This is a genomic window from Venatorbacter sp. C2-1, assembly GCF_022832715.1.
Taxonomy (GTDB): Bacteria; Pseudomonadota; Gammaproteobacteria; order Pseudomonadales; family Oceanobacteraceae; genus Venatoribacter; species Venatoribacter alkanivorans.
Window position 1 is genome coordinate 1,666,032 of the sequence record NZ_CP094879.1, and the last position, 57,671, is coordinate 1,723,702.

A 57,671-nucleotide genomic window follows, 5' to 3' on the forward strand; every position below is an offset into this window, starting at 1 on the left:
CTGCTCGGCCAGAATGCGTAATTGCTCCTGATCGGGGCCGGCAAAACGGGCTTCGATTTTAGCGGCACTGCCAGGGCCAATCTGCAGGCGTTTGAATTTTACAAAGGCATCCGGCATTTCTTTTTGTGTCCAGCGACGGGCATCGTCAATTAATGCCGGAATCTGTTCCCGCTCGGCAGTACGTACCATAACCTGAGCATAGGCACGGTACTGCCGCTCCGGTGCGTAGGTCAGCATAAAACGCAGTTCACCCTGACCGACCGTGGAGGAGGTGAATTCCACTTCTTCTTTTTGCTGAAAATAATTTTCCAGTGCCAGAGCCTGCTGTTGTGTTGCGCGGATATCGGAGCCTTCAGGCAGCCAGATATCAATCAGGAACATCGGTGTGTTGGATGGCGGAAAGAAGCTTTGTTTTACAAAACTGTAGCCGTAGATCGCAATAAACATGGCAGCCAGCATCACGCCCATCGTCGCTCCGCGGCGCGCTAACATCAGGCTCAGGGTTGTACGATAAATATCGTACAGAAAACCGTGGTAAGGATCGCTTTCCGCATCCGGATGCTCTTCTTTGTTAAACAGCAGATGACAGAGAAAAGGCGTCAGGGTAATGGCGGTAATCCAGCTGAACAGCAGGGAAATCAGCAGCACATAAAATAATGAACCGACAAACTCGCCGGTTGAATCCGGTGATAAACCGATAGGTGCAAAGGCGGTAACGGCAATTACAGTGGCACCTAATAGTGGCCACTGGGTTTGCTGCACAATGTCGTAAGCGGCGCGGGTTCGTGACAGGCCTTTTTTAATACCCACCATAATGCCTTCGGTTACGACCAGTGCATTATCGACCAGCATACCGAGAGCAATAATTAACGCCCCCAGCGAAATCCGGTGCAGCTGAATATCCATGACCTTCATGGCAATAAAGGTACCCAGAATGGTCAGCAACAGAATAATGCCGATGATAATACCGGCGCGCATGCCCATAAACAGCAGCAGTACAACAATCACAATCAGGATGGAGGCCAGCAGGTTAAGTACGAAGCCGGTGGAGGAAGCATCCACCTCGGCTGGCTGGTCGTACAGTGTGTGCAGCTCAATTCCTAATGGACGGTTAGCATCCAGTACTGCCATTTTCTGCCGTAATTGTTCTCCGACAGCAACAACGTTAACACCGCTGTTAAACGCGATACCAATACGCAGCGATGGCATACGGTTGTAATTTGTAAGGTGGTCAGGAACTTCGGCAATGCCTTCAGAAATATTGGCAATGTCGCGTAAATAAATCAGTTTATCGGAGCCTGCCTGGCTGACCAGTAAGTCGCCGAGTTCCTGAACGGAGCGGAATTCTCCGGTTGGATGAATGCGGATATATTCATCGCCGATACGGATATGGCCGGCATCCTGTACGGTATTCTGCGTCTGTAATAACTGATACAGACGCGATAGCGGAATGCCGAGGTTGGTCATGCGCTCACGGGAAATATCAATAAATACCTGTTCCTGCTGAGTGCCGGATATGGTGACCTTGGCGATGCCATTAAGCGTCGATAATTCGCGCTTGAGATAATCGGCATAATCATTCAGTTCTTCGTAGCTGTAATCGTTACCCGACAATGCCAGCAACACACCGTACACATCGCCAAAATCATCCATCACAATCGGAGCATTGGCACCGGGTGGCAGGGACGGGGTTTTATCATGCACTTTACGGCGCAATTCATCCCAGATCTGCGCCAGCTGATGGGATTTATAGGTGGGTTTAATCACCAGATGAACCTGGGAAAAGCCGGCTTTGGAAATGGAATCAACATGCTTGATATAGGGCAGTGCCTGAATGGCGCTTTCCAGTAGTGCGGTAACTTCTTCCTCCACCTGTAGCGCGCTGGCGCCGGGGTAGTAGGTAATCACCATGGCTTCTTTAATGGTGAACTGCGGATCTTCAAGACGGCCCAGCCCTAAATAGCTGATGGCTCCGCCGACGAGCAAAATGGCCAGCATCATCCAGCTGGTCGTGCTGTGCTTAATAAAGTAGGTGGCCGAGTTCTGTGGCTGACTCATGCTTAAAGACCCCGTTCCTGAATCCAGGGGCGGATACGCATCCCTTCATGGGCCTGATGAACACCAGCGGCGAGAATGGTATCGCCTGGCTGTAATCCCTGAGTGATTTCCAGCCCTGCGGTTGACAACTGGCCGATTTTTACAGCGCGTGTTTGCAGGGTCATATCAGCTGTTACTATCCACACCATCGCCTGCGAACTGCCATCGGCCTGCTGTTCGCCCTGAAAGACTGCCTGGGGTGGGACAATCAGGTTCTGGCTGCTCTGGCTCAGTACCTGACTCAGATCCACATGCACGCTGGCACTCATCCCTGGCAGTAAATTCAGCGAAGGCGGACGGGGCAGGGTCAGCGTGATGGTAAAACTGCCGGTCGCCGGATCGGCCTGAGCCGTATGCTCTTTATAGCTGGCGCGGAAACGCTTGCCTGGCAGGGCTTCAAACTCAACATCCGGCTGATAGTTAGTGTTTTCTTTTTTGGCGATATGCGCCATCAGGTTTTCCGGAATCTGTAAGCGAACTTCAAGCTGATCCTTGGCTTGCAGCATAACCAGGGTTTTACCGGCGGCCACCGGCTGATGATTATCGGCATAGACTTCAGCAATAACGCCGGAAAACGGTGCCTTTAAGGTGGTGTAAGACAGGTCTGTGCGGGCGCTGGCCAGCGCCGCTTTACTGATATCCAGTTCGGCTTTGGCCTGATCAAACTGTGACTGGGAAATCTGCCCCAGTTCAAACAGATCTTTCACCCGCTGAAACTGTGACTCCGCCAGTTCATAGCGGGCTTTACGGTCATCAACACGCAGCTGGTAATCGGCAGGGTCAAGGCGCGCTAATACGTCTCCCTGGCGCACTTCTTTACCGGCCTGAGCCGGCAGTGTCAGCAGTTCACCACTGACCCGGAATGCCAGTGCAGCACGTTCGGCGGCCTGTACCTGAGCGGGAAAGCGTCGCAGCATTGTCTGGCTGGCCGGGCTGATCTGGAAAACTTTAGCCGGATGAACCACGGTAGCGGTTGCACTGGCCTGTTGCTCAGAGCAGCCACTGGTAAGCAGTAGTGTTAATGCTGCAGCGGGCAGCAGCCACAAAGGGCGGGATACATAGATCATGCGCAATTCCTGTTAGCGGGCTGGCGGGAGCCGGGCGGAATGAATGCCGGGATTTCTTATTGATAAGCATGGCCTTTCATTACGGTTTGGCCAGTCTTGGGGAGGATTTTAGGCTAGTTTGTGTTTTGTCAGCAGATATGAAATCTGCAACCGATAATCCTGAATTCAGGACAATCTTCATTATTTACCAATAAATATAAGCGCCTTTAGGCCTCTTTGTTTTAAAAAGAGGATTAATTGCCGGCAGACACTACAGCAGCCGCTGCAGGAAGGAGGGGAGTGTCCGGCCGGCCTGGCCGTACAGGTGCTCGGCAAAGGCATCTTCGGTATTCGAAGGCTCCAGATTGATCTCTACGGTGTGGGCACCGGCCCGGCGGGCGATGTCGACAAATCCGGCAGCCGGATAAACATGGCCTGAGGTTCCGATACTCAGAAACAGGTCACACTGCTCCAGCGTGGCGCAGATCTCATCCATATACAGTGGCATTTCACCAAACCACACAATATGCGGTCGCAGAGTAGGCCGCTGGCAGCAGGGACAGAGAATATCGGCACTGATATCGCCTTTATGTTCGATGATCCTGCCGCTCAGCAGACAGCGGGCTTTGTTCAGTTCGCCGTGCATATGCCGCAGGTTACGGCTGCCGGCCCGCTCATGCAGATCGTCAACATTTTGAGTAACCAGCAAAAATTCGCCATTAAAGCGCTGTTCGAAGTCGGCCAGAGCCAGATGAGCAGGGTTTGGCTGAACCTCGCTCAGCTGACGCCGGCGGTCGTTATAAAAACGCTGCACCAGCTGTGGATTGCGGGCAAAGGCTTCGGGTGTAGCAACGTCCTCCAGACGGTGGTTTTCCCACAATCCGTCAGCATCACGGAAGGTGCGGATACCGGACTCGGCGGAGATGCCGGCACCGGTCAGAACAACGATGCGCTGGAATTCGGATGTCTTCATGGTCAGTCGTGGAAGTGGTCGGCAAAAAACGCACGGATTTCGTCTTCCCGTGCACAGGCATCCTGAAAGCCAAGGTCAATCAGGCTCTTACAGAAACCACGGGAAAACAGCAGATAACTGAGAATACCGGAGCCGTTCTGGCTGGCATTACCACTGCCGCCAAGGGCGAGTTTTAATGCGCGTGGTATTTCGTTTGCGTGCTGGCCGGCAATCTCATCAATCGATTGGCTGGGATTAATCTCCAGAAGCTCGATGGCCTTCAGCTCCATACCTTCTTTTTTCCGTACCGATTCCGGAATTTTTTCGACGGTACGGTTAATGCGGCGTAAGCGTTCAACATCGGTTTCCATGCTGTCGAGGAAGGCGGCATTGAGCATATGCCCCATAATTTTGGCCGGCGATGGATAAGAACTGCTTTGCGGGCGCTCTTTGCGTTTGTGAGCGATACCGCTGACACCGATCACCATGATTTTTTCTGCACCCAGATGCAGCGCCGGGCTGAGTGGCGCCAGCTGACGTACGGCGCCATCGGCAAAATATTCGCGGTGAATTTTGACCGACGGGAAAATCATCGGAATGGCCGAAGAGGCCATCAGGTGATCCAGGGTGATGCGGCTGCGGATGCCAACACGGCGCTGACGCTGCCAGTTATTGATGCTGTAGTGGCCCTGAAAAAAACTCACGGACTCGCCGCTTTCCAGGCCCGAGCAGTTGACGGCAATGGCGTGCAGTGCACCGCTGTCGATAGCCCCCTGAATATTGTCGAACTTCACGACTTCGGTCAGCAGTTCACGCAGAGGCTGGTTATTAAGCAGAGAGACGGTATCGTTTTTATAGCCCCGGCCAATCAGCAGGCTGCGGGTAAGGCGGGCAAGTGAGGCCGATACTCCCCAGAAGTCGGTGCGGTAGATCTGGTCGCAGCTGAAATGCATCCAGATACGCTCAAGGTGTTTGATTCCCATGCGGTAATTTTCGGCATAGCTTGCGAGGGCGACACCATTAATCGCACCGGCTGAAGTACCGGAAATAATATCAAAGGGATTGTAATGACCTTTAGGCAGAATTTTGTGAATCGCTTTTAACACGCCCACCTGATAAGCCGCCCGGGCGCCGCCGCCGGAGAGAATTAATCCTGTTTTTTTAACGTCCAAATCCGTGTCCTGCTGTCTCTGGGTGTCTCTGAATTATTTGTCTGCGCCGGGTTTTTCTGGTGCGTAGCTTTCGGAAAACGCTTTGCCGACGAGAGTCACCGGTAAACCGGCCTCTGACGTGCGACTTTCCGCCGTGCAGTGTTATCACCGGCTCTATCCGTGATTTCATGCCTTCTTCTGCAGCGAGTATAGTGCATAATGCGTTTTTCTGAGTTGGCTGGAGAGACTGATGTTCACCGGTATTGTGCAAACCAGATTGCCTGTGGCGGGACTGGAGCGCAAAGAAGATTTTGCCACATTCACTTTTGAATTCCCGGAAAAATTAAGTGCCGGACTGCAGATTGGCGCGTCTGTCGCTATTAACGGCACCTGCCTTACCGTACGCACTCTGGAGCAGGGGCGGGTCAGCTTTGATGCCATCGGGCAAACGCTTAAGGTCACCAACCTGGGGGATCTGCAGCCGGGCAGTATCGTGAATATTGAACGGGCAGCGCGCTTTGGTGACGAGATCGGTGGCCACGTGTTATCCGGCCATATCATGGATCAGGTAACCGTGCTGGCAGTCGATGATTCCGCCAATAACCGGGTGGTATGGATGGCGCGCCCGGCGCATCTTTCGCCTTTCCTGCTGGATAAAGGTTATGTCGCGCTGAATGGCTGCAGCCTGACCATTGCTGAAGTAACAGACGATCGTTTTTGTGTGCACCTGATTCCTGAAACCCGTGATGTAACAACCTTCGGCATGGTACAGGTGGGTGACCGGATTAATGTGGAGGTGGACGCCCAGACTCAGGCGGTGGTGGAAACCGTACGTCGCCTGTTGGCTGATCCGCAGATGAGTGCTCTGTTGTCCCGTTAAGGGGAGTGGTGCTGTGACAATAACCGGCCGCGTCGTTATCGTCAGCGGCCGGTTTGGCTGATCGCTGAGGTGGACTCAGCGGCTTTGTAAAAAGCGGATAATATCGGCCGATTCGAACATCCAGGTATCTTTGCCGTTATCAGAAATCAGCAGGCAGGGCACGGTGGTCCGGCCGGTTGCCGTATATTGTTGTTTACGGAATTCCTGATTGGTCAGCACATTGCGTTTTTCGACCTCGACCTTTACGCCGGGCAGTGCACGCAGCACACGTTGGCAGAATGGACAGGCGTCGTAGTAGTACAAAGCGTATTTCATAAGTTTCCCCAGATGAACTCTGCATGGATTATATCGAACAAACCGCACTTTTTCTGATCGCAATTGTAGCGAATTGGTTTTCCGCGCTGGCCGGTGGTGGTGCCGGACTGATTCAGCTGCCAATACTGATTTTTATGGGGCTGCCATTCCCGCTGGCGCTGGCAACGCACAAAGTGGCGACGGTTGCGCTGGGCGTTGGTGCGACCGCCCGCCATTTGCGTGAGCATCATCTCGATCGCCGGATTTTGTTGCTGATCGTCGTGGCTGGTGTGCCCGGCGTGATTGCTGGTGCCTTGTTTATTCTGGACGTGCCGGCACGTCAGGCGGAGATTGCCCTGGGCTTACTTACTCTGTCACTGGCGCTGTACTCCTGGTTTAAGCCGCAGCTGGGTTTGCATAAAGACGGGCGTAACCGCAGTAAGGCCGGTTTTGCGGTTGGTGCACTGGTGCTGTTACTGATCGGTTTTGCCAATGGGGCTTTGTCGGCCGGCAGTGGTTTGTTTGTCACCCTGTGGCTGGTGTACTGGTTTGGACTGGATTACAAAACCGCGGTGGCGCAGACACTGGTTGCGGTCGGGTTAGGCTGGAACGGCAGTGGGGCTCTGACCATGAGTGCCATGGCCGAGGTGCAGTGGAGCTGGATACCGGCACTGGTCGCCGGCTCACTGGTGGGTGGATATCTGGGTGCACACTCGTCGATTCAGGCGGGTAACCTGACCATTAAACGCCTTTATGAACTGGTCACCCTGATTGTAGGACTGAAGCTGTTGCTTGGCCCACTCTGATCATCAGCCGGGTTTCTGTGCTTTGGTTGTGGTGTTCAGCCCTGTTGTTTCATCCCGGCCAGCATCGGCGGGTAACCATTTCTGCACAACCAGACGGATCTGATCAAGACTGATGGGCTTACTCAGGTAATCGTTCATTCCGGCATCAAGGCAGCGTTGCTGATCGCCGGACATGGCATTGGCCGTGACCGCGATAACCGGAGAATGGCGCTCGCTGAGGTGGCTGGCGCGCAGAATCCGGGTTGCTTCAAAACCATCCATGACCGGCATCTGGCAATCCATAAAGATCAGATCGTAACGATAGGAACGCTCGGCTTTCAGCAGCTCCAGTGCCTTTTCACCGTTATCCGCAACATCCACTTTCAGTTGCAGACGGCTTAACATTGAATTCAGAACGCGCTGATTGATGGTGTTGTCTTCAACAACCAGAGCACGGCCGCGGATATTCTCGATAGGTGTTGTATCAACGGCTTCTACCCGGTTTTTAACCAGACGGACTTCACTGCTGCCCAGCGCCTGTACCGGCAGGTGCAGGTGAACCTGAGTGCCACGGTGTTTTGCACTGTTGATATTCAGACTGCCTTTCATGCAATGACAAACGGCTCGTACCAGTGACAGGCCAATGCCCAGTCCCTGAAAACGACGCTGATCGGAAGCATCTCCCTGACAGAAATAGTCCTGTACGCGGCTCAGCTCGGCTTCGGTCATACCGATACCGGTGTCACTGATATGGACATCGAGGCTGGTGTTTTGATCGTGTTGGCTGACGCCGACTTCAACACGGATCTGACCTTCCTGAGTAAATTTAACGGCATTTTCCAGCAGCGCCTTAAGTGCATGACGGATGCACTTAATATCGGCACGGATATGATTAGGCAGCCCCGGCTGCAGCACCAGCTCAAAGGTCAGATGCTTATCCTGACATTGCTGACGGACATAGTCGGCGGCGGTGCGGATCATCGGCGCCAGTTCAATGGTTTCCGGTGACAGAATACGGTTACCGGCCTGCAGCTCGGTATAGGTCAGAACGTTATCGACCAGATCCAGCATATCTCTGGCGCTGCTGCGTGCGTCCTGCAAAGAACTGAGCAGAGGCTTGCCATGTTCGTCGGCCGCAAGTTCCAGCGATCCCAGTATGCCGTTAAGTGGTGTACGGAACTCATGGCTGATTGTCGCAAGGAAATCATTTTTCAGGCGATTGGATTCAGCCAGCCGCACGGCCCGTTCTTCAAGTTCTTTTTTGACCACGGCCTCAGCATGATTTTTGGCCCGTTCCAGAATTTTGATACGGTCAGCAAGGGCAAAGGACAGTAAAACGATTTCCAGAGCACTGCCGATTTTACTGGCATGAGTGGTCCACAAATTATTGGGTAAATACCCCAGCATCATGGAAATGGTGATCATGCCGCCGACAATCAGCGATACCCAGGCAATCAGGAAATAACGGGCCTGATGCTGTCCTTTGAGTAGCGACATTACAGAAGAATAGAAAACGGTGACCAGAAAAATGACTACTACAAATTTGCCGCTGCTCATAACGGTCGCGATATCAAAGACCAGCGAACTCAGGCAGATAAGAGCTGACAAGATCAGGCAAATACGCAATGCAATATCGGCCACGCGATCGTGGATTCTGGTCTGCAGGAAAGCACGGGTGAAGGCACTGCCAAAAACACCGACAAGACCGATGGTTAAGGGAACGGCCATTTGCTCAAGCCATATCCACTGTGGCCAGATAAATTGATAACCGAGGCCACTGGTTGCCAGCTGCAAGGCAGAAAATGAGGCAATATAGCCAATATACAGCAGGTAATTACTGTCACGAATGCTCAGCCACAAAAAGAAATTGTAGAGGAACATCACCAGCATCATGCCGTAATAAAGTCCCAGCCCATATTGCTCGTTACTGCGCTTTTCAACAAAGTGGGTAATTTCCCAGAGGCTGATCGGTACCTGCATGGAGCTGGTGGTCTGCACGTTGAGATAAACCGTCTGTTGTTTATCCGTGCTGAAATCGAGGGGAATAACAAAATTGCGGTGTGATACCGGTCGCTGTGAAAAAATATTCAGGTCCCCCAGCTCGTAATGACTGAGCTGAGCGCCACCTGCACGATGGGTGACGGCATTAACCACATCCAGAAGAGGGTAATTAATTTCCAGCAACCAGCGTGTTTTTACACTCCGGCTGGCATCAATATTCAGCTTCAGCCAGTAAGCAGATTCCGTGAAGCCTTCATTAAAGGCGGCTTTGGGGTAAAGACGGAACGGGATGTTCTGCTCAAGAATATAGGGCAGGGATAACTGAGCCAGCGGATCTTCGAGATAATACAGAGCACCGGCGCTGTTTATCTGGCTGGTGTCATCGGTTAAATACAGTACCTCGGCAGGGGAATCTGCTGTGTTTTCGGCAGCAACCGGCAAAGCCACCGAGAACAGTGCCGAGAGACTTGCCAGTAATACAGTAAGAACAGCAGTACGCAGCATATGAGAATCTTTTTTATGCCGCTTCCCTGATTACAGACAGCCTGCGTAAGCATCCTTGCTATCTGCAACCGCTGTGCGGTCGATTATTTTTTCCGGGGGCAGGCTCAATCAGAGGGTACCTGCCCGTGTAAACCGGTTCCTGAACGTGGCAATTATTGGGTATAGCAATAATAAATACCAGAGCGCACCACCGCCCGATGGACCACCGGAACTGACAACAATCACTTCCGTTACAGGCTGTGGGGCACTGGCAACCAGTGTCACATTGATGGTCTGGCTGCTGAATGTTGTATTAATAGTAGTCGCTATCTGATCAATATTGCTATGCCGGATTTGTAATTGCAGCGGTGTTTTTATACTCAGGTCACCCAACCAGTTGTAGCTGACAGAGGTGCTGCTGATGCTGTTCAGTGAAAGTACTTCCTGACTGTCATCATCAAACAGCAGAGTCAGCTGCGGCAATTCAGTACTGAAATCGAAACCGCTGGCCTGAACAATGCCGTTAAGGCTGAAAGGCGACTGCAGTGCCGTCAGCGTCGCGGTTGCAGCGGTTTGTTCGCTGTCCAGATTCAGCCCGGCACTCAGATAACCATCTGCACTGATGTTCAGCTGCAGGCTCTCCTGAGGCAATTGCAGGCTGATGTTGCCATTGTTGTCTGCGCTGGCTGAAGACGGCAGCCCCCAAAGTTCAAAACGGCTGTCGGCAATAGCAGCAATCGCGGTACTGATGGCTTGCGTACTCTGATCGCTGACGCTGATCAGTACCGTTCTGCCGGGCTGCAGTGCCAGTTCCAGTTCGCCATCCGGCAGATTGCTGCCAGACGCGGTGATTACAGGCTGGCTGCTGCTACTGACCGCATTAAAGGTCAGTACCGCCGTGGCGGCATTGAAGTTTGCAGCATCATCGGCTGCGCTGATGGTGTTCAGGGCCGTGCCGTTGGCATCGCTGAAAGTAACTTCTGCTGAACTGCTGGACAGAGACAGCAGGGTAGCGGCAGGAGCACCTTCGACGGTAACTGTCTGGCTGGCCGACAGGGCCAGTGTCGGCGTTACATTGGTGATGACCCGCAGTGGACGTTCAATGTAATAGGTTGCGCTGAAGCCGTTGCCGTCGCTGACGGTCAGGGTATAGGTGCCAGCGAAGGCGCCACTGGTTGGCATGGCCAGAGAATAACGCTGAGTGCTGCTATCGTAGCTGAGCAGGTTGTCCTGCTGGCTGCCATTAAAGAACACAGAGGTTGTCAGCTGGCCGTCACCGCCACTGAGGGCAAGGCCGATTGAATTCAGCCCGGCGCTGAGAGTGTCACCATTACCCAGTATGGTTTCATTCTGCTGCAGTTCGAACTTCGGTAATACGGTAATCGCCAGGATTGCGCTGTCGGTCAGCAGGCCGTCGCTGACACTGAGACTGATACTGGCGGTACCGCTAAAGCCGCTATCGGCACTGATACTGAGCTGGTCAGCACTGATGCTGGCTGAGACGCCAGCGCTGCTGCTGAGGATGCTGTAAGTCAGACTGTTGTTATCGGCATCGGTAGCGCTGAGAGTGATATCGGCGCTGGTTTCCTGCAGCAGGGTCAGCGCCGCCGGAGGATTAAACACCGGCGCCTGATTGCTGGCTGACAGCACATTTACGCTGATGCTCTGCGATGTTGTGATATCACCATCACTGACAGCAACTTCAACCATGGTGACACCGCTGGTATCTGCAACCGGCGTCAGTGTCAGCGTGCTGCCGTTCAGGCTGCCGTCGATCTTGCTGCTGTCAAAATTCACCAGATTGAAAGTCAGAGAGCCCGCAGCGGTATCAATATCGGTGGCGGTCAGTGTGATGGTCAGAATGTCATCATTGGCGATATTAACGTTGTCCGTAGAGGTAAACACCGGGGCATCGTTAACCGGATCTACGGTGACGTTAACACTGGTGCTGTCAGTAAGCATGCCATCAGATACCTGTACCGTGATGCTGCCGGCACCGTTGTAGTCGGCTTGCGGAGCAATGGTTAAGGTGGCGCCACTGATGCTGGCGCCGAGCTCGGCCGTGGCTGAGGTAATACTGTAGGTCAGACTGTCACCATCGGCATCGGTCGCACTAACCGTCACATTCAGCGTGCTGTCTTCATTCAGTGTTTTCGCCGTAATGGCGCTGATAACCGGCGCATCATTAACCGGATCTACGGTGACATTAAAGCTGGTGCTGTCGCTCAGGGCGCCGTCGGAAACCTGTACGGTGATACTGCCGGCACCGCTGTAATTGGCTTGCGGAGCAATGGTTAAGGTGGTGCCGCTGATGCTGGCGCCGAGCTCGGCCGTGGCTGAGGTAATACTGTACGTCAGACTGTCACCATCAGCATCGGTCGCGCTAACCGTCACATTCAGCGTGCTGTCTTCATTCAGGGTTTTCGCGGTAATGGCAGTGAGCACCGGTGCATCGTTGATGACCCCGACGCTCACATTAAAGCTGGTGCTGTCCGTGAGAACGCCATCAGATACCTGTACCGTAATGCTGCCTGTACCGTTGTAATTGGCTTGCGGAGCAATGGTTAAGGTGGTGCCGCTGATGCTGGCGCCGAGCTCGGCCGTAGCTGAGGTAATACTGTACGTCAGACTGTCACCATCGGCATCGGTCGCGCTCAGCGTTACATTCAGCGTGGTATCTTCATTGAGCGTCTTGGCCGTAACAGTGCTGATCACGGGTGCATCGTTTACCGCATCAACGGTGACATTAAAGCTGGTGCTGTCGCTCAGGGCGCCGTCGGAAACCTGCACCGTAATGCTGCCTGTACCGTTGTAATTGGCTTGCGGAGCAATGGTTAAGGTGGTGCCGCTGATGCTGGCGCCGAGCTCGGCCGTAGCTGAGGTAATACTGTACGTCAGACTGTCACCATCGGCATCGGTCGCGCTCAGCGTTACATTTAGCGTGGTATCTTCATTGAGCGTCTTGGCCGTAACAGTGCTGATCACGGGTGCATCGTTTACCGCATCAACGGTGACATTAAAACTGGTGCTGTCCGTGAGAATGCCATCGGATACCTGTATGACGATACTGCCGGAGCCGTTGTAGTTAGTCTGCGGTGCAATGGTTAAAGTGGTGCCGCTGATGCTGGCGCCCAGTTCGGTTGTGGCGAAAGTAATGCTGTAGGTTAATGAGCTGCTGTCGATATCTGTGGCACTCAGGGCAACATCCAGCGTGGCATCTTCGTTCAGGGTTTTGGCTGTAATAGTGCCTATGACCGGTGCATCGTTTACCGCATCAACGGTGACATTAAAACTGGTGCTGTCGCTCAGGGTACCGTCGGATACCTGTACCGTAATGCTGCCGGCACCGTTGAAATTGGCTTGTGGCGCAATGGTTAAGGTGGTGCCGCTGATGCTGGCGCCGAGCTCGGTTGTGGCAGAAGTGATGCTGTAGGTTAATGAACCATTATCAATGTCGGTGGCGCTCAGTGTTACACCCAGCGTGGCATCTTCGTTCAGGGTTTTGGCTGTAATAGTGCCTATGACCGGTGCATCGTTTACCGCATCAACGGTGACATTAAAACTGGTGCTGTCGGTCAGGGCGCCATCGGATACCTGTACGGTGATACTGCCGGAGCCGTTGTAATTGGCTTGCGGTGTGATGGTTAAGGTGGTGCCGCTGATGCTGGCGCCCAGCTCTGTGGTTGCCGAGGTGATGCTGTACGTCAGGCTATCCCCATCAGCATCGGTCGCGCTCAGTGTTACATTCAGCGTGCCATCTTCATTCAGGGTTTTCGCGGTAATCGTTCCCATCTCCGGCGCGCTGTTGGCAGTTGCTGCCAGTGTCCAGCCGATGTCCGCCAGCAGATATTTGGCCAGGCCGGCGTCATCAAGAAACTCAGTGTACTGCGGTTCCATAATTTCATTGGGGGTGGCAGCAGTATCAAAATGGCTGACTGAGGACCCCGGGGTATAGCTTGTGGGGGCGTACATCTGCATGCGGCTATTGTTAACTCCAGCGCTGAAGCCGCCCAGCTGAGCATTGGTTTGGGCACCATCCCAGACCAGATTGCCATTATTAATGGTGGCAGCTGCCCGCTGTGATTGGTTCAGGGTTGTCACCCGGGCACTTTGCGTCGCATCGTAAAGCAGTTTGCTGTAAGGGTCATAAACGTAATTACCATTGACCGTCGCACCAGTGCTGCCGTCAGGGTTCAGTAACGACAGAAAGCCCATACCGTGCATGATTTCATGTAAAACGACCGACAGCAGTGAATTACCATTGCCGGCCGGATCATCAAATCCCAGATACCAGCCTGAGCTTTGTAAGCAGCCGGGATTACCAATGCCACTGTTGAACTGGGCGTTAATTTCGGTCGCTGCCGGGGTTACATCGCTGCCCTGCAGCTGGTTTGCCAGAGCATCGGCATACACCGTCCATTCACTGCCATCGTTAATAAACTCATAGTCGGCAGCACCGGCGCTGCCCAGTGTGGCGCTGTTGGTATCGCAGAAGAGTGGGTCAAAGGAGGAGTTGACGTTAACGGTGACGGCAATGTCGAAGGTTGCGTTAAGAATATCGGCAGCGCGGTTAAACACCGCCAGACGCTGCGCGCCTAAGGTAGTGGCTGTGTTACCGCCGATCGCGCTGACTGCAGTGGTATCGTTAAAGCCTTCGCCGGCACCATCGGCATTAACAATCTGAATGCCGGCAGCATAGGACTGAGCCGCACCGAACAGTGTCAAAGCAAAAAAAGAGACTTTCAGACAATGCATAACAGACCTCATGGCTTAGCGGGTTCAGTCGTGGCGGGAGCCATCTGGGGTTGCGGGGACGAAGCTGGCTGATCTGCGATGGGATAAACGATGCGCTCTTCGGTGCGCAGCTGACCGTTCTCATCGATAAAAGCCACAATAACCGTGTGATACTGGCCTTTGGCATCCATGGAGTAGCCGCCAGAGCGATTGGGTGTCAGCAGTAGCTGGCTTTGCGGAATCCGGCGCTGTTCGATATCGGCGGCTAACGCCGGTGGCAGGGAATACTGTCCCTCATCCTGAGGATGGGTATGCAATGGCCCTTTGGCTGTCAGAGTCAGATCTGGCTGGCGGATTGGCAGCGGCGAGGCCGGAGTCGTGTTGTCGGACTGGTTAACATCCGGTGTGGTAATAACGGGCGTCTGAGCAGCTGCTGATTGTTCAGGTTGCCCGGAATGACTACCGGCGACTTCTACCAGAGACTGCCGGCTTATCTGGCTGCCAATAATGACAGCCAGTGTCAGTGCAGAAAACCCCAGCAGTACAGCTACTTTCTTAGCGGATATCGTGTGTTTAACGGACATAACCCAGCCTGAACATCGGTGTGTTTAAAAGGCTAGTGGGTTATGCACAAATAACCACTGCACCGGGTAATGATTAGTTACGCCGTGTACTGTTGATTTTTATATTATTTCTCGTTTAAAGAGTCTTCAGGCGGTGCTTCCGTAACCCCTGTTATTGCCGCTTGCTCAGCGCGCGTTTGGTCAGGGCGGTGGCTTCGGCGCTGAGCGGGTCTTCCGGCCAGGGATGTTTCGGATAGCGGCCACGCATGTCTTTGCGCACCTCCGCATAGGTGTTACGCCAGAAGTGTGGCAGATCGCGGGTGACCTGCAGTGGCCGGCGCGCCGGTGACAGCAGGTGAATCAGTAAGGGCAGGCGGCCGTTAAGAACGGCGGGCTGGCCCTCGTAGCCAAACATTTCCTGCAGTTTTACGGCCAGTACCGGCGGTTGATTCTGGGTGTCCTGGCGGTTCGGATCGTTGCTGTACTGCAGTTCAATGCGCGAGCCACTGGCAACCTGCCAGTGCGTCGGCAAGAGCTGTGCGAGCTGTTGCTGCTGTTCCCAGCCGAGCAGACTGAGCAGGGCATCGGCCAGCGCGATTTTATTAAGGTCACGCAGATTACGGGCGTTGTCGCAAAACGGCAGCAACCAGTCATCCAGCCGTTGCAGCAGGCCCAGATCGCTGACATCCGGCCATTTCTCGGCTTCAGCGCTGTTGGGATTCAGATACTGAGCCGCCAGCGCTATGCGGCTGCGTACGGTGTTGGCGTCATCCTGCCAGGGCAGGTCGCTCAGGCCACGCTGCATAAAGTAATCACGCCAGGCCTGTTGCCAGTCGGCGGCAGACAGCGCCGGCAGCGGCTTGCTGTTCAGGATCAGCTGTCCCAGACACTGATGGCGCAGGGCTTTCAGCTGGCCGCTGTCGTTCCAGCCAATCTCGGTGCGCTCGCTGAACAGTTGTGGGGCGATTTCCTGTAAGGACGCCAGGCTGTTGCTGTGCAGCGTTGCCGCCAGACGGATACGGTCCGGCTGGCCGCCGCTGATATCGGCAATGGCCAGGTAATCGGCGTTGTGCAGATCGCTGTTATGTTGCAGTTCGGCGCCGCTGCCAGCGCTTAAACGAAACGTCTGGGCATTAGCGCTGCGTTTCTGTGCGATGCGATCGGGAAAGGCGAGGGCTATGATCAGGCTGCAATCCAGAGCGGGGCTGCTATCCGGAGCAGGGTTGTCATCGGGAGTATTGGGCGAAGAGGTTGCCTGCAGCTGCCGCTGCCAGCGCTGTGCCAGCGGGCGAACGCGGTTATTCCATAAGCCTTGCTGGCGGCGCGCCTGGCTCAGCAGACGTTCGGCATCATCGCTGTGACGCTGCTGGTGGGGCCATTCCTGCAGTACGGCAACCAGTTCACAGGCTTCTGCCGCCATACCCAGCTGTTGTGCGCAGAGCAGGGCATGGGCCCAGCGTGGCTCGAGGCCGAGGGCGGCGCAGCGCTGACCATGTTCGTTCAGGCGCAGCGGCGCATCCGGCTGCAGCATCCCCAGCTGAGTCAGCACCTGCCGGGCCTGATTGAGGCTGGCGGCAGGCGGAGGCGTAAGCCATAGCAGATCGTTAAGATCCGCGCCCCAGTGCAGTAATTCCAGCAGCAGCGGCGCCAGATCGGCATCCAGAATTTCGGCGCGGATATGGGGCTCGCGCCGGCTTTGTTCTTCTTCGCGCCATAAGCGGTAGCAGAAGCCTTCTGCCTGACGTCCGGCGCGGCCTGCACGCTGGACACTGGATGCCTGCGAAATAGTACGGGTCTGCAGTTGGCTGATGCCACTGGCCGGAGAGAAGCTCATCCTCCGCTCAAGACCGGAATCCACCACGATGCGCACGCCATCAATGGTCAGCGAGCTTTCGGCAATGTTGGTGGCCAGAATGACTTTGCGCATGCCCGCGGGCGCGGGGGTCAGTGCGGTTTTCTGTTCACTGTCGCTCAGCTGGCCATGAAGGGGGGCAAGCAGTACTCCGCTCAGCGTCTCCTGCAGCAGTGTCTGCACGCGGCTGATGTCGGCGACACCGGGTAAAAACGCCAGCACATCGCCATCGTTATGAGTATTGAGGGCTTCACGGATAACGCTGGCGCAGTGCTCGGCCAGGCGGACGTTACTGTTTGGCAGAGGCCGGTAAAAATGACTGACCGCAAAACCACGGCCGGGGCTGTGCAACAGCGGCGCCTGCAGTTTATCGCCGAGGCTGTCGGCATCAAGGGTGGCGGACATCACCAGAAGCCGCAGCTCCGGCCGCAATAGCTGCTGACACTGATGCGCCAGTGCCAGCGCCAGGTCGGAATGCAGGTTACGCTCGTGGAATTCATCGAAAATAATCAGGCCGACACCGTTAAGCTCAGGATCATCCTGCAACATGCGGGTGAGAATACCTTCGGTAACCACCTCGATCCGGGTAGCGGCTGATACCTTTTGCTCCAGCCGGATGCGGTAGCCGACGGTTTCACCAACCGCTTCATTCAGCTGCTGCGCCATAAAGCGGGCGGCGTTACGGGCGGCCAGGCGACGGGGTTCCAGCATGATAATCTTCTGTCCGCCGAGCCAGTTTTCCTGCAACAGAGCCAGTGGTACGCGGGTGGTTTTACCAGCGCCGGGTTCGGCACTCAGCAGCACATTCATATGCGTGCTCAGCTGTATGCTCAGGTCAGGCAGAAGCGGATCAATGGGCAGGGCAGAAGGCGATGATGGCGAGTCAGGCGATGTGGTCACAACAGCAGCTTTGTTCCGTCAGAAAAGACTTATGCTACCATGGCCTGACTATGGCGGCGTCCTGCTATCAGCGATAGGAGCAATAATGTCAGAGCCTAAAGAATCCGGAAGTACCGTGGTGGATTTTCGCCAGGCTGGTGAAAAGCACCGTCATGCGCGTATGCATGATGAAAAAGAAGCCAAAGTGGAAGCCATGCGTGAGCGCTTTGCGGCGGCATTGCCGGATAAAAAAACACCGGTTAAAGATTATCTGAAGAAAAAACGGGCAAAGAAAAAGCGCTGAGATCAGTCGCGCCCGGTACCGGCTTTATAGCCCTGCAGAAATTTCAGCAGATCAGGCTCTGGCAAAGGTTTTGCCAATAAGTAGCCCTGAATATTGTCACAATCTTTGCTGCGCAGCAGGGCCTCTTCTTCTTCTGTTTCTACCCCTTCAGCAATCACGCTCATATTCAGGCTGTGGCCGAGGGTAATAATGGTATCTACCAATGCCTGCTTACGGGGATTGGCAGTCATCTGATGAATAAAGCTGCGGTCGATTTTCAGTTTATCGGCGGGAAACGCGGCCAGATACGACAGCGATGAGAAACCGGTACCGAAGTCATCGAGTGCAACGCGTATTCCGGCCTGTTGCAGTTTTTGCAGAAAGGTGCGGGTTTCCTGTTGATTACGGATCAGCAGACTCTCGGTAATTTCAACCAGCAGACTACCGTGTGAAACTCCGGATTCTTCAACCTGAGCAATAATTTTATCGGCCAGGCTATGGTCATAAAATTCGGCGGTGGACACGTTAACAGCAATCGGAACATGAAGTCCCTGTTGCTGCAGGCGATTAATCATGGCCAGTGCTTCCTGTCTGACCCATTGGCCGATTTCACGGATCATGCCGGTTTTTTCCGCTAATGGAATAAACAGATCCGGGCGTACCAGTCCCCGTTCCGGATGATTCCAGCGAATCAGCGCTTCCAGCTGCACTATGCAATTGTCGCTGAGGCGTTTTATTGGCTGATAATGCAGCTCCAGCTGATTACGGCTGACGGCAAAATGCATTTCCTGATGCAGTAAAGCCTGGGTTTTTGCTGCTTCGAACATGGCCGGTGTAAAAAAAGCGTAGCCATTACGGCCGGCATTTTTCGCCGCATAAACCGCCTGTTCGGCAGCCTTGAGTAATTGTTCCAGTGTGCTGCCATCACCGGGGTAGCAACTGATGCCGATACTGGAAGAAATGCGGCAGTCGCGCATCTGGCGGATGGTCAGGCTGCGGCTGACATTTTTCAGTAATTTGTCGGCTAACTCCCGCAGCGCCTGCTGATCGTGTTCACCGGTAATAATAAAACCAAATTCGTCGCCACCGAGGCGGGCAATGGTGTCCTGTGGACGCATGCTCTGTTGCAGGCGGGTGCCGACCTTAACCAGTAATTCATCACCGGCATCGTGACCCAGGGTATCGTTGATTTCTTTAAAGTAATCGAGGTCCATCAGCAACACAGAAAACGCGCGTTGCTTACGTCGCCCCTGTTCCAGAGTCCAGTTCAGGCGTTCATAAAACAGATTGCGGTTGGGCAGGCTGGTGAGTAGATCGTAGCTGGCCTGATACTGAATGGTTTCTTCCGAGCGTTTACGTTCGCTGATGTCGCTGATCAGGGCAACGTAACGCTTGATTTCGTTTTGTTCATTACGGACGACGGAAAAGCACAGCTCGGCATTAAAGCGTTCACCATTACGGCGGCTGATCAGCAGTTCAGTTGTCCAGCTGCGCCAGGATGGCAATTTATCGAGGATGTCGCGGTACTGCTGCAGGGATTTACTGTCGGCGGAGAAGAAACCGGGTTTGCGGCTGAGCACTTCAGCGGCGGGGTAACCGGTTATCTGACTGAAAGCGGGATTAACTTCGACAATATTAAATTCGCTGTCGGTAATAATCAGCCCCAGCGGCAGATGCTGGGTAATGGTTTCGGTCAGCTGGCGGTGGTTCTGGGCGCGGCGGAATTCGATACTGGCCTGAGCCAGGCGGGCGGCTTCGTGAATCAGCAGCAGGTCGAGGCCGGTTGGATGGCGCACCTCACGATAGTAAAGGCCAAATACGCCGAGCACCGTACCTTTACTGCCCACAATCGGCTGCGACCAGCAGGCCCGCAGATTGGCCTGAGCAGCCAGCTCGCGGTAATCCTGCCAGTAAGGATGACGCTGAATATCCTCAACAATGACCAGGCGTGAGGTGGCTGCAGCGGTTCCACAGGAACCGACCCCCTCACCAATGCTGAGATCATTCATTGCTGCGACGTAAAAATCAGGAAGGTTAGGAGCTGCGCCGGGAAGCAGGCGTTTGCCGTCATCGCTGAGCAGCATGATGGAGGCAATACAGTCGGGTTGTTTTTCCTGAATCAGCAGTACCAGTTCATTCAGCAGCATTTCCAGCGGACGGCCACTGAGCAGCATTTCCAGAAAATGGTTATAGCGGCCAATACCGAGACGAGAAACGTCACTCAGACCATGCTGGATAGAATTTTGGGGCATACACTGCATTCAGATGAAGACTGAACCCAAGTGTAGCGGTATCTGCAGGATTTGAAACTGCTGTCGCAGGAATGGGGCCTGTGCAAAGCGGGAATGAGAGGGTATTTATTCTGTGGTTGCGCTGGATCAGGAAAAAGCACCACTTCCGGAAATCCGGAGGCGGTGCTTTTTATCAGCGTCAGATATTACGCACCGACCAGTGACTGGCCACAGACACGGACGATGTTACCGCTGACACCGGAAGCCGCCGGATTGGCAAAAAACGCGATGGTTTCCGCCACATCAACCGGCTTACCGCCCTGCGACAGAGAGTTCAGGCGACGGCCGATTTCACGGGTCATCAGCGGGATGGCATCGGTCATCGCGGTTTCGATAAAGCCCGGTGCCACGGCATTGATGGTGATGTCTTTGGCCATCAGTTCGTCGGCCATGTACTGCACATAACCGATCACACCGGCTTTGGAGGCCGCGTAGTTGGTCTGACCGGTCTGGCCGGCGATACCGTTCATCGACGATACGCAGATGATGCGGCCGCCGTTGTTCAGCGTACCCTGTTCAAACAGCACGTGATTGATGCGCTCTTCCGCCGACAGGTTGATGTCGATGGTCATGTTCCACCAGTGTTCCGGCATATTGGCCAGGGTCTTGTCGCGGGTGATACCGGCGTTATGCACGATGATGTCGCCACCGCCCATTTCTTTCAGTTTGTCGGAAATCTGTTGTGGTGCCTCGGCGGATGAGATATCACCGAGCAGGGTTTCACCACCGATTTCGGCCATCACGCGGCGCAGATCGCCTTCCGCTGGCGGAATATCCAGACCCAGAACGGTCGCGCCGTCGCGCGCCAGAGTACGGGCGATGGACTCACCGATACCACGGGAAGCACCGGTCACCAGCGCGACTTTACCGGTCAGCGGCTTGTGCCAGTCCGGGTAGGTAACGTCCTGCGCTTTACGCACGGTCAGAACCTGACCATCGACATAAGCGGACTTGGCGGAGATCACAAAACGGAACGCGGCATCGAGGTTTTTCTCGGCACCGGTTTCAACGTAGATTGCCTGAGCGGTGGCGCTTTTCTTGCCGATTTCCTTAGCCACAGAACGGGAGAAACCTTCCAGGGCGCGCATGGCGGCCGCCTGTTCGCCGGTGGTGGCTTTCATATGCGGACGACCCAGCACGATCACACGGCCGTTGCTGTTCAGCTTACGCATCACCGGGTTAAAGAAGTAATACAGCTGGTTCAGGTCAGCGGTGTCGGCAAAGCCGGAAGCGTCGAATACAAAAGCATCGAACTTGTCGGTCATATCGGCGCTGCATTCAATGCCAACGGCCTTAACACCGTGCTCGGCAGCAGCAGCCACGATGGCGGCAGCGGTTTTTGCTGCTGCCGGGAAGAATACGCTGGCCTTGGCATCTTTCAGGTTGCGCATGATGTCACTCAGCAGCGCGGCGTTTTCGCAGGCGCCGATCAGCACACGGCCTTCAAAGTAAGTCGCCTGATTCGGGTTGTAGCGTTTCAGTTCAATCGATTTGGGCAGAACTGATTTCATCAGACTGCGGCCCATACTGCTGTCGAGTACAGATTCAATAAAATTGCTCATGGTCGGGTCCTGATTAACACACAGATAACAAAGAAAATGGCACAGCGCCGGACGGTAGCAGATTACAGCAGCAATTATCAGGAGTGAAATTGACCAGATAAGAGGGGAAAACTGTCACTTCAGCCAATGCCAGCCCTTGTGCGGGCGCTAAACTGAGCAGCGTTTATGGCAGAGTACGCTGAGCCTGCCGTTGTGATATCTATGTTTACCCAATAATCAGACCCAATACAGGATTTCCGGCATGACCAAGAGCAGTGCTAAACAGACCATCCGCCGCGTAGCCATCATTGGCGGTAACCGTGTTCCTTTTGCGCGTTCCAACACCGCGTATTCCTATGCCTCTAACCAGGACATGCTGACCGCAGCGCTGAATGGTCTGGTTAACCGTTACAACCTGCAGGGCGAGCAGATTGGCGAATTCATTGCCGGTGCGGTAATCAAGCACAGCCGTGACTTTAACCTCGCGCGTGAAACCCTGCTCAGTACCGCCCTCGACCCACGTACTCCGGGTGTTGATATTCAGCAGGCCTGTGGTACCGGTCTGCAGGCCATCATTATGGCGGCGAATAAAATTGCCCTGGGCCAGATCGACAGCGCGATTGCCGGTGGTTCCGATACCACTTCCGATGCGCCGATCGGTGTGAACGAAGGCCTGCGTAAAATCCTGCTGGACGTAAACCGCGCCAAGACCACCGGTGAAAAGCTCAAGCTGCTGGCGAAAATCCGCCCTAAGCATCTGGCGCCGCTGGTTCCGCGCAACGGCGAGCCACGCACCAATCTGTCCATGGGCGAGCACACCGAGCTGACGGTAAAAGAGTGGGGCATCTCGCGCGAAGAGCAGGACGAAATCGCCTTCAACAGCCACACCAATCTGCTGGCCGCTTACGACCGTGGTTTCTTCGATGATCTGGTCAGCCCTTACCTGGGTCTGGAAAAAGATAACCTGGCGCGCACGCCGAATCTGGAAAAGCTGGCCAGCCTGAAACCAGCTTTCGATAAGAAATCCGGTAAAGGCACACTGACCGCCGGTAACTCCTCGGCGCTGACCGATGGTGCTTCTGTGGTTCTGCTGGCTTCTGAAGAGTGGGCGAAAGCACACAACCTGCCGGTTAAGGCTTACCTGAGCTTCCATGAAACCGCATCTGTCGATTTCTTCGGTAAAGACGGCAACAAAGATAAAGAAGGTCTGCTGCTGGCACCGGCTTATGCCGTACCACGTATGCTGGAGCGTGCTGGTCTGACCCTGCAGGACTTTGATTTCTACGAAATCCACGAAGCCTTTGCCGGTGTTGTCGCTTCCACCCTGAAGGCCTGGGAAGACGAGAAATTCTGCAAAGAAAAACTCGGTCTGGACAAGCCGCTGGGTAGCATCGACCGCAGCAAGCTGAACGTGAACGGTTCCTCCATTGCGACCGGCCATCCATTTGCCGCCACCGGCGGCCGTATTGTGGCCTCGCTGGCGAAAATGCTGGAAGAGAAAGGTTCAGGCCGTGGTCTGATCTCGATCTGTGCCGCTGGCGGTCAGGGCGTTGTGGCTATTCTGGAACGCTGAGCCGTTCCAGACCGAAACAACAACGCACCAACGAGACAATAACTACACTCTCACCTCATAATACTTATAAATTTAACCCCGCTTTGCGGGGTTTTTTTATGGGCCGATTTATCTCCGTTTTTGCGGTAATACTGTGCACTTAAGCAACCAGCCAGCGCTGACTGCATGTGAACAGCCTTTGCGGGGCAAGCCCCTGCGCCCCAATCCGGGGACCTTCTCCCCGGGCCCCTGCTTTGCGCTTTCTGGCCCGTGATCCTTATTCACTCGGTTTTTACTGACCACGCGTATATTGGCCATCCATGGCCGGATACGCTTGTCTGGCATCCATGCCAGACAGATCGTAAAAACTATCGCTCATGGCGGCGGGCCCAGAGGCGCGGTTTATCTCAGCCGCAACGCCGCTTTTATCGAACAATAATGTCCGTTCTGAAAAGCCGCTTGGCGGAATAATCAATGCGCCTGCAGGACGCCGGAATGAAGAGCACTGAGCCGGCGCGTCTCTGCATGGATGCAGAGCGAGCGGATAGGGCCATGGATGGCCCATTATCCGCGTTGCCGTGACCGAGGTGGTCTGAATGGAGGAAAAAGGCCTGCACAGCGCGAAGCTGGGGTCGGCCCGCCGGCAAGGGGATAAGTTCCCCTGGGAGGCATTGGGCGTTTCAATATGAGTTAAAACGTTAAGTGAACAACATTACGCTTTTGCGTTTTTTTATGCACTGAATAGCAGGTATGTGTAACTGGCACAGTCGCAGCGCAATGTGTAAAGTCAGCCGCGTCAGCTTTGTGAGCCGACTGCAGCAGATAAAAAGCAGAACAACAAAAGAAGAAACAGAATGAATAAATGGCTGGCCTTAAGCGGGCTTTATATTGTGCAGGGTTTGCCCCACGGCTTTTTCGGGCAGGCGATGCCGGCGCTGATGCGTAAGCAGGGCATGGATCTGACCATTATTGGTCTGTTGTCTTTGCTGGCGCTGCCCTGGGCGCTGAAATTTATCTGGGCGCCCTGGCTCGACCGTATTTCCCTGCGAAAACATGAATTCCGCCGCAGCTGGATTCTGACCATGAATTACAGTGCGGTGGCGGTATTGGTGGTGATTGCCAGTCAGCCACTGGATTTATGGACCGGGCAGGCGATGGCGGTGTTTGTCGGCTTGCTGTTAATGCTTAATACCCTGATGGCGACACAGGATATCGCCACCGATGCCATGGCCGTAGAAAACCTGCCGCCGGAGCAGCGCGGTATAGGTAATGGAATTCAGGTCGCCGGTTACCGGGTCGGGATGATTCTGGCCGGTGGCGCGCTGGTGTCGCTGTATCCGCTGCTGGGCTGGCAGAATTCATTGTTGCTGCTGGCGTTGCTGATGCTATTGGGATCGCTGCCGTTGTGGTGGTTTAAGCCGCAGCCGCATGTGGTTGACCGCCAGCCGTTGTGGCCTTTGTGGCTGGGCTTTTTCCGCCTGAAATACGCCGCGTTCTGGCTGCTGTTTCTGCTGGTGTATAAATTCGGTGATGCCTTTGGCACACCGATGATCCGACCGATGCTGAGCGATGCCGGAGTGACGCTGGAGCAGATGGGCCTGATTCTGGGAACCGTGGGTTTTCTGGCCGGTCTGCTTGGTGCGCTGGGTGGTGGTTGGCTGGTCGGTAAGCTCGGCCGGCAAAGCGCATTACTCGGATTTTTATTGCTCGAAGCGCTGGCGCTGCTGTCGTATCTCGGCCTGCAGCCGGCGGCAGGGCAGGCGCCGGACTGGCTGCATATTTATCTGGCGGTGATTGTTGAGCACATTGCCGGTGGTATGGCGACGGCAGCGTTATTTACCGTGATGATGGACCGCTGCCGCGAGCACTGTGCCGCCGCCGATTATGCCCTGCAAAGCTGTCTGGTGATTATTGCCGGTATGCTGGCCGGTGCACTTTCCGGTTTCAGCGCCAAAACTCTGGGGTATGATGGCCACTTTGTGCTGTCAGCCATTTTGTGTGTGGCGGCGATGAGTGCGGTCTGGGCGCTGGTACAGCGCGGTTTACTGCCGTCACGCAAGGCTCTGGTCTGAGTGAACACAGGCTCTGCAGACAAAACGAGCGGACAGTACGACCAGGCAAAACGAACAGGTAAGAAGAGAGTTATGAACGACACAGCCATTGATTTTCACCTCGACACCAAAGGGCTGTTCTGCCCGGAACCGGTGATGATGCTGCATAACCAGATCCGCGATATGAAGATTGGTCAGGTGGTGGAAATTCTCGCCACCGACCCTTCGACCCGGCGCGATTTTTTAAAATTCTGCAATTTTCTGGAGCATGAATTATTGCTGCAGGAAGAGGTTGATGGCGTGTTCCGTTTTCTGATTAAAAAGGCGAGTGACGATGAGTGAGTCTGATATCAGCGAGTCATTTGATATGAAAGGCACATCTGATGTGAGAGCGGAATCGCAGAGCGAACCTGAAGAAAACCCGCTGGAAGCAATCCGCCGTATGCGCCAGCAAAAACTTCATGCCTGTGCGTTAAAACAGAAGGCAGAAATGGAAGAGATGCTGGCTACCGCGGATGAAAAAGCCCGGAATCAGGATAGCGCGGACTGAATTGCTAAAAATACGAGAGGTGGTTGCGCTTAAGTCTGAGCTAAGGCTCAACGTCGTTGGCTTCGACAGATTGAGTTGGTTATGCATTCTTTACTTACTCAGCTCACGTAAATACTTATTAATACTTTTAAGAATCACCGGATCTGAATCCTCTTTTCCCTTATAGATCAACTGAGATTTTTCACAGTGTTTCCGTGCCTTGGCAGGGTTATATGTTGGTTCAGCTAAATCAGCGTACGCATGACATAGATGGTATTCAGCCTCGTAATGACCCAACGCTATCGCCTCGCGCCAGTATCGAACCGCTGTTTCTTTATCCACTTCTGTGCCATATCCGAAAAACTTCATATACCCTAGGTTATTCAAAACATTGATCTTAAGTTCTTCATCCTCCTCCGAACTGATATCGAGATTTGCTAATTTCTCCCAATTAGCTACCGATAACGAGTAATCCTCGTTGCGATAGTGGCATGTACCTGTATAGAAGTATTTTTCGATTTCACTCGATTTTTCGTTTAGGCCAATAGCTTCGTAACTGCAGTCTTCCTTTGCAAACGAAGATGCTGCTAACAGACATAACGAAAGCCCTAAAAATACTCTCATGCTCTTCTCTTTGTATAACGCCTAGGCTAAGGGACGGCGCTTTGCGCCGTCCAATGCCTTGAGCCTCTTGTTATGAGCCTTCTGGCTCACTTTTATATTTGAACTCATATGGAGTGCACCGACTATTGCCGTAACTAAAGGTCACTTCAAATTCATATTTACCGCTTCTAATGGCAGCGATAAACTCCGGCAACTCATTTTCTAATTTGTTGGCCTGAGCAGTCTTAGATATCAGGTTGCCATCTTCAAAAATTGAATACGTTCCAGAGTAGTAAGGTATACCCTCAAACTCATTCGGTGCGACAATTTGTACCTCTTTACAGTCTTCACAAAGCGTAGAATCTCTAATCAGAACTCTGAATCCTTGATTTTCTGAGACCTCTAGGTTTTTCGGGCCAATCACGCATGCAAATGAGACCTGCGAGATGAAAAGAGTTATAAAAATTAGAAGTTTCATTTACGGATCATAACGCTGCCAACACGGGCCGAGCGATAGCGAGATCCAGTCCGCGCTTTTTACGGGCGATGTGCTTGGCCTTGTATGGTTCAATTTTCATTGTTAACCGCGGCTATTCTGCCAACCATCCCAGCTCAGTCGCATAGTTTTTAAGTTTTGTTAGGATATATTGCGCAACACTTGATCGATTACTCGAGTTAAGAAATTCTCCTTTCCTCCAAGTGTACTCAACACACTGTACTCTATCGGGGAAGTAGACAGCATTGTCCGGTATTAGCGGGCAGAAAGGCAGCTTTTCTTCCGATGTGACTTTTCTGAACTCCACCCCCTCAGCATTTAGAAGTTGTTCTATTCCCGTCGCCAATATTTCATTCAGTCTTTTATCTTTTCCCAAATTAAATCCGTCTTCCGCTAAAAGCTGGAAAGCTGCCGAAGCTTCATCCCCTGGCGTTCCTCGCGTCTCAAAACGTGACATTGATGCACTCGTTAGGTACTTGCCAAGGTCGCTGCGCAAAAGGTCGCGGACTCCACGAGCTGGTCCGTAACGTCGATAACCAGCACTATCGAAAAGCGGCATTTCATCGGAGAAGTTTCTAATGCATGAAGCGGCAGACGTAGGAGGCAAACATAGAGCGCCGGCGCTCAGCTGAACTATGGTTCTGGTTAACAGACCTCGTCTTTGATCCCACCACTTGCCAATTGTGCTCTGTGGAGTGACAGAGATTAGAGCATGGCCATCTAGCAGACCGTACCTGTTCGCAGAGGTGACTTGAGTGAGCACGCCTGGATCAACGCTTTCGCTAGCAAAAACCACTACAACCCCTATCTGGGTCTCAAGCTCCCTACGCAAACTCATAATCTGCTTATTAAAATCTGACGATATTTTTCTAAGAAATGCGCCAATCGTATGAAATTCGCTTGGTACGTAATCCGCTGGATCAACGCCTAACTCTTCGAGGTGGGAAATACTATTGGAAAGCGACAGCGTATGCCGCGCTATCTCCTGCCATGTATCCTGAGCGGGGCCTTCACAAATTAACGGTAGGTCAACTGAGGCTTCTCCTGCAATGCCCACGTATCGTTCTGCTAAGCTCTCAGCGATTTTAATATCAGTTTCGGGCCAGAATAGAACAACCGGAACACCGGCAGCATTAGTACGTAAGAATCTCTTTATAGCTGCCAGCTCAGCATCACTGGGAGGGTTGTTCTCACGGTGATCAATATTAATTGGAATGATCTTGGAGTTATCTGCAGGAAATTTCTTAGCGAATTCCTTGGCTGCCTCACTCAGTTCATCGTGTGTGAGGTCTCCCTCATACTGCAGGGAAGATGTAAATGCACCCGGCACCCATTGGGCAGCGTTCATCGCAAATGTAGTCTTTCCAACACCAGTTTTACCACTGAGAGGCACAAGTATTCCCTCTCGACGTGTTCGAATTTCATCGGCCAGGCCCTGTAGAACCTCGATGTTCTTATCCGAGGGCTTCACCAGCAAATTTGCGACTTCATTGCCCAAGTGCTCACAAAGGCGTTCGTATCGATCCGGTAGAACAAGTTCGTTTAATACGTGCTGCATTCTTATGCCTATAAATATGGGAAATCTTAGATTCGGCGGCTAACGCCCGCGTAATAGGCGCGAGCTTGCGAGCGTCCTAATTGACGCGCTTGTTAACTTTTTATCCCGTATACCGCTCGTTGGTTTGCGGGTCATATAGTGGGCAACCAAACTCTTTGCCGATATCAATGAACACATTCATCCATTCTCCCGGCTCGCCACAGCAATCAATTCGTACATGCTGTGTACTCGAGGACACTTGAAAAGAGTTACTTTTACCTTCCCAATCAAGAAATCCATGATTTTGTTCAGTTCCAGGAAACTCTTGAATGATTCTTTTGTAAAAGCTCTCAACATCAATCTGGTTAAGGCCGTCAACAGGTAAACCATCTGACAAGCTACGGTATACATCCAGAGGCTTCCCTTTAAAGCCTGCTGGTTCATTCCAGAAATTTAAGTCGTAGCTCATAATCTACCCATAAAGTTAACAGTTTCTTAGTAGGCATGCTCATTAACACACCTAAACCCTTGTTCAGATTCCCAGCCTAAACCACTGTCCTGACTGTAAAAGTCATCGTTATTTTCTTTCTTGTCAGGATATCAACGCGCATGCGCACGTTTACCCTGAACCATTCTTTACACTTTGCGCGTTATCACTTTTCGCAGAATCTTAAGTGATTGATTTTCTTACATTCTTTCTGTTCCGAAGGTGTCAATCTGCGCATGCGCGTTTTGCTACCTGAGCGTAAACGTGCATCAGATTCAGCAATCAGCAAAATATACTGGTTGCTTGTACATTGTTTTTCTCTGGCAATTTTCAGTGCTTTTCCGGCGGTGAAAATCGTTCGGTGATGCTTGTATCCCAGACACGCTGCCGCTCGTCCTTGTATACGCAGGGCAGGAATCGCGTGGCTTTATCATTCGGGATTGTAAGCGAGGAGGGCATGTGTCCGGACGGTGTGTTCGTACGATATAGCGGCATCCCTGCTTTGGTTCGAGAGTACTGAAATTTGGGGTTGGGTTCAACAATTGATAAAACTGGTTACAAGTGGCAAGAGGCGACAATGGCTTTGGTGGGCAGTGCCCACCCTACCTATCAGCGTGAGGTAGGGCTGGCCTGTCGCGGATAAGATCCGCTCCTACAGTGCACAGTCTGCTTTGAAATATGGCTTCGCGTGATGGTTTGTGCGCTTGCAGGGCGCCGTTTTAAACAATCCGCCAGCCCTTGCAGTTACAGTTGCATTCCCACGCGGAGCGTGGGAACGAGAAAGCAGAGCGTGGGAACGAGAAGAAGCGTATGGCTGGTTTGTCGCGGATAAGATCCGCTCCCACAGTGCACAGCCTGCTTTGAAATATGGCTTCGCGTCATAGTTTGTGCGCCTGCAGGGCGCCGGGTTGAATGATACTGCGCCGGTACGTCCCGGCATGGATGCCGGGCGAGCGAATAGGCCCATGGACGGGCCATTATTCGTGTTACCGGGATGGCAGGATTATTCAACGCGGGTTAAGTCCTGCACAGCGCGAAGCGGGCCGATTGTGTGCTCCTGCACAATCTGCATTTCCGCCATCCATGGCGGTCAGGAGTAAGCGCCCGACCGGCGTGAGGGGTAAGACCCCTCAAAGAGGTCATAGGGCCTGGCTTCAGCCAGAAAAGCCAGCCCGCGCAGCGGCATCAAACCTTTAGACGAGATCAGAACCAACGAGGCGAACGGCCACAAAATAAACCAGATATCGCGGCTGAAAGCCGCTCCCACAATGCACAGCCTAGAGTGACACTATGCCACTCCAGGCTATAGGAAAGTAGTGGCCAACACTTGGGTTGGCCGTTTTTTATGCTCTGCTACCGCTTACTTCGCCAGCAAATAATTCACCAATAAAGGCACCGGACGTCCGGTCGCGCCTTTGGTTTTACCACCGGTATTCCATGCTGTACCGGCAATATCGAGGTGCGCCCATGGCGTGCCTTCGGTAAAGCGCGACAGGAAGCAGGCGGCGGTGGTGGCACCGGCCAGCGGGCCGCCGATATTGGCGATGTCGGCAAAGTTGGAATCCAGCAGTTCCTGATAATCGTCTTCCAGTGGCAGACGCCATACTTTGTCACCGCTGTGGCTGGCGGCATTCTGCAGTTCACCGGCCAGTGCTTCGTCGGTGGTGAATAAACCGGAATTAACGCGACCCAGAGCGGCCATACAGGCACCGGTCAGGGTAGCGATATCAACGATGGAGGCCGGTTTAAAGTTGTCGATGCCGTAGGTCAGGGCATCGCACAGCACTAAGCGGCCTTCGGCGTCGGTGTTGAGAATTTCGATGGTTTTGCCGGACAAACTGGCAACGACGTCACCGGGCTTGCTGGCATGACCGGCGGGCATATTCTCGGCGCTGGTGATCATGCCGATGACATTGATGGCGGGTTTTAATGTCAGCAAGGCCTGCATGGTGCCGAGCACGGAAGCGGCGCCACACATATCGTATTTCATTTCATCCATGCCCAGACCCGGCTTGAGGCTGATGCCGCCGGTATCAAAGGTGATGCCTTTACCCAGAATCATATGCGGTGCGGCGTTTTTATCGGCGGCACCGTTGTATTTCATGATGATCATTTTGCCCGGCTCAGACGAACCTTTGGCGACGGAAACAAAGGCACCGGCGCCCATTTCTTCCAGCTGGTCTTCATCCAGAATGGTAACGTCCAGCGCGCCACTGGCGGCCAGCGCCTGTGCCTGCTCGGCCAGATAACTAGGGGTACAGATATTCGGTGGCATATTGCCGAGGGTTTTGGCGTAAGCCACGCCCTGAGCCACGGCTTCGCCTTTGTTCAGCGCGGCGCTGACATCGCTGCCCAGCCAGATAATGCTGTCGGGCTGGCGAACGTCGTCATCCTGCTTGCTTTTGGTTTCGGTAAAACGGTACAGCGCGTTGCCGAAGGCCATGGCGCTTTGTTCTGCCAGCCATTCTTCGCTCAGGTTATCATTGGCCAGTTCATTCAGGGCCAGCGCGATGCTGCCGGAAAAACCGCTGCTGGCGCTGGCGATGGCGTTCAGCACTTTAACCGCGCTGCTGCGGGTCAGGGCGTCTTTACCGGTGCCAATCAGTAATACGCGGCTGGCCTTTACCCCGGCAACGGCCGGCAGTAACAGGGTCTGGGCCAGTTTACCGCTGATGTCTTTGTCATCGATGCGGGCCTGAATAAAACCGTTACTGGCATTATTGATGGCAGCGGCGGCGTCAGACAGCTTGCCTGACTGGTCGAGAGTGACCACAATACAGCTGGCTTGAACATCGGCGGCAGAATTCGTGGAAATCTGATATTGCATGATGGCTCCTGACGGGAAAAGAAAGGGCGGTGTTGCCTGCCCGTTTGACTCAAAGATGCGTTCAAGTGTACGAAAATCAAGGGCGGAACACAGCCGTTTGTTAGCAATAAGGTAAGTATTTTGATTCTTTTCCGTTATCTGGCCCGGGAACTGGCCGGCTCACTGGTGGCAGTGACCACTGTGCTGCTGATGATCCTGATGAGTGGTCGTCTGATTCAGCAGCTGGCGGCGGCGGCGGCCGGTGAGGTGTCGCTGGATATTGTGTTTTTTACCCTGCTTTTGCGTTTACCGTCTTTTCTGGAAATGATTCTGCCATTGGCGCTGTTTATTTCCATCCTGCTGACCTATGGCCGTCTGTACGCAGAAAGCGAGATGACGGTTCTCACCGCCACCGGTTTTTCGGATAAAAAATTACTCGCTTACACCATGATTCCGGCGCTGTTTCTGACCCTGCTGGTGGCCAGTTTTACCCTGGTGCTGAGCCCCTGGGGCGCGCAGAAAATGGAAAACCTGTATGAAAAACAATCGAAATTAACCGAGTTTGAATTACTGGCGCCGGGGCGTTTTCAGAGTACCGCTACAGGCTCTCGTGTGACTTATACCGAATCGCTGTCGGGCGACAAAACCCAGATGCACCAGGTGTTTATTGCCGATGGCAACACGCTGCTTCTGGCTGAACGCGGCACTCAGTATGTCAGTGATGAAACCGGCTCACGCTTTCTGGAATTGCATAAAGGCCGCCGTTACGACCTGACTCCGGGCAGTGCGCAGCTGCAGGTGCTGGATTTTGATTTATACGGCGTAAAAATCGCTGACGAGCCGGAAGAGCGGCGCAAGCTGCGCAAAGAAGCGGTGCCAACGCTGGAACTGATCGGCTCGGCTGAACCTAAGCATCAGGCGCAGCTGCAGTGGCGTATTTCATTAATTTTAATGGTGCCCATTGTCACCCTGATTGCTTTCCCGTTATCCAAAGTGAATCCGCGTCAGGGGCGTTTTGCCCGGCTGTTTCCCGCCATCGTGTTATTTATGGTGTATATCTCGCTGCTGATCGCCATGACCGGCATGATTGAAAAACGTACGCTCAATCCGGCCATCGGCCTGTGGAGTCTGCATATTGTTTATCTGCTGATTGCGGCGGGTTTGTTGTTACTGCCGGAGTGGATTCGCCGGCGCAAGATTAAGGGCCTGTAATGAATCAGCTGGATTCCTACGTCGCACGTAATGTGTTTATGGCCACGCTGGTGGTCATTATTGTGATTGTTGGCCTGGATGCGATTTTTACCTTAGTAGACGAGCTCGATCAGCTGAAAGGCGATTATCAGTTTGCTCAGGCGCTGGAATTTATGGGCCTGCGTCTGCCGCGCCGTGCTTATGAATATATGCCGATGGCCTGTCTGATCGGTTGTCTGGCTGGTCTTGGCAGTATGGCTGCCAACAGCGAATTAACGGTAATGCGTGCTGCCGGTATTTCCGTAGCGCGCATCAGCATCTCTGTGCTCAAGCCAATGGCGGTACTGATGGTTTTCAGCCTGCTGCTGGCTGAGTTTGCTATTCCGACGCTGGAGCGTATTGCCCAGTCACAAAAAGCCGTAGCCCAGGGCAAAGGCGATGTGCTGTCGAATAAGGGCAAGGGTTACTGGCACCGTGAAGGCTACGATTTTATGCGTTTTACCGCGGTTGAGCCCGGTGGCGTACTGCACGGTGTCACCCTGTATGAATTTGATGTCGACCGCGAGCTGCAGCGGGTACGCACAGCGCAGCGGGCGATTTATCAGCGCTCGCACTGGCAGATGGAAGACGTGCAGGATGTATTGTTGCTGGGGGATCGTACCGAAGTGCGGCGTTTTCCTACCGCTTCATGGGATACCGAGTTAACCCCGGAAAGCCTCAGTGTGGTGATGATACAGCCGCGTGATATGTCGATTTCCAACCTGTTCAGCTATACCCATTATCTGGCTAAGCAGGGGCTGAATGCCGACAACTATTTATTATCCTTCTGGCGTAAGGTCACGCAGCCTTTAGGTACCTTTGCGCTGGTGATTCTGGGTATTTCTTTTATTTTCGGGCCGTTGCGCGCAGTGACACCGGGTTACCGGATTTTCTCCGGTATTCTGGTCGGGCTGGTGTACAAATACGCGGAAGAACTATTGGCACCGGCCAGCATTGTGTTCGGTTTTGCGCCCATCTGGGCGAGCATTATTCCGATTGCCGGCTGCTTTTTGCTGGGTGTGCTGCTGATGCGTAAGGCGGGGTAAGCGCCCCGGCCAGTTTGGGATGGCGCGGGGCGTGGGCAGGGGTCGGAAGGGCGTTTATTTCATGTTTTTCGGGATATAAACCATACGCGTCAGAGAGGCGATGTCGTGCCAGCTGCGTTGTTGTTTATCAAACAGCATCCACCAGAAGCCGAGGCCCACAAACAACAGCGAGAAAAAACCAACCCCGGTGCGCAGCATACATTGGCTCAGCTGAATGCCAGTGCCGTTATTGTTTTTGTTGTTATCGCTGTTGTCGTTCAGCAGTTTCAGTCCCCAGGCTTTCATACCAATGGTCTGGCCGCCACGACGCCAGGAATGGCTGTAATAAAGAAAGCAGATAATAAACATGACGGACATCGACATCGCCGGGCTGAGACGCACAAACTCCGGACTGCCGATGATTTTGGATACAGCGGTGACCAGCAGGCCGCCGAGCATAATATAAAGAGCAATCAGAACCAGAGCATCGTAAGCCAGCGCCGCAAGACGGCGGGAAAGCGGAGCGGTCGGGTAATTCTGATCAGACATAACAACACCTGTAACGGTCGGCAAAGAACAGGCGCGCATCATAGCAAAAGAGCTGCGTCCTGACTGCCAAAGCAAGCCGCAGACGGGTAAGAAAGCGTCAGCTGTGCACTTTGCCCGCTGACAGCCCGATGTATAAGGGCAAGTGATAAGGACAATTTGTGAACAAACAACAGGCCTGGGTTCTGGCCGCACGACCCAAAACCTTACCGGCGGCACTGGCACCGGTATTACTCAGCCAGAGTATGGCAGCGGCGGCCGGGGGATTTTCCTGGTCGCTGGCGCTGGTGATTCTGCTGTGTGCACTGGCACTGCAGGTGGCGGTGAATATTGCCAATGACCTGTTCGATTTTCAGCGTGGCATCGATGACGGCGTGCGCCTTGGTCCGGCGCGGGCAGCACAATCGGGCTGGCTCAGTGTGCGTGAGCTGCAGGGCGGGCTGATCCTGAGCTTATTGCTGGCTGTTATCAGCGGTGGCTGGCTGGTATTGCAGGGCGGCTGGCCCTTTGCCTTGCTGGGGCTGGCCTCAGTGCTGGGGGTACTGGCTTACAGTGCCGGCCCGGTGCCGCTGGCTTCCCATGGCTTGGGGGAGGTGACAGTCTTTCTGTTTTTCGGTTTGCTGGCAGTGTGCGGCAGTTATTATCTGCAGCGCCAGACATTGCCGCCGGATGTGTGGCTGGCGGCGGTACAGATGGGTTTGCTGACGGCGGCCATTATGCTGGTGAATAATCTGCGTGACCGCGACAGCGACGCGCTGGCTGGCAAAACCACTCTGGCACTGTGGCTGGGGGAGCGTGCCACCCGGTTGGTGTATGCCGCGCTGATTTTATTGCCCTTTGTCTTGTTACCAACGAATATTCTGAGCTTTGTCTGGTGTGCGTTGCCGGCCGCACTGTGGCTGGTGCTGCGCATCTGGCGGCGTTATGGCATAAAGCTGAACCGGCAGCTGGCTCAGACCGCGTTGTTTTGTCTGTTGTTTGCATTGCTGCGTGCGTTTGATTTTCTCGCGTTTTAAACCGCTCAGGGCGACAGATCAATATTCAGAACGATTGCAAAGGTTAGACTTTCAGCATCGTTATTATGAACACAGGCAGGAGAGTTAAATGGTTAATTTAGGTGATATCCGTCGGCAATACACTCAGGGCCGGTTAGACGAACAAACGGCAGCGGCCGACCCTATGACTCAGTTTCATGCCTGGTTTGAGCAATACCGTGGCACTAACCCACTGGAGCCAACCATTATGACGGTTGCTTCGGTTGATGCCGCAGGCCAGCCCTGGCAGCGTATTCTGCTGTTGAAGGCCTACGACGAAAATGGCTTCGTATTTTTTACCAATTACGACAGTAATAAAGGCCAGCACTTTGCTGATAACGCTCACGCCAGTCTGCATTTTTTCTGGATCAATCTGGAGCGTCAGGTTCAGGCTCAGGGCCTGGTAGAAAAAATCAGCCGTGCCGAGGCTGAAGCCTATTTTCACTCCCGTCCACGGGAAAGCCAGCTTGGTGCCTGGGCGTCAGCGCAAAGCCGTCCTCTGGCCGACCGCGCTACGCTGGAGGCTAAGTTTGCTGAGGTATCTGAGCAGTACGCCGGGCAGGACGTACCGCTGCCGGATTACTGGGGTGGCTATCGCCTGAAACCTGCGCGTATGGAATTCTGGCAGGGTGGTGAGCATCGTCTGCATGACCGGCTGGAATATTCTATGGCAGCCGGTGAATGGAAAAAACAGCGCCTGAATCCTTAAGATAAAAATGCTTGAAATAAAAAAGCCCGGAATTTCCGGGCTTTTTTATGCGTTAGGGTTTAAGCCCATTTATAGCAGAGATCAGAGCTTTGCCATTAACGCTTCGGCCTGAGGAATATAGCTTCCACCAAACAGCAAAGCATGATTTAACAGATGATAGAGCTGATACACCGGGCGACGTTTTTCATAGTTGGCAGATAACGGATTGATACTTTCATAACCGTCGTAGAATTTTTTCGGGAAGCGGCCGAATAACTCGGTCATCGCCAGATCGGTTTCGGCATCGCCGTAATAGCTTGCCGGATCAAATAATACCGGGTAAGACAATTGTTTATCCGGATTAAAGCCAATATTACCCGACCATAAATCGCCGTGCAGTAACGAAGCATCGGGCTGGTGGCAGGCCAGTATCTCACTGGCGCGCTGTAAGGCTTTCTGACTGTGCGCCAGGCGGATACCGCGTTCAAGCAGTTGCGTGAGTAAGGGCTGCAGACGCTGGCCGATAAAAAATTCACGCCAGCTTTCCTGCCAGCGGTTGTCCTGAGCGGTTTCGCCACACCAGGTCATACGCTCGAAACCATAGCCTTTATCTGTGGTGTGGTGGTGCATCTGCGCCAGTTGCTGCCCGGCACTGAACCAGTCACCGTGTACTGCCAGAGGTATATGCTGCAGGATAAGATATGCCATCGGCTGGATATCCGGCTGTTTAACTGAGCCGAGTGCCAGTGGTGCGCAGGCTGCGATGGTTTGCGTGGCCATCATCCGCAGCAGGCATTCCTGTTCAGCAGCAAAGCGCGGCAGATAAGCCAGCTCCTGGCATTTAATAAAAAATGCGCCGGCAGCCGTCTGCACACTGAACTGCAGCTGATTTTTATGTTGATGGCGGCTGAAGCCGCGCAGATCGGCTGCGGAAGGAAACAGCAGCCTGTTATTTACCGCATCGGCCAGAACATCGCGGAGTAATGGCTGAGCTGTATGGTCGTCATGGTAACCGGGTGCACGCTCATCAAGGGCAAAAGCATGGTTCATAGCACAACACTCTGACGGTTAAACAGTTGTACAGTGTATGGCGGTAAAGACAGAAATAATGCTTAGCAGTTAACACTTTCATACCCTGGGCTGAGCATTTTATCGGGCTTTTACCAAGAGATTACGTTCCGGTTACGGAGTGTTAACAGAATATTGATCGCCACTTCTTTCGCACGTTTACGGTTATCAAAAGAAGTAACAGAAAAGCATCGTAAGAAATGCACCGCTACAGCGACAACAGGCAGAGAGTTTTAACCCGTGGCGTGCACAGGCCCTATAAAGGAACAGTAATGAATCAGCCAGCATCTCCCCAACCGCAAAACAATAACAGTGACGGCAATAAAAATATCCCGGCCGGAGAACCTCCGGTATCGGGCAGATTGCAGCCAGGGCAAAAGATACCCACCTTTGAATTACCGGCGCTGGATGGCACTGTGTTCAGCAGCACGCAGTTGCTGGGAAAACCTGCCTTGCTGGTGTTCTTCCGCTTTGCTGCTTGTCCATTCTGCAATTTACGCTTACATCGCCTGTTGCAGTTGAAAGCGCAACTGCCAGAGGATTTTCAGGTGGTGGCCGTGTTTGATTCCTCGCTGGATGATCTGCGGACCTATTCAGAACGCCACGATTCAGCCTATCAGATTCTGGCGGATGCCAAAGCCCGCATTCACCGTCGTTTTGGTGTGCAATATTCCTGGCTGGGAGTGGTTAAAGGAATGCTGTTGCGCTTGCCGACCGTGCTGTATTCCATGATGGTAAAAGGATACTGGCCGAGCGCTTTCAGTGGTGCATTACACACCATGCCGATGAACTTCTTTATAGATGCCAATGGCGTGATCCGGCGGGCGTATTATGGCCGCGACGAGGGGGATCATCCGCCCCTGGATGATGTCTTGGCTTTTGCCCATCAGCAGACTGAGGCGTTACAGAGCCCCGATTAATTTATTGGAGAGAACACAGTGGTCGTCTGAAATGGTTTATTAATAACCATCGGTTACTTAATATAGGGCGATCAAAATGCCCCGGGTGGGTCGGAGGAACACATGAAATACCCCATTCTGGCAGCCGGAGCGGTAACGGTTCTGATTTTATTGGTGGTGATCCCTGTGTTGCTGAGCAGCTGTGCCAGTAACCGTACGCAGAGCAGCATTCAGAGTGAACGGCTGCAACAATCACCACAATACCTGCCTGCAGAAAAGCAGTTTGTGAATCCGGTGCCGCGCCCGTCGCAGGGGCTGAAAGAGGTGGCGGGTATTATCTGGGAAATGGCGACTGGCAAACATCCGCGCTCGGTACCCTCACAGGCCATTCCGGTGCGCTCATTCAATGCCGAAGAGCTGCAACAGCTGCCTGCCGGAGAACATCGCGTATACCGCATCGGTCACTCAACCCTGCTGCTGGCACTTAATGGCGAACTCTGGCTGCTGGACCCGGTATTCTCCGAACGTGCCTCTCCGGTGCAGTGGGCAGGGCCCAAACGCTTTCATCAACCGCCTATTGGGCTGGACGAATTACCCGCACTGACCGGCATTATAATTTCCCATAACCATTACGATCATCTGGATGAAGCCAGCATCCGTGCACTGGCCGACCGGGCAGAAGGCTTTTATGTACCGCTTGGGCTTGGCCAGTATCTGCGTGACTGGGGCGTAAGCGAAGAGCGTATTCATGAACACGACTGGTGGCAGGAAACCCGGGTTGGCGACACCTTATTAGCCGCGACTCCGGCGCAGCATTTTTCCGGCCGTGGCGTGCTGGACGGTGATGAAACCCTGTGGGCATCCTGGGTGATTATCCGCGACGATAAACGTTATTTTTTCAGTGGCGACGGCGGCTATTTTGACGGCTTCAAAAGTATCGGCGAGCGCTACGGCCCGTTCGATTTAACCATGATCGAAAACGGTGCCTACAACCCGCGCTGGGCACATGTGCATATGATGCCGGAGCAGAGTGTACAGGCGCATATCGATTTACGTGGTAAACAGATGCTGCCCATCCATAACAGCACCTTCGACCTTTCTATTCATGCCTGGTACGACCCGCTGGAACAGGTACGGCAGCAGGCCGAACAACGCAATATTGCGCTGGTTACACCGACCATTGGCGAAGGTGTGATTATCGGCAGCGAACAACGTTTCAGTTACTGGTGGCAGCCGTTAATTGAAGAGGAGATTGCAGGGCAGGGAAATAAAAATCAGGAAATGGTTGCGGAAGAGGGGGATAATAGTCGTTTGGCTCAACTGCCAATGGTTCAGAAAACGCTGGGAAAAGCGACCGAGCTTTGACTGCGATACTACCCGAAATTGCAACCGGCAGGCTGTGTCTTTATGGATAGATAGTTGCCTTATATTCTCGGCATCTCTCTATCTGTATTTTCTGTGGTAACGGCAGCATCAGGAAAAAATTGATCTGCTGTCGGTTGTTTCTATTTCCTTCTCCCTCTGAAAGGCTGTGTCATATACAGAGTTGCTGTTCTCGCATATTCTTCGTTGCTCATATTTCCTTTTATCGGCAGGGAATGTGTTGGCGTAGGTAATACATCGTTAGATGAGGAAACATATCCTCCGCCAGTCAAAGCGTTTGTTCCTACCCGTTTTTTATCCCTTACAGGTGAGGTGCATCGCCCGTTTGCTAACCGGCGGTCGCTGGGCAGACTCTTGAATACATTGCTCATATGATGGTTGACCCTGGCTTGTTCTTTGGGGCTAAGGGTTTGATACATATGTTCTACCCGTGATTTAGCCTCCTCACGTTGACTCTCCCAATGATCTTTAATCTGACTGGCCTTAATCTTTTTGGCGTCAACCGCCTGAGACGCCAGGTTTCCGGGTGCCATGCTGGCTACGGTCAGTGCTCCGAAAGTAACAGACGCTACACCTGGCGTCATATCGTTGTCGCGCAGCATATCGACGGTGGTCTTTCGCAACAGGTCGTGAGCTTGTTTCTGCTTGGTGGTTTTTACATTCGACCCAGAATGCCCGGCGCTCCCGCCACCATTAACTTGCGGCACAGACAATATCGTTTGGGCCGTATCCGTTCTCGCACCGTCACCCGCTTTCAGAATTGAATCAACATTGGATTCGTAAAATTTTTCTCCTTTTAACGGGTTTGGAGCCGTGCTGGGAAAGGCACTCAGCCCATTGCCCAGCTGAGTCCGGTTCCACAGGTGATCGGTTGTATCTGTTGTGATCCCCGACTCATGATAACCAGAGCTATATCCATGGACCGTAGGGTTTGATTCAAAACGGAATGCCCCTTTAGTGATTTTTTTCTTCTTAATCGGCAACGGTTTAAAATCAAAAAAACCTCCGCGTTTTTGTTGCACCAGGGTCAGAGTGTTGTCATCCAGTGCTCTGTATGACGGTTTTCCATGATGAACAGTTTTTTGTTTTTTAATGCCTCCTGCACCCGATGTTTTGGACAATTTATGCTTTGAAGCCACGTTCTTCTGTATGGCCTGCTTTTTCTTGGCTTTCTGCTGGTTGTTTTGAGGTGGCATTCCGTTATCTCTCAGAGTTCATTACTCTCGTTCTGTAGCAATCCATGTTCCAGAAAAATATGAATAAAAACTGCCGTTGGCTGCAGAGGGTGGGGCGAAAAAGCCCCATTTGAGCAGGAAAGTGGGGTTTAAATATCAGCATGGTGCTTAATGTTAACCACGGCTACTGGCGCTCGGCTGGTCGTTGCCGAACATTGATTGATTATAAATAAGTCAGTATCTTCATCTGTCACAACATCTAATCGCAGCAGGCATCGCTAAGCGATGAATGCTCAAGTGATACAGGGAAGAAAGGCCGTCAGAGAGGCGGGCAGATGACTATGGATGACTTTTCACCTTCAGATCTGAAAACCATATTGCACTCCAAAAGAGCCAATATTTATTACCTGCAATATTGCCGGGTGTTGGTGAACGGTGGGCGTGTGGAGTACGTCACCGATCAGGGTAAGAAATCTCTCTACTGGAATATCCCGATTGCCAATACCACGACCATTCTGCTTGGCACCGGCACTTCAGTTACCCAGGCAGCGATGCGTGAGCTGGCCAAGGCGGGTGTACTGGTTGGGTTTTGTGGTGGTGGCGGTACTCCGCTGTTCAGCGCGAATGAAATGGATATCGAAGTCGCGTGGTTTTCCCCTCAGAGTGAATACCGGCCAACGGAGTATTTACAGGGCTGGGTGAGGTTCTGGTTCGATGATGAGCTGCGTCTTCAGGCTGCCAAAACGATGCAACTGGCACGGCTTCGGCGGCTTAAAGAGGAGTGGTGCAGGCGTTCTTTTCAGGATCAGGGCTTTAACGTTGATACCGTAAGGCTCAACCAGTTACTCGCTGGCAGTGAAGAAAGAATACCGCAGCAGAGGGACACAACTGGTTTACTTACAGAAGAAGCCCGCCTGACCAAAGCGTTGTTTAAACTGGCAGTCGATACGGTCAATTACGGTGATTTTACCCGCGCCAAACGAGGTGCAGGCACCGATCCTGCCAACCGCTTTCTTGATCACGGCAATTATCTGGCGTATGGCCTGGGCGCTACTGCCACCTGGGTTTTAGGTTTACCGCATGGTTTGGCGGTATTACATGGTAAAACCCGGCGTGGCGGTCTGGTATTTGATGCCGCTGATTTAATTAAAGATGCCTGCATTCTGCCGCAGGCGTTTTTATCGGCCATGCGTGGTGACGATGAACAGGCATTCCGTCAGAACTGCATTGAAGCATTGGCGCGCAGTGAATCTCTTGATTTTATGATTGATACCTTAAAAAACGTTGCGATCGGCACTGCGGGTAAGGGCGTGGCATGAACGTTCTTTTCGTCTCCCAGTGCAGTAAGAATGCTTTAAAAGAAAGTCGCCGTATTCTCGACCAGTTCGCCGAGCGCAGAGGAGAGCGTACCTGGCAAACCGCCATTACGCTGGATGGATTGAATACCTTACGTAAACTCTTACGCAAAACGGCGCGTAAAAATACAGCGGTTGCCTGTCACTGGATTCGCGGCAAAGACCATAGTGAGCTGATGTGGATTGTCGGTGATGCCAGCCAGTTCAATGCCGAGGGTGCAACGCCAACCAATACTACGGCGCGTAATGTATTGCGCCGTGAAGACGAAAATGACTGGCATACCCTTGAAATTATTCGTGTGCTGTCGCAGTTGGCAGCGCTGCTGCACGATCTGGGGAAGGCCAGTGTGGCGTTTCAGGAGCGCTTAAAAGGATTGCGTACAGAGAAAAATCTGTATCGCCATGAATGGGTGTCACTGCGTTTATTTCAGGCATTCGTCGGCACCGATACTGACGAACAATGGCTGCAGCGGCTGGCCGATGAAGCCGCCGATGATCATGCACTCTGGACTTCCGCTGGCCGCTACTGGCGCGATGGTCTGGATGCCGGGGAAAAGAATCGTCACCCTTTCCGCAGCCTGAATGCTCAGGCACCATTGGCTGCGGCTCTTGGCTGGCTGGTCGTTACTCACCATCGCCTACCGCTTAAACCGGCCAGAGATAGCACTGGTAAACAACAGTGGTTCGGTGCCCGGGATGAGCGTCCGGCCCTGCATGAACTTCCGGAACTGTTATCGAAGGTTGCTCACGACTGGAACGAACAGGCACAGGATGCAGAGCAGAAGCATAAAGAAGCCTACTGGGCTATCGAGGGCGGAACCGATGCTTTACCCGCTGTTTCACCCATCTGGCGTAAGCAGGCAGCTAAACTGGCGAAGCGCTTTTTATCGCTGCAGCAAACTCACAGCGAAGACTGGCTGGATAATCCTTATGTAATGCATCTGGCGCGGCTTTGCCTGATGTTGGGAGATCATCATTATTCCAGTCTGGGTTTAACTGCAGCCGATAAACCTGTTGCCGGGCGAGCACCTTTTTTACAGGCTGATCAAACACTGGCTGCGAATACCACGTATAAAAAAAATGGTCAGCGGGTGGTAAATCAATCCTTGCTTGAGCATTTACTAGGGGTTGCACAGGGGGCCGCATCCATCGCCCATGCATTACCCGGTTTTGAACGTTATTTGCCACGTTTGGCCAATCACCGGGGCTTAAGAAAACGCAGCGGTAACCCACGTTTTTCCTGGCAGGATAAAGCCTTTGATGCTGCCACGGCTATCCGCGAAAGCGCCCGGCAGCAAGGTGCTTTTATTATCAATATGGCGTCAACCGGTTGCGGTAAAACATTAGCGAATGCCCGCATTCTTTATGCTCTTGCTGACCCGCAGCAAGGTATGCGCGCAACCTATGCGCTTGGCCTGCGGACACTTACCTTGCAGACCGGGCGCAGCTACCGCAAAGACCTGCATCTGGATGACGATGAACTCGCCATTCAGGTCGGTGGTTCAGCCAGTCGCGATTTATTTAATTATTACGAGCAGCAGGCTGAGCAGAGTGGTTCGGCTTCGGTGCAGGAATTACTCGAAGAAGACAGCCATGTACTGTACGAAGGTAATACCACCGATCATCCATTATTGGAAAAAGCCTTAGCCAATGCCGACATCCGTAAACTGCTATCGGCCCCTATGCTGGTGTGCACGGTCGATCATATGGTGCCGGCCACCGAGTCGCAGCGGGCCGGGCGGCAAATTGCCCCCATGCTGCGTTTAATGAGCAGCGACCTGATTCTGGATGAACTGGATGATTATGATCTTAACGATCTGCCCGGATTAACCCGGCTGGTGTATTGGGCTGGATTATTGGGCAGCCGTGTTATTTTATCCTCGGCAACATTGCCGCCGGCGTTAGTCGCGGGCATGTATATGGCGTACCGTGAAGGTCGTCAGCATTATCTGCATAACCGTGGCGTTAATGGCGCTGTTGCCGGAGCTGTGGCGGATATTCCTTGTCTGTGGGTTGATGAGTTTGGCGTGCAGGTTGAACAGGCTGCAGATGCGGTGGTATTTGAACAACACCACCAGCACTTCATCCGTAAACGTGTCAGTAATTTAGCCAAAGATACACCGTGTCGTCTGGCCGATATCGTTGCCATGAATATCACTGCCCGACAGCCTGATGCGGTGTACTCCGAACTGGCCGGAATTATTCGTGACGGCTGCCTCCGTTTGCACAAAAACCATGCTGAAACCGACCCTGTCGGCGCTAAGCAGGTGAGTTTTGGTATTGTGCGGATGGCCAATATTGAAGCGCTTATTCAGGTAGCCAGAGCGCTTTATGCTCTGGGAGTAAACGATGATGTGCATATTCATCTTTGTGTTTATCACTCCCGATTTCCACTGGTGCAACGCTCGGCCATCGAAAACCTGTTGGATACCGCATTTAACCGCCGCGACCCTCAGGGACAGGCCGTGTATCAGCAACCGTTTATCCGTACTGCTCTGGATAATACCGCTGCGCAGCAGCAGTTATTTGTGGTGCTGGCATCGCCTGTGTGTGAAGTCGGGCGTGACTGGGACGCCGACTGGGCCATTGCCGAACCATCGTCTATGCGCTCGTTAATTCAGTTGGCCGGACGGGTGCAGCGGCACCGCCGTAAAGCACCGCAACAAGCCAATATGTTGCTGCTGGACGCGCCGGTTAAACACTTCACGGGTTTTCATGGTGACGCAGCGGTTTACCAGCGACCGGGTTTTGAAAAAGGCGATGCCGGTAGTCGGTTCCGTCTGAACAGCCATTGGCTGCACGACCTGCTGAGCACGGATGAGTACCGGCACTTAAACGCCGTTCCGCGCATTTTTCCGCGACCGTGCGAAGAGCAGCAACCGCAAAACAGCCTGACTGATCTGGAGCAGGCGCGCATGACGGCCACTATGTACCCGCGGCCAAAACCGGCCAACGTTTCGCGGCGCAACACTAAAATTCAGTGGCTGGAGCAAGATGAGGCGGCTCCGGGCTGGACGCATTCGCGCAACCTGCTGACCGGCGTATTAGCACAGTATCAACCCTTCCGTGATTCCGCCGGTGGCAAAACCCGGACGTTAGTATTCCGCCCTGATGAGGACGAAGAGCAGCTGCTGCTGTGCCGCGTAGAGAAGAACTCATCGGCTCGTGGGCAAAGCCTGTATATACCGGTAGACAGTGGCCACCGACACAACCTGTCGTTAGAACCGGCCCGCGGTATCAGCGCCTGGGTCAATTTCGATTTAATGACCTTAGTGCGTGAACAGGCCGAAGCGCTGGATATATCGTTTGAGTGTTGTGCAGAAAAAATGACAACGGTCGAAGTGTTGGAAAATGATCCGGGATGGTACTGGCATTCTTGGTTGGGATTTTGGAAAAAGAGATAAGCAGTAAACAGTGAGATTATTCAGCAGGAAATCGGAGAGATAAAAGGACATACAATATGGAAATATTGACGGAAAGAGCACAGGCCTTTCGCCAGGCCATTACCGCGTTTATTGATGGGCGGCGGGATGCCAAACTGAAGGGCGATGATAACGATGGCGATATTGCAGCGAAATATGAATATGGCATCTGGCTCGCAGATGCCGCCCGCCGTGTTAATCAGATTCAGGCGGTTACCCATGTACTCAAAGCCACCCACCCGGATGCCAGAGGCAGCAGCCTGCACCTGGCTCCCATTAATCTTCCTCAGCATCGTGAAATCGGCAGCCACCTGCTGGGTGATACTTTTGCCGAAGATATTGTTGGCAATGCCGCCGCGCTGGATGTTTTTAAATTTCTGAAAACCGAAGTGGAAGGCAAGCGGCTGTTTGACTGGATGCAGGAAGCTGACGCCGATTTGCAGGCGGCATTATCAGCCGATGCAGAAACCGCTCAGGAGTGGATGCAGGCCTTCTCATCATTAATCCGCGCAGAAAGCCAGCCCGTATCACACGTGGCGGCCAAACAGCTGTATTGGCTGGTTGGCGAAGAGCCGACCGATAATGCCGAATACCAACTGTTACAGCCATTATTTTCCAGTGCTCTGGCGCATAAAGTACATGCCGATATTCAGGCGGCACGCTTTGGTGAGGAAAACAAACTGGCCCGCCAGGCACGTCGGGAAAACAGCGCTTACGACGGGAGTTATCACGATTATCGTGGTCTGGTTGTGCGCAAGCTGGGTGGCACCAAACCGCAGAATATTTCGCAGCTGAACAGCGAACGGGGTGGGGTTAATTACCTGTTAGCGTCTTTGCCACCACACTGGAATACTTCAGACCGGATTAAGGTGCTTAACGTTGACTCTGTCTTTCATTCTTTTTATTTCTTTGATGACGTTGCTGAGCTGCTGAAAGCGCTGAGCAGTCTGTTGCTGTCTGATCCGGATGCCGTTAAAGCAACCCGTGAAAAGCGTGAAGCACTGGCACAGGCTCTTGGCCAGCAATTGGCTTTATTCGGAGAGAGCATCCGCTTTGCTCAGGAGCCGGGCTGGAGCCAGCACCCGGATTGCCGTTTACCGCAGTGTCAGCGTTTGTGGCTCGATCCTGAACGCATTGAATTACTGCCACGCGAAGAGCATCAGGCCGAAGACGAACAATTTAATGCCGCTTACCAGTGGGGCGACTGGCCGGATGAAATAGCCGGTTATTTTGCCAGCTGGTTAAACGCGCAATTGCATAAAACCGGATTAACAACCGTTGGTGATGCGGAATACACATACTGCGCGAAGCAGGCAATTGTTGATGCTGATGGGCCCGTGTCACTGCAGCATCGTGCACCAGGAGGTGTAGCATGAATTTGCCAGACATCAGCCATTTTCTGGTGATTCCCCGTTTGCGGGTACAAAACGCTAATGCAGTTTCCAGCCCGTTAACCCACGGTTTTCCGTCAATGACCGCCTTTTTGGGCCTGATGTGGGCGCTCGAACGTCAGCTGAAGCAAGCCGGAGTGGAATTACCGCTGAACGCGGTCGGTGTGGTTTGTCATGATCATCAGGAACAGGTGAATGACGGTGGTTTTGTAAAATCCTTTTGTCTGACCCGTAACCCCGTGGATAAAAGCGGAAAAACCGCCGCCATTGTTGAAGAAGGCCGGATTCATATGGACATCAGTCTGGTGTTTGGCGTGAATATCGGCACCGGTGAATGGCAGGATGAATACCCGGCTCAGGTTGCAGACATTCTGAACCGGATGCGTATCGCCGGGGGCACTGTTCACCTGCCGGCCAAACCCTGGCTGCAGCGTTATCAGCCGTTTGCTGTTTCCTGTGGCGAGTCCGCAAAGCTGGCCTCTTTAACACGTAAATTACTCCCCGGCTTTACGCTGGTAGCCCGTGACGATCTGCTTGACCAGCGTTTGGCCGAACTTAAACGTACGCAATCGCAAGCTACCCGGTTGGATGCCTGGTTATCATTAGCGCGCATTAACTGGCACTACCAACCGGTTAAAGAGAGCGCTGAAGAAACAGCAGGCAATACAGCAGAAAACGCAGCAGAAAACGCAGCAGAAAACGCAGCAGAAAACGCAGCAGGAAAAACAAAGGGCGAATGGAAAAACGACCGCACCGGGCAAGGTTGGCTGGTGCCAATTCCGGTTGGGTATGGTGCTCTCAGCGAGGTATATCCGGCAGGAAAGGTAGCCAATACCCGTGATCCGCATACGCCATTTCGCTTTGTTGAAAGCCTTTATTCCATCGGACAATGGATTGCACCTCACCGGCTGACGTCGGTCGAACAGCTGCTCTGGTACGCCGACAGTCAATCCGAAAACGGTTTATACCGTTGCCGCAATAATTTCATTAAAACCCAGAACGATTAAGTGACGAAACAAGGAAAACTATCATGGCTAATGAACTGAAAACCGCTTCTGTACTGGCATTTGAACGCAAACTGGATGTGTCGGATGCGTTGTTATTTTCCGGCAAATGGGATAACCGTTCCGACAGTGACTGGCTGCCCGTTGCTATCCGTGAAAAATCGGTACGGGGTACGATTTCTAATCGCTTAAAAACGAAAGATCAGGACCCGGCCAAGCTGGATGCTGCTATTGAAAATCCTAACCTGCAAACCGTCGATGTAGCCGCATTACCGGCCGATGCCGATACCCTCAAAGTGCAGTTTACACTGCGCGTACTCAGTGGCGTGGGCGAACCGTCTGCCTGTAATGAATCGGCCTACCGCGAAAAATTATTGGCCACCGTTGCCGGTTATATTCAGAGCGCGGGCCTGGGTGAACTGGCCCAGCGTTACGCAGCCAACCTGGCCAACGGTCGCTTTTTATGGCGTAACCGCATTGGTGCAGAACAGGTTGAAGTAACCGTTGCCCGCCTGCAGGGTGGCCGTGCCGTGTCTGAGTGGAGCTTTGCTGCATTAACGCATTCTATGATGGCGCTGAAAGCTCCGGCCGAAGAAACCGACAAATTGTCAGAACTCGCAACACTAATGGAAGCCGGGTTAGCGGGTAAAGAGCATGTGTTACTGCAAATTACCGCTTTTGTACGACTTGGCGAAGGTCAGGAAGTGTTTCCATCGCAGGAATTAATTCTGGATAAAGGCAGCAGTAAAAAAAGCAAAACGCTTTATCAGGTTGCCAATGTTGCAGCCATTCATTCACAAAAAATTGGCAACGCACTGCGTACCATCGACACCTGGTATCCCGATGCGGCAGAAAACGGCCCGATTGCCGTAGAGCCCTATGGTTCTGTTACTACTCAGGGTAAAGCCTATCGTCAGCCAAAAGAAAAAATGGACTTTTATAACCTGCTGGATGGCTGGGTACTGAAAGACAAAGTACCGGAGCAGGAGCAGCAACATTTCGTAATCGCGACATTAATCCGTGGCGGTGTATTTGGTGATGCAGGGTGAGGCTATGACAACACATTACCTTGAGGTAAGCGTGCGGCCAGATCCGGAGACCAGTACTGCTCAGTTACTGGGAATGCTGTACGGGCGCCTGCACCTGGCTTTAGTGCAACAAAAACGCAGCGATATTGGTGTGAGCTTTCCGCAATACAGCCAGAATCCGCGCAGTATTGGCAATGTATTACGACTGCACAGCAGCGAAAGCAGCCTGCTCAGCCTGATGCAGGAAGACTGGTTAAAAGGTATGCGCGACCATGTGCGCATGACCGCGATTCTCCCGGTACCAGACGATGCTGCTTACTGTGTATTCCGGCGTAAACAATTCAAAACCAGCGCCGAACGACTGCGCCGGCGGCGTATGAAGCGCAAAGGAGAAACGGCGGATCAGGCGGCCGAGGCCATTCCTGCCACCATAGAGCGTAAGCCCGATTTACCCTATGTGCATTTACGCAGCCACAGCACGGCTCAGCCGTTCTGTCTGTTTATTGCACGCGGGCCGCGACAGGAAAAACCCGGGCAGGGGGATTTTAACCGTTACGGGTTAAGCCAGCATGCAACGGTACCGTGGTTCTGACCCTTTTTCTTTGGGCTTTTAATTGGCTTTAAAAATCAAAGGGTTAACCCGTATCCCCAAAAAAAGGGGGATGCGGGCTTTCTCTGTAAAGTTCTTTAACAATCAGGGTGTTAGAAAGAATAAGCTCTAGTTCGCTGCCGCATAGGCAGCTCAGAAAATCTGGTCCTTTTCGGCTTCCATCTTTTCTTTGTTCGCTGCCGCATAGGCAGCTCAGAAAATCTGGTCCTTTTCGGCTTCCATCTTTTCTTTGTTCGCTGCCGCATAGGCAGCTCAGAAATCGGTGTACAAGCAGATGGTTGATCAGGATGAGTTCGCTGCCGCATAGGCAGCTCAGAAATTAATCCGCAAACCGTCTTTAGAGTAAAACAAGTTCGCTGCCGCATAGGCAGCTCAGAAAATCGTGGACCGGATGCGTGCAGGGCATGTGCAGTTCGCTGCCGCATAGGCAGCTCAGAAATGCAGGTGGCTGAGTATCCACGATTCATCCAGGTTCGCTGCCGCATAGGCAGCTCAGAAATGTGAGGCACATCAAACGGTCAAGAACTTCCTGTTCGCTGCCGCATAGGCAGCTCAGAAAGTCCGGCGGGCACAGGCCACAACACTATGACGGTTCGCTGCCGCATAGGCAGCTCAGAAAACAACGGCGCGCTCCTTCCATGCAAGCCTGTCGTTCGCTGCCGCATAGGCAGCTCAGAAAACCCGTCTGACCCTATATACAGTAATAGTGCCGTTCGCTGCCGCATAGGCAGCTCAGAAAACTCGGGGTCGAATATCTGGCCGCCCAGAGCGGTTCGCTGCCGCATAGGCAGCTCAGAAATGCGTTACCTGCTGTGGCTGATCCTCTCTGAAGTTCGCTGCCGCATAGGCAGCTCAGAAATGAGCGCTCTGGCTTGTTCTTCCAGATCCATTGTTCGCTGCCGCATAGGCAGCTCAGAAATAAGCCTAACTATGACATTGGCCGAAAATTGAGTTCGCTGCCGCATAGGCAGCTCAGAAATTCTGCACCATTTCGGTGATCTTGTTCAGCAGGTTCGCTGCCGCATAGGCAGCTCAGAAATTTTGCCGGTGCTAAACCGTTCAATTTCCAGCGTTCGCTGCCGCATAGGCAGCTCAGAAACAGCGTATGCACGAATACCGAAGAACTTCCGCGTTCGCTGCCGCATAGGCAGCTCAGAAAGGATAACCGTCGCAGCGCGACATCATAAACAGGTTCGCTGCCGCACAGGCAGCTCAGAAAATCTGAAATTTTCACGATCGTCATAAGTAGCTGTTCGCTGCCGCACAGGCAGCTCAGAAATTCCGAGACCTTAAAAAACAGGCTCATGCCACGTTCGCTGCCGCACAGGCAGCTCAGAAATGCTCTTTCCCTTGCGGGGTTATGGGGACAATGTTCGCTGCCGCACAGGCAGCTCAGAAATTGCCGACCTTGCCGCCAGCATCCAGCAGCTGGTTCGCTGCCGCACAGGCAGCTCAGAAAAGAAACACCACGAACATATTTAACAAACCAAAGTTCGCTGCTGCATAGGCAGCTCAGAAAAATCACATTCAGATCAGAAACCGTTGGTTTATGTTCGCAGCCGCATAGGCAGCTCAGAAAAATCACATTCAGATCAGAAACCGTTGGTTTATGTTCGCTGCCGCATAGGCAGCTCAGAAAAGGCACGCACGCAGCACTTCATACACCGCGTTGTTCGCTGCCGCATAGGCAGCTCAGAAAAGCATAAAAGCGCGGTACAGGTTACGGGCGTTGTTCGCTGCCGCATAGGCAGCTCAGAAACGGATGAAAGAGGCGCAGGAGTGCCTGATGTTGTTCGCTGCCGCACAGGCGCTCAGAAAAGCTGGTAGACCTCTGGTTTAAGGCCCACGGCGTTCGCTGCCGCATAGGCAGCTCAGAAATATCCGGTGTCGAATCCGGCTTACGTTGATAAGTTCGCTGCCGCACAGGCAGCTCAGAAATTTACAGATTCGGCGTTTCTGGTACGTTAGGCGTTCGCTGCCGAACAGGCAGTTAAAAGCCAAGGGGGGAGAACAAAAACGAAAAAACCCGCGAGTATTTGCATACGTCGCGGGCTTTAGAATTCGTGGTAGCTATGACTGGACTTGAACCAGTGACCCCAGCATTATGAATGCTGTGCTCTAACCAGCTGAGCTACATAGCCACATTGTTACCTGAAAGAAGTGGTTAATGCTTGCTGCATTGCTCCGTTCAAGTGGCGCGTATTATGCCAGCATTCTTTTGCCTGTCAAACATTTTTTTCTGATATTTTTCAAAGAGTTACTAAACCGTGCGAAACTCCGGGCAGAGGCCCTGTGCTGCTGCAGTCAGGGGTTGCTGTCGCGATTGTTGAGATGGCGCTGAATCGGGCTTTGTCTGAGTCTGAGGGCTTTTATATGTGCTCGGGCGCTTGATGTGTGCTCAGGCAGTACGGGCAGGTAGGTGTCAGATGCGAGGGAAGGCAAGCATTCAAGTGTCTGCCGCTTTGGCGCATAAAAGCTCCGGACATAAAAAAGCCCTGCCGTTTCCGGCAGGGCTTTTTGTTAGCACTTCACTCAGGCAGGAATCAGATGATCCCTTGTTCCTGCAGGTCGGCGATCAGGGAGTCGAGGCTTTCCTGATCGGCGGCCAGGCTGACATCGGCGCCATCGGCACCGCCGGCAACCAGTACCACCAGACCTGCGTCTTTCAGAATCTGGGCGTTTTCGTTGCTGGCAATCGCAGCTACGCGTCCCATTTCGAACAGACGGCGGTCGAGGCCCTGTACTACCTGTTCAGCATTCACTGCGTTAACGGCAACGATGGCTGGCTTCTGGTTGAAGCGACGGGCTTTTTCAATAGCGGTTACCGGTGTGTTGTCGTCCGATGCGCTGGCGGCGCCCACGATCATACCGGCACCAATGGTCACGTTGCTCAGGCGGTCGATGATGATAAAGGCGCCGGTACCCGGAATTTTGCTGTAGCAGTCAAAGGGTACGGCTTTATCCAGCGATACTTCCACCAGGGCGATTTCGTTCAGGTTTACCTGATCGGCCAGGCTCTGTTCCAGTGTGTTTACGTCCACCAGATGGTGGATTTTGCTCACGGTACCGGCGGTTGAGCTGGAGGCGAATTTCAGGTCGTATGGCTTACCCGGAATCAACGGGTTCTCGGTCATCCATACGATGTCGGCATTCAGCTTTTTACCCACGGTTGGCAGGTCGTCGAGCTTAACGATAACGTCGCCACGGCTGATGTCGATTTCGTCTTCCAGAGTCAGGGTAACGGCCTGACCGGCGAAGGCTTCTTCGAGGTTGCCGTCGTAGGTCACGATGCTTTCAACCTTGCTGGTTTTCTGCGATGGCAGTGCCATGATGGTGTCGCCCGGCTTAACGATACCGGAGGCGATGGTGCCGCAGAAACCACGGAAGTCGAGGTTCGGACGGTTAACGTACTGTACCGGCAGGCGGAAGTTTTCCAGGTTTTTATCCTTGGCAATTTCCACGCTTTCCAGAATTTCCATCAGCGTCTGGCCGGTGTACCAGGCAGCGCGCGTGCTGCGTTCTACCACGTTGTCGCCGTCGAGGGCGGACATAGGCACAAAGTGAATATCGCTCAGTTCCAGATTCAGGTTTTTGGCGAAGGCGAGGTAGTCTTCGCGGATCTGGTTAAAGCGCTCTTCGCTGAAGTCGAGCAGGTCCATTTTGTTGACCGCAACCACCACGTGCTTGATGCCCAGCAGCGAGGCAATAAAGCTGTGACGTTTGGTCTGGGTCTGCACACCGTAGCGGGCGTCGATCAGAATAATCGCTAGGTCACAGGTGGATGCACCGGTGGCCATGTTGCGGGTGTACTGCTCGTGTCCCGGAGTGTCGGCGATGATGAACTTGCGCTTGGCGGTACTGAAGTAGCGGTAGGCTACGTCGATGGTGATGCCTTGCTCACGTTCGGCCTGCAGGCCGTCAACCAGCAGGGCGAGGTCGATTTTCTCGCCGGTGGTGCCGGATTTGGCGCTGTCTTTTTCGATGGCGGCCAGCTGATCTTCGTAGATCATTTTCGAGTCGTGCAGCAGACGGCCGATCAGGGTGGATTTGCCATCGTCAACGTTACCGCAGGTTAAAAAACGCAGCAGTTCTTTGTTTTCGTGCTGCTTCAGGTACTCAAGAATATCGGCAGCGATCAGATCGGATTGGTGTGACATATCAGAAGTACCCCTCTTGCTTCTTCTTCTCCATCGAACCGGATGAGTCGTGGTCGATGGCACGGCCCTGACGCTCAGATGTAGTGGTCAGCAGCATTTCCTGAATAATTTCCGGCAGAGTGTCTGCCTCAGATTCGACGGCGCCGGTCAGCGGGTAGCAGCCCAGGGTACGGAAGCGTACGGATTTCATTTCCGGTACTTCGCCTTCTTTTAATGGCATGCGCTCGTCATCAACCATGATTAGCATGCCGTCACGCTCAACCACCGGACGCTTGGCGGAGTAGTACAGCGGTACGATGTCGATGTTTTCGAGGTAGATGTATTGCCAGATATCCAGCTCGGTCCAGTTAGACAGCGGGAAAACACGGATGCTTTCGCCCTTGTTTACTTTGCCGTTGTAGATGTTCCACAGTTCAGGACGCTGGTTTTTCGGGTCCCAGCGGTGCTTGCTGTCACGGAACGAATACACACGCTCTTTGGCGCGGGATTTTTCTTCATCACGACGGGCACCACCAAAGGCAGCATCAAAGCCGTACTTGTCCAGCGCCTGTTTCAGACCCTGGGTTTTCATGATGTCAGTGTGCTTGGATGAGCCGTGGGTGAACGGGCCAACGCCTTGTGCCACACCTTCCTGATTGATGTGTACGATCAGATCCATACCCACTTCTTTGGCCATCTTGTCGCGGAACTCGATCATTTCCTTGAATTTCCACGTGGTGTCCACGTGCATCAGCGGAAATGGCGGTTTACCCGGATAAAAGGCTTTACGTGCCAGGTGCAGCATCACCGAAGAGTCTTTGCCGATGGAGTACATCATCACCGGATTGTCGAATTCAGCGGCGACTTCGCGGATGATATGAATACTCTCCGCTTCCAGCTGCTTTAAGTGCGTCAGGTTGTAGTCAGTCATTTTGGTCTGATGGCTCCCAAAAGGTAGGTGTGGGGCAATGTAAATTGCGCGAAATATACCAAGTTGCCTGATATATAAGAAGGTATATTCAATAACATTTAGCTATATGCATATGGTGAAGAAGATGCTTTGGTTTGGGCCGCCCGGCGCCCGCCACGGCAGGCTTCAGCTGTTGCCATATAGTTGCCGGACAGATGAGGAAAAGACGCTATGGCGCAGGAACAGAAAATCACGATTACAGGCCCGGCCGGAGCACTGGACGCACGCTGGCAGGCGGCGGATCAGAGCCGTCTGGGTGTGCTGATGTGTCACCCGCATCCGCTGTTTCACGGCACGATGGACAACAAGGTGGTTACTACCGTCACGCGCACAGCGGCAGGTCTGGGCTTGCCGACCCTGCGCTTTAATTTTCGCGGAGTCGGTAACAGTGAAGGTGTTCACGATAACGGTGTGGGCGAGCAGGACGATGTGCTGGCGGCGCTGAACTATGCGCGTAACGAGCTGGGCTGGCAAAAGGTGATTCTGGCGGGGTTTTCCTTTGGTGCCGGTATGGCCTGCTTAAGCGCCTGCCGTGCGCCGGAAGGCATTGCGGCGCTTGTGTTGCTGGCGCCGGCGGTGCATCACTTTGATGCGCCTAACCAGCTGCCTTATGAGTTTGAAACCTTTATTTATATGGGCGATGCCGACGAAGTGGTGCCTTTTGATGAAGTCAGTGACTGGGCTGAGCGCGTCGTGCCAACGCCACACTATCAGGTGTTTTGTGAGGGCAGCCATTTCTTTCATGGCCGCCTGACCGATCTTAAGGCCAGTCTGCAGGAAGACTGGGCGCCGTTGCTTAAGGCTGCTGGGGTAAGTTGAGAGGGGTGGGTTAAGACGGTTGGGCTGAGTCAGGGCAGGAACGGGGTGGTGTGGCAGGCATTTCCTGCCGTCCGACCTTGGTCAGGATTTGCACTTTTGCCCCTGCTTGGTTAAATTGCGCGCCCTGAATTTCTTCCCGATATCCCACTTCTATAAGGGAGACTGTCCGTGTCTACGCCCTGGGAACTCTATCAAGCCGATCTGCAACGCGATGATTTTTCTTATGATGCCGCGCAGGAAATGGCGGTTAAGCATCTGCAACGTCTGTTTGACGACCTGGTCGCCGCGGAAAACCGCCGTGCGCAACAGGGTCTGTTCGGTAAGCTGGCTGGCAAGCTGAGCAAGAAAAAGCCTGAACCGGAAAAAGGGATTTACTTCTGGGGCGGCGTCGGTCGCGGTAAGACCTATCTGGTCGATACCTTCTACGATGCGCTGCCGTTCAAACGCAAAATGCGTACTCACTTTCACCGTTTTATGCAGCGCGTGCACCGCGATCTGACGGCGCTGGCCGGCGAAAAGAACCCGCTGAATATCGTTGCTGACCGCATTGCCGATGAGGCTGCAGTGATCTGCTTTGACGAGTTTTTCGTCTCCGATATCGGCGACGCCATGATTCTCGGCGGCCTGATGCAGGAACTGTTCAACCGTGGTGTTACCCTGGTGGCTACTTCGAACATCGTGCCTGACGGTCTGTACAAAGACGGTCTGCAGCGTGACCGCTTTATTCCGGCAATTAAACTGCTGAATAAATACACCGAAGTGGTGAATGTGGATTCGGGCGTTGATTACCGTCTGCGCACGCTGGAGCAGGCCGAGCTTTACCATTACCCGCTGGACGGTGGTGCAGAAGCCAGTCTGCAGAAAAGTTTCGACAGCCTGATCGCTGACCCGCGTCACGTTAAAACCAACTGCACAGTGGAAATTCTGGGGCGTAAGATTCCGGTTAAAGCACTGTGTGACGATATCGCCTGGTTTGAATTTACCGCACTGTGCGATGGCCCGCGTTCGCAGAACGATTACATCGAATTGGGTAAGCAGTTTCACGCCATTCTGATTTCGAATGTGCCGGTCATGGGCATTAAAAACGACGACCTGGCGCGCCGTTATATCAACCTGATTGATGAGTTTTATGATCGTGGTGTGAAGGTGATTATGTCGGCCGATGCGGCCATTCCGGCAATTTACGGCCAGGGTAAGCTGGAGTTTGAATTCCAGCGCACCACCTCGCGTATGCTGGAGATGCAATCACACGAATATCTGGCGCGCGAACACCGCGCCGAGTAATAGCTGGCCGCACCCGCGGCCTTGCGGATATCTCTTAGGGCCTGTTAACACTAATTAAACAGGCCTGTTATTGGCTAAAAAGTTCTCAGGCAAGGCGCTGAGAGTGTGGGATGTTCAGCACATCCCTGTGCTTCACCCCTTCGGGGTTGGCACGCCAATGTGCTCCAGACCGATTGGTTACGGGTTCAGCGAGCGAACAGCAACGCTGGATGAGGGATTTTTAGCCATAACCCTTCGGGCTGAGGCCCGTTTTCCCCATGTACATCGTCGTTCGTCATTCATTTAGCCCGCTAATATCACTCCTCTCTCCTTGATCTGAGAAAAACTGGCTCTCAGTAGGCCCGATTCACTTAGTATTAACAGGCCCTAGTCAAAAAACGCAGCTGCCGCATTGCCGGGGCTGCGTTTTTTTATGCCTGCTGCTCGGAAAATGAGCATTTCTGCCGGTGTTCGGCATAAAAATTCCATAGATATCTAATTAATTTTACGTTCCTGTTAGTGCTCTCTGGTGCCCATGGTTGCAGGTCTGACGCTGTATTTTGCATGGTCTATGGTGCTGTTTGGCTTCTTTGTTTGGGTTGATCCATAGAGAGCTAAACTTTAGACTCGTATTGATTGAACGTTCAATCAATGGCGGGAAAGCAGTTGAGTAACGGTTTAAACAGAGCAAATATCGAGGGTTTACGGCGTCAGCAGCTGATTGACGCCACT

The 57,671-nt window shown here is 53.2% G+C and carries 43 protein-coding genes, 1 tRNA gene and 1 CRISPR repeat array (2 of these 45 cut by a window edge); of the genes, 22 read left to right on the forward strand and 22 right to left on the reverse strand.

All coding sequences use genetic code 11. The features are described 5' to 3' along the window. The 4 genes from MT343_RS07435 to MT343_RS07450 all read right to left on the reverse strand — a co-directional run. Positions 1–2,058, reverse strand: partial view of an efflux RND transporter permease subunit gene (locus MT343_RS07435; protein WP_145469498.1) — the 5' portion only. Its footprint begins 1,011 nt before the window's first position; 2,058 of the gene's 3,069 nt are visible here — the first part of the coding sequence; its start codon is at positions 2,056–2,058; its stop codon lies beyond the left edge, outside the window. Positions 2,059–2,060: 2 nt separating this feature from the next. Next, the gene (locus MT343_RS07440) at positions 2,061–3,164 is read right to left on the reverse strand and encodes an efflux RND transporter periplasmic adaptor subunit (RefSeq protein ID WP_145469499.1); all 1,104 of its coding nucleotides are present in this window, start codon (positions 3,162–3,164) and stop codon (positions 2,061–2,063) included. A 250-nt stretch (positions 3,165–3,414) separates the two neighbouring features. Further along, positions 3,415–4,116, reverse strand: a complete 702-nt coding sequence (cobB, locus tag MT343_RS07445; RefSeq protein WP_145469500.1) for a Sir2 family NAD+-dependent deacetylase — start codon at positions 4,114–4,116, stop codon at positions 3,415–3,417. A gap of 2 nt (positions 4,117–4,118) precedes the next feature. Next, positions 4,119–5,267, reverse strand: coding sequence for a patatin-like phospholipase family protein (locus tag MT343_RS07450; RefSeq protein WP_145469501.1), 1,149 nt, complete (start codon positions 5,265–5,267; stop codon positions 4,119–4,121). Between the two features lie 229 nt (positions 5,268–5,496). On the opposite strand from MT343_RS07450, the gene MT343_RS07455 reads away from it, so the two are divergent. Then, positions 5,497–6,126, forward strand: a complete 630-nt coding sequence (locus MT343_RS07455) for a riboflavin synthase subunit alpha (RefSeq protein WP_145469502.1) — start codon at positions 5,497–5,499, stop codon at positions 6,124–6,126. Positions 6,127–6,201: 75 nt separating this feature from the next. Here MT343_RS07455 and MT343_RS07460 read toward each other — a convergent pair whose 3' ends face one another. Then, the gene (locus tag MT343_RS07460) at positions 6,202–6,441 is read right to left on the reverse strand and encodes a glutaredoxin family protein (protein ID WP_145469503.1); all 240 of its coding nucleotides are present in this window, start codon (positions 6,439–6,441) and stop codon (positions 6,202–6,204) included. Between the two features lie 23 nt (positions 6,442–6,464). Between MT343_RS07460 and MT343_RS07465 the strand changes: the two genes are divergently transcribed. Next, positions 6,465–7,226, forward strand: coding sequence for a sulfite exporter TauE/SafE family protein (locus MT343_RS07465; protein WP_145469504.1), 762 nt, complete (start codon positions 6,465–6,467; stop codon positions 7,224–7,226). Between the two features lie 3 nt (positions 7,227–7,229). On the opposite strand, the gene MT343_RS07470 is transcribed toward MT343_RS07465, so the two are convergent. From MT343_RS07470 to hrpB, 4 genes are all read right to left on the reverse strand, one after another. Next, positions 7,230–9,710: a hybrid sensor histidine kinase/response regulator gene (locus MT343_RS07470; RefSeq protein WP_145469505.1), complete on the reverse strand. Its 2,481-nt coding sequence runs from the start codon at positions 9,708–9,710 to the stop codon at positions 7,230–7,232. A 108-nt stretch (positions 9,711–9,818) separates the two neighbouring features. Continuing rightward, positions 9,819–14,444, reverse strand: coding sequence for a tandem-95 repeat protein (locus tag MT343_RS07475; protein ID WP_243989476.1), 4,626 nt, complete (start codon positions 14,442–14,444; stop codon positions 9,819–9,821). An 8-nt stretch (positions 14,445–14,452) separates the two neighbouring features. Further along, the gene (locus MT343_RS07480) at positions 14,453–15,007 is read right to left on the reverse strand and encodes a hypothetical protein (RefSeq protein WP_145469507.1); all 555 of its coding nucleotides are present in this window, start codon (positions 15,005–15,007) and stop codon (positions 14,453–14,455) included. A 151-nt stretch (positions 15,008–15,158) separates the two neighbouring features. Next, on the reverse strand, positions 15,159–17,738 hold the full coding sequence (gene hrpB / locus MT343_RS07485; RefSeq protein WP_145469508.1) for an ATP-dependent helicase HrpB: 2,580 nt from the start codon (positions 17,736–17,738) through the stop codon (positions 15,159–15,161). Between the two features lie 85 nt (positions 17,739–17,823). Between hrpB and MT343_RS07490 the strand changes: the two genes are divergently transcribed. Then, positions 17,824–18,021 (forward strand): tRNA (uracil-5-)-methyltransferase, encoded by a 198-nt coding sequence (locus tag MT343_RS07490; RefSeq protein WP_145469509.1) that lies wholly within the window; start codon positions 17,824–17,826, stop codon positions 18,019–18,021. A gap of 2 nt (positions 18,022–18,023) precedes the next feature. On the opposite strand, the gene MT343_RS07495 is transcribed toward MT343_RS07490, so the two are convergent. Further along, positions 18,024–20,252: a putative bifunctional diguanylate cyclase/phosphodiesterase gene (locus tag MT343_RS07495; RefSeq protein WP_186435948.1), complete on the reverse strand. Its 2,229-nt coding sequence runs from the start codon at positions 20,250–20,252 to the stop codon at positions 18,024–18,026. A gap of 185 nt (positions 20,253–20,437) precedes the next feature. Further along, entirely contained in the window at positions 20,438–21,853 is a 1,416-nt protein-coding gene (locus MT343_RS07500) for a 3-oxoacyl-ACP reductase (RefSeq protein ID WP_145469511.1), read from the reverse strand. 241 nt (positions 21,854–22,094) lie between these two features. On the opposite strand from MT343_RS07500, the gene MT343_RS07505 reads away from it, so the two are divergent. The 4 genes from MT343_RS07505 to MT343_RS07520 all read left to right on the forward strand — a co-directional run bounded on the left by MT343_RS07505 (position 22,095) and on the right by MT343_RS07520 (position 25,985). Then, positions 22,095–23,405 carry an acetyl-CoA C-acetyltransferase gene (locus tag MT343_RS07505; RefSeq protein ID WP_145469512.1) on the forward strand — a complete coding sequence of 437 codons (1,311 nt, stop codon included), beginning with the start codon at positions 22,095–22,097 and terminating at the stop codon, positions 23,403–23,405. Between the two features lie 833 nt (positions 23,406–24,238). Further along, the gene (locus MT343_RS07510; protein WP_145470957.1) at positions 24,239–25,456 is read left to right on the forward strand and encodes an MFS transporter; all 1,218 of its coding nucleotides are present in this window, start codon (positions 24,239–24,241) and stop codon (positions 25,454–25,456) included. A gap of 72 nt (positions 25,457–25,528) precedes the next feature. Continuing rightward, a complete protein-coding gene (tusA, locus tag MT343_RS07515) occupies positions 25,529–25,777 on the forward strand; it encodes a sulfurtransferase TusA (protein WP_145470958.1) in 249 nt (82 codons plus the stop codon). Beyond that, entirely contained in the window at positions 25,770–25,985 is a 216-nt protein-coding gene (locus MT343_RS07520) for a hypothetical protein (protein ID WP_145470959.1), read from the forward strand. The genes tusA and MT343_RS07520 overlap by 8 nt, the downstream gene beginning before the upstream one ends. Before the next feature lie 90 nt (positions 25,986–26,075). Here MT343_RS07520 and MT343_RS07525 read toward each other — a convergent pair whose 3' ends face one another. From MT343_RS07525 to MT343_RS07545, 5 genes are all read right to left on the reverse strand, one after another. Next, a complete protein-coding gene (locus MT343_RS07525) occupies positions 26,076–26,588 on the reverse strand; it encodes an SEL1-like repeat protein (protein ID WP_145470960.1) in 513 nt (170 codons plus the stop codon). A gap of 70 nt (positions 26,589–26,658) precedes the next feature. Beyond that, positions 26,659–27,045 (reverse strand): hypothetical protein, encoded by a 387-nt coding sequence (locus MT343_RS07530; protein WP_145470961.1) that lies wholly within the window; start codon positions 27,043–27,045, stop codon positions 26,659–26,661. Between the two features lie 112 nt (positions 27,046–27,157). Beyond that, on the reverse strand, positions 27,158–28,621 hold the full coding sequence (locus MT343_RS07535; RefSeq protein WP_145470962.1) for a hypothetical protein: 1,464 nt from the start codon (positions 28,619–28,621) through the stop codon (positions 27,158–27,160). A gap of 100 nt (positions 28,622–28,721) precedes the next feature. Continuing rightward, on the reverse strand, positions 28,722–29,069 hold the full coding sequence (locus MT343_RS07540) for a hypothetical protein (RefSeq protein ID WP_145470963.1): 348 nt from the start codon (positions 29,067–29,069) through the stop codon (positions 28,722–28,724). 1,378 nt (positions 29,070–30,447) lie between these two features. Then, a complete protein-coding gene (locus MT343_RS07545) occupies positions 30,448–31,914 on the reverse strand; it encodes a leucyl aminopeptidase (RefSeq protein WP_145470964.1) in 1,467 nt (488 codons plus the stop codon). A gap of 120 nt (positions 31,915–32,034) precedes the next feature. Here MT343_RS07545 and lptF point away from each other — a divergent pair, with 120 nt between their 5' ends. Next, positions 32,035–33,105, forward strand: coding sequence for an LPS export ABC transporter permease LptF (lptF, locus tag MT343_RS07550; protein ID WP_243989477.1), 1,071 nt, complete (start codon positions 32,035–32,037; stop codon positions 33,103–33,105). After that, positions 33,105–34,169, forward strand: a complete 1,065-nt coding sequence (gene lptG, locus MT343_RS07555; RefSeq protein WP_145470966.1) for an LPS export ABC transporter permease LptG — start codon at positions 33,105–33,107, stop codon at positions 34,167–34,169. The genes lptF and lptG overlap by 1 nt, the downstream gene beginning before the upstream one ends. 54 nt (positions 34,170–34,223) lie before the next feature. On the opposite strand, the gene MT343_RS07560 is transcribed toward lptG, so the two are convergent. After that, positions 34,224–34,697, reverse strand: a complete 474-nt coding sequence (locus MT343_RS07560) for an RDD family protein (RefSeq protein WP_186436039.1) — start codon at positions 34,695–34,697, stop codon at positions 34,224–34,226. Between the two features lie 158 nt (positions 34,698–34,855). Here MT343_RS07560 and menA point away from each other — a divergent pair, with 158 nt between their 5' ends. Further along, positions 34,856–35,710, forward strand: coding sequence for a 1,4-dihydroxy-2-naphthoate octaprenyltransferase (gene menA / locus MT343_RS07565; RefSeq protein ID WP_145470968.1), 855 nt, complete (start codon positions 34,856–34,858; stop codon positions 35,708–35,710). A gap of 88 nt (positions 35,711–35,798) precedes the next feature. After that, positions 35,799–36,437 (forward strand): pyridoxamine 5'-phosphate oxidase, encoded by a 639-nt coding sequence (pdxH, locus tag MT343_RS07570; RefSeq protein WP_145470969.1) that lies wholly within the window; start codon positions 35,799–35,801, stop codon positions 36,435–36,437. Between the two features lie 81 nt (positions 36,438–36,518). Here the strand turns inward: pdxH and MT343_RS07575 are convergent, their stop codons facing one another. Next, positions 36,519–37,466, reverse strand: coding sequence for a fructosamine kinase family protein (locus tag MT343_RS07575; protein ID WP_145470970.1), 948 nt, complete (start codon positions 37,464–37,466; stop codon positions 36,519–36,521). Positions 37,467–37,756: 290 nt separating this feature from the next. Between MT343_RS07575 and MT343_RS07580 the strand changes: the two genes are divergently transcribed. Both MT343_RS07580 and MT343_RS07585 read left to right on the forward strand, forming a co-directional pair. Beyond that, on the forward strand, positions 37,757–38,404 hold the full coding sequence (locus tag MT343_RS07580; protein ID WP_186436040.1) for a peroxiredoxin-like family protein: 648 nt from the start codon (positions 37,757–37,759) through the stop codon (positions 38,402–38,404). 102 nt (positions 38,405–38,506) lie between these two features. Then, positions 38,507–39,748 carry an MBL fold metallo-hydrolase gene (locus tag MT343_RS07585; RefSeq protein ID WP_145470972.1) on the forward strand — a complete coding sequence of 414 codons (1,242 nt, stop codon included), beginning with the start codon at positions 38,507–38,509 and terminating at the stop codon, positions 39,746–39,748. Between the two features lie 140 nt (positions 39,749–39,888). On the opposite strand, the gene MT343_RS07590 is transcribed toward MT343_RS07585, so the two are convergent. Then, positions 39,889–40,962 carry a hypothetical protein gene (locus MT343_RS07590; RefSeq protein WP_145470973.1) on the reverse strand — a complete coding sequence of 358 codons (1,074 nt, stop codon included), beginning with the start codon at positions 40,960–40,962 and terminating at the stop codon, positions 39,889–39,891. A 320-nt stretch (positions 40,963–41,282) separates the two neighbouring features. On the opposite strand from MT343_RS07590, the gene cas1f reads away from it, so the two are divergent. Genes cas1f through cas6f form a run of 6 tightly spaced genes read left to right on the forward strand, consistent with a single transcriptional unit; the run spans position 41,283 to position 49,733 of the window. Continuing rightward, positions 41,283–42,260: a type I-F CRISPR-associated endonuclease Cas1f gene (cas1f, locus tag MT343_RS07595; protein WP_145471013.1), complete on the forward strand. Its 978-nt coding sequence runs from the start codon at positions 41,283–41,285 to the stop codon at positions 42,258–42,260. After that, complete coding sequence (gene cas3f, locus MT343_RS07600) at positions 42,257–45,700, forward strand: type I-F CRISPR-associated helicase Cas3f (protein ID WP_145470974.1); 3,444 nt, start codon at positions 42,257–42,259, stop codon at positions 45,698–45,700. Before cas1f ends, cas3f begins: the two co-directional genes overlap by 4 nt. 56 nt (positions 45,701–45,756) lie before the next feature. After that, positions 45,757–47,094, forward strand: coding sequence for a type I-F CRISPR-associated protein Csy1 (csy1, locus tag MT343_RS07605; protein ID WP_145470975.1), 1,338 nt, complete (start codon positions 45,757–45,759; stop codon positions 47,092–47,094). Further along, positions 47,091–48,116 (forward strand): type I-F CRISPR-associated protein Csy2, encoded by a 1,026-nt coding sequence (gene csy2, locus MT343_RS07610; protein ID WP_243989478.1) that lies wholly within the window; start codon positions 47,091–47,093, stop codon positions 48,114–48,116. The genes csy1 and csy2 overlap by 4 nt, the downstream gene beginning before the upstream one ends. A gap of 23 nt (positions 48,117–48,139) precedes the next feature. Continuing rightward, positions 48,140–49,162 (forward strand): type I-F CRISPR-associated protein Csy3, encoded by a 1,023-nt coding sequence (gene csy3 / locus MT343_RS07615; protein WP_145470977.1) that lies wholly within the window; start codon positions 48,140–48,142, stop codon positions 49,160–49,162. 4 nt (positions 49,163–49,166) lie between these two features. Next, on the forward strand, positions 49,167–49,733 hold the full coding sequence (gene cas6f, locus MT343_RS07620) for a type I-F CRISPR-associated endoribonuclease Cas6/Csy4 (RefSeq protein ID WP_145470978.1): 567 nt from the start codon (positions 49,167–49,169) through the stop codon (positions 49,731–49,733). A 129-nt stretch (positions 49,734–49,862) separates the two neighbouring features. Beyond that, positions 49,863–51,511: direct repeats of the CRISPR family, unit length 28 nt; unit sequence GTTCGCTGCCGCATAGGCAGCTCAGAAA. A 304-nt stretch (positions 51,512–51,815) separates the two neighbouring features. Here the strand turns inward: cas6f and MT343_RS07625 are convergent. From MT343_RS07625 to cysD, 3 genes are all read right to left on the reverse strand, one after another. Then, a tRNA-Met gene (locus MT343_RS07625) sits at positions 51,816–51,892 on the reverse strand. 402 nt (positions 51,893–52,294) lie between these two features. Continuing rightward, a complete protein-coding gene (gene cysN, locus MT343_RS07630; RefSeq protein WP_145470979.1) occupies positions 52,295–53,908 on the reverse strand; it encodes a sulfate adenylyltransferase subunit CysN in 1,614 nt (537 codons plus the stop codon). Between the two features lies 1 nt (position 53,909). Beyond that, entirely contained in the window at positions 53,910–54,818 is a 909-nt protein-coding gene (gene cysD, locus MT343_RS07635; protein WP_145470980.1) for a sulfate adenylyltransferase subunit CysD, read from the reverse strand. Positions 54,819–55,028: 210 nt separating this feature from the next. Between cysD and MT343_RS07640 the strand changes: the two genes are divergently transcribed. From MT343_RS07640 to betI, 3 genes are all read left to right on the forward strand, one after another. After that, positions 55,029–55,676, forward strand: coding sequence for an alpha/beta hydrolase (locus tag MT343_RS07640; protein ID WP_145470981.1), 648 nt, complete (start codon positions 55,029–55,031; stop codon positions 55,674–55,676). 168 nt (positions 55,677–55,844) lie between these two features. Continuing rightward, positions 55,845–56,960: a cell division protein ZapE gene (zapE, locus tag MT343_RS07645; RefSeq protein ID WP_145470982.1), complete on the forward strand. Its 1,116-nt coding sequence runs from the start codon at positions 55,845–55,847 to the stop codon at positions 56,958–56,960. A 645-nt stretch (positions 56,961–57,605) separates the two neighbouring features. Then, on the forward strand, positions 57,606–57,671 hold the beginning of the coding sequence (gene betI / locus MT343_RS07650) for a transcriptional regulator BetI (protein ID WP_243989479.1). 570 nt of this gene lie beyond the right edge of the window; the window shows 66 of its 636 coding nt (coding positions 1–66); its start codon is at positions 57,606–57,608; its stop codon lies off the right edge, out of view.

Coding starts and splice junctions, on each gene's coding strand:
- MT343_RS07440 (WP_145469499.1), bottom strand. CDS start 3,164: ATGATCTATGTATCCCGCCCTTTGTGGCTGCTGCCCGCTGCAGCATTA.
- cobB (WP_145469500.1), bottom strand. CDS start 4,116: ATGAAGACATCCGAATTCCAGCGCATCGTTGTTCTGACCGGTGCCGGC.
- MT343_RS07455 (WP_145469502.1), top strand. CDS start 5,497: ATGTTCACCGGTATTGTGCAAACCAGATTGCCTGTGGCGGGACTGGAG.
- MT343_RS07460 (WP_145469503.1), bottom strand. CDS start 6,441: ATGAAATACGCTTTGTACTACTACGACGCCTGTCCATTCTGCCAACGT.
- MT343_RS07465 (WP_145469504.1), top strand. CDS start 6,465: ATGGATTATATCGAACAAACCGCACTTTTTCTGATCGCAATTGTAGCG.
- MT343_RS07470 (WP_145469505.1), bottom strand. CDS start 9,710: ATGCTGCGTACTGCTGTTCTTACTGTATTACTGGCAAGTCTCTCGGCA.
- MT343_RS07475 (WP_243989476.1), bottom strand. CDS start 14,444: ATGCATTGTCTGAAAGTCTCTTTTTTTGCTTTGACACTGTTCGGTGCG.
- MT343_RS07480 (WP_145469507.1), bottom strand. CDS start 15,007: ATGTCCGTTAAACACACGATATCCGCTAAGAAAGTAGCTGTACTGCTG.
- MT343_RS07490 (WP_145469509.1), top strand. CDS start 17,824: ATGTCAGAGCCTAAAGAATCCGGAAGTACCGTGGTGGATTTTCGCCAG.
- MT343_RS07495 (WP_186435948.1), bottom strand. CDS start 20,252: ATGCCCCAAAATTCTATCCAGCATGGTCTGAGTGACGTTTCTCGTCTC.
- MT343_RS07500 (WP_145469511.1), bottom strand. CDS start 21,853: ATGAGCAATTTTATTGAATCTGTACTCGACAGCAGTATGGGCCGCAGT.
- MT343_RS07505 (WP_145469512.1), top strand. CDS start 22,095: ATGACCAAGAGCAGTGCTAAACAGACCATCCGCCGCGTAGCCATCATT.
- MT343_RS07510 (WP_145470957.1), top strand. CDS start 24,239: ATGAATAAATGGCTGGCCTTAAGCGGGCTTTATATTGTGCAGGGTTTG.
- tusA (WP_145470958.1), top strand. CDS start 25,529: ATGAACGACACAGCCATTGATTTTCACCTCGACACCAAAGGGCTGTTC.
- MT343_RS07520 (WP_145470959.1), top strand. CDS start 25,770: ATGAGTGAGTCTGATATCAGCGAGTCATTTGATATGAAAGGCACATCT.
- MT343_RS07525 (WP_145470960.1), bottom strand. CDS start 26,588: ATGAGAGTATTTTTAGGGCTTTCGTTATGTCTGTTAGCAGCATCTTCG.
- MT343_RS07530 (WP_145470961.1), bottom strand. CDS start 27,045: ATGAAACTTCTAATTTTTATAACTCTTTTCATCTCGCAGGTCTCATTT.
- MT343_RS07535 (WP_145470962.1), bottom strand. CDS start 28,621: ATGCAGCACGTATTAAACGAACTTGTTCTACCGGATCGATACGAACGC.
- MT343_RS07540 (WP_145470963.1), bottom strand. CDS start 29,069: ATGAGCTACGACTTAAATTTCTGGAATGAACCAGCAGGCTTTAAAGGG.
- MT343_RS07545 (WP_145470964.1), bottom strand. CDS start 31,914: ATGCAATATCAGATTTCCACGAATTCTGCCGCCGATGTTCAAGCCAGC.
- lptG (WP_145470966.1), top strand. CDS start 33,105: ATGAATCAGCTGGATTCCTACGTCGCACGTAATGTGTTTATGGCCACG.
- MT343_RS07560 (WP_186436039.1), bottom strand. CDS start 34,697: ATGTCTGATCAGAATTACCCGACCGCTCCGCTTTCCCGCCGTCTTGCG.
- pdxH (WP_145470969.1), top strand. CDS start 35,799: ATGGTTAATTTAGGTGATATCCGTCGGCAATACACTCAGGGCCGGTTA.
- MT343_RS07575 (WP_145470970.1), bottom strand. CDS start 37,466: ATGAACCATGCTTTTGCCCTTGATGAGCGTGCACCCGGTTACCATGAC.
- MT343_RS07580 (WP_186436040.1), top strand. CDS start 37,757: ATGAATCAGCCAGCATCTCCCCAACCGCAAAACAATAACAGTGACGGC.
- MT343_RS07585 (WP_145470972.1), top strand. CDS start 38,507: ATGAAATACCCCATTCTGGCAGCCGGAGCGGTAACGGTTCTGATTTTA.
- MT343_RS07590 (WP_145470973.1), bottom strand. CDS start 40,962: ATGCCACCTCAAAACAACCAGCAGAAAGCCAAGAAAAAGCAGGCCATA.
- cas1f (WP_145471013.1), top strand. CDS start 41,283: ATGGATGACTTTTCACCTTCAGATCTGAAAACCATATTGCACTCCAAA.
- cas3f (WP_145470974.1), top strand. CDS start 42,257: ATGAACGTTCTTTTCGTCTCCCAGTGCAGTAAGAATGCTTTAAAAGAA.
- csy1 (WP_145470975.1), top strand. CDS start 45,757: ATGGAAATATTGACGGAAAGAGCACAGGCCTTTCGCCAGGCCATTACC.
- csy2 (WP_243989478.1), top strand. CDS start 47,091: ATGAATTTGCCAGACATCAGCCATTTTCTGGTGATTCCCCGTTTGCGG.
- csy3 (WP_145470977.1), top strand. CDS start 48,140: ATGGCTAATGAACTGAAAACCGCTTCTGTACTGGCATTTGAACGCAAA.
- cas6f (WP_145470978.1), top strand. CDS start 49,167: ATGACAACACATTACCTTGAGGTAAGCGTGCGGCCAGATCCGGAGACC.
- cysN (WP_145470979.1), bottom strand. CDS start 53,908: ATGTCACACCAATCCGATCTGATCGCTGCCGATATTCTTGAGTACCTG.
- cysD (WP_145470980.1), bottom strand. CDS start 54,818: ATGACTGACTACAACCTGACGCACTTAAAGCAGCTGGAAGCGGAGAGT.
- MT343_RS07640 (WP_145470981.1), top strand. CDS start 55,029: ATGGCGCAGGAACAGAAAATCACGATTACAGGCCCGGCCGGAGCACTG.